Source organism: Polynucleobacter sp. AP-Latsch-80-C2, from assembly GCF_018882185.1.
In the GTDB taxonomy this organism is placed as follows: Bacteria; Pseudomonadota; Gammaproteobacteria; order Burkholderiales; family Burkholderiaceae; genus Polynucleobacter.
Window position 1 is genome coordinate 1 of the sequence record NZ_JACVOY010000011.1, and the last position, 57,671, is coordinate 57,671.

Genomic DNA, 57,671 nt, shown 5'->3' on the forward strand with positions numbered 1-57,671 from the left:
AGATTTAAGGCAGACATTTATTCTCACAGTGATCCAATCTTCTTGTGAGGCCTTATCCTAATGAACAAAATTCTATTCGTCATCGCCCTCTTAGTTTCTTCATTTAATGCTTTTGCCTATGAGCCCAGTGAATGTGATGGTATCTCAAAATGGGAACGGGGTTCTCAAAATTCCGCAGACGTATTGACGCGCTCATGCAATATTTTTGGCATGAACTTCATTGAAATCAAAAGCAAGCTCAATGAAAATCGCTGCATTGTTGTTATGAATTCCAAGACTGGTGACCAATGGAAGCATTTTTATCTTCGTAAACAATCGATTAAAGCCCTAGGAAACGCCTATTTTGATCCAACAGTCTTAGTCATTACCTCTAAGAATGCAGAAAATAATCGCTGTTTTTCGTAAGGAATGTAAATACACAATCTAGTGTGTACTGCCAACTTAAGCCCATTTAACAAGCTTCAGATCAGGACTTAACCTTTGAGTGATTGAATTAAGGGGGTTGCCTTAAAACCCAAACGCTTTTCTGCTCTCATTGAGCATGAATAATGCAACTAGAAAAAGAGTGCATCCAAAAATACGCTTTAATCTGGGTGCCTCTAGCTTACTAACCACTCTCGCCCCTAGCGGTGCTGCAAGAATACTCGTAATAACAATGCACAATAAAGCGGGTAAATATATATAGCCAAGCGAGTACTCGGGCAAGGAAGCATTACCCCAGCCTCCATAGATATATCCCAATGTAGAGGATGCAGCAATTGGAAAACCTAAACCAGAGGAATTTGCCATTGCATTATGGGGCTTGATATTGCACCAAATCATAAATGGGACTGTAATAAAAGCACCGCCCGCACCTAATAGACTTGCGATCACACCAGTTAAGACACCAAAAGCAAAGAGTCCAAAGGCTCCTGGCAAACTTCTTGCTGCATGAGGAGACTTATTCAGAATCATTTGGGTAGATGAGTAAATCATAAAAATGGAAAATCCTAGCGATAGCCAAGCTCCATTAATGACATCAAAAAATTTACCACCCCCAACAACAGCCCCCAATACAAGGCCGGGGGATAAAGCAACAACCAGTTTCCAATTGATATTCCCACGTTTCTGATGGGTTATCACAGCAGAAGAGGTGGTAAATAACACGCTAGCCATGCCTGTAGCAATAGCCATATGCATCAAAACATTTTCACTAAAGCCTAAACGACCAAATATCAGAATCATTAGTGGAACTAAAATCACCCCACCCCCAATTCCTAGCAGGCCTGCTAAAAAGCCAGATAGGCTTCCACCTAGCATCAACCAAGCTATATCGCTAATTGACATACCTCACCCTAACAAGCGTAAGTAGAACTTCAAAGGATGGGACATGTAGAGATTATTTTGCTAGAGCGGACTCTGAAAATTTAGCTACGCTGAGTAATTTAGCATCACCTCTATAGCTCCCAATGAGCTGAATGCCGAGTGGCAAACCATTCTTTGATTTACCTGCAGGAATCGCAATGGAAGGAGTTCCCAAAAAGCTCCAGAGAGCGCAGAAAACGGGATCGCCAGTAGAAACCAAGCTCTTCGGAGCTTCTCCACTTGCAGGAGCCATTAAGAATGCATCAAATTCATCAAAATACGAAGCAATTGAAGCGCGCAGCTTTTTTTGTAAGAATTTTGCAGCAATATACGCAGGAGCACTATGCTTTAAACCTCTAGCAACCAACTCCTGGATATGGGTGCTTAGTAAATCATTCGCATGTTCTGAGTGATGCGCATGTATTTCAGCGGCCTCTGACTCCAAAATAAGATTCATCGCCTGAATCCCATCCCAATACTCTTGAGGCAACGATAGCTTCTGAACGATAGCGCCCGACTCCTCAAGCTTTTTGGCTGCAGCACTCAAAACCTGCTTCTGCTCATCTGACATCATATGGTCCAGCGGCGTCTCCAGTAAAGCAATCTTAGGTCTATCGAGCATAGGCAACTCTCGCTTTACGCTAAATACCAAATCTGGAATAACAATTAACTCCGGGTCTGACGAATCGCTATTTTTTAAATTGTTGAAAGCAAACGCCATATCATCAACCGAGCGCGTGAAAAACCCAATATGGTCAAGAGAATAGGATAAGGCGTGAGCGCCAAGCTTAGAAACTGCACCATAGCTAGCCTTGTAACCCACTACACCACAATATGCTGCCGGCCTAATAATCGATCCTTGTGTTTGTGATCCCAGCGCTAATGGCACCACCCCTGCTCCAACGGATGCTGCCGATCCACTGGAGGATCCACCAGGAGTATGTTCAGGATTTACAGGGTTTGTGGTTGGCCCTGGATTACGCCAGGCAAATTCAGTTGTCACTGTTTTGCCAAATATTACGCCCCCCAGACTGTGAATTTTTTTAATAATCGCAGCGTCTTCAGCAGGTGTCTTATCCTTGTAAATAGGTGACCCGTTAGTTGTTGGGAGATCGACTGTATTAATAATATCTTTAGCAGCAATCGGAATTCCTGAGAGTGGACCTGGCTGGATTTGCTCTACCATTGAATCCAATGAGGCTCTTGAAACAAAAGCCCTAAGCGTAGGCTCTACTTCATTTGCCTTATTAAAGCTGGCTTGCAATAAATCTACCGGCTTTAATTGATCGGCAGCGATTAAGTTACAAGCCTCAGTCAGTCCCATTATATTTTTCATATTTTTAATTTATTTAAAGAAATGGGGCGCAAATATACGCCCCAAGTAGATCAATAGAAAAGATTACTTTAGTTTCAAAGCGTTTTGAATATAGGTTTCGTTAATAAAGTTTTCATATACAGGTTGCTCTTTAAGGTTACCCAAAGCAATTTGCGTATCCATTGCAATCTTGAGTGCTGCCGGAGTAATTTGAACACTCTTTGGAAATACATTCTCATTCATCATGCGAGTTACTGCATTTTCAACGACTTGTGGATCGAGTGTTGGAAATTGCTTCTTAGCAACCTCGATAGTACCCTTAGGATCCTTAGCCATATAACGAAGTGCAACCTCCATACCATTGACCATCTTCTGAGCCGATACTGGGTCAACTGTCTTCATTGCAGTAATAGAGGAGAAAGCGTAAGCGCCATATGTTTTTGGAAAGCCCAACACAACTTTCATCCCTTTAATCGCCACTTGATCTAGGCCTGGCTCATATAGCACAGCAACTTTCGCTTGACCACCCAGCAAAGCTGCAGGCTCAGTGCCGAGGGGAACTTGAATCATGTCGATATCGGTCTTATCACTCATACCATTCTCTTTAAGCAACTTCAAGAATAAGGAAGTACTTGTTGTAGGCATTAATCCAGTCACTACTTTTTGACCTTTGATGTCTTTGATGTTGGTAAATTTCACATCAGGAGCTGTTGCAATCCACACCGCCGCGCCATTCACTGCATTGCTAATAATGCCGACATTGGCGCCTTTTGAAGCAGCAATAGCAGTCCATTCAGGACCATGGATTGAAAATTGCGAACTACCAGAAAGTACCGAAGATAAAGCTGCAGTAGGAGAACCAGCAGTTTCTTTAATAACACTTAAGCCTTGATCTTTAAAGAAACCTTTATCTATTGCGACGTAGAGGGGTAAGTACAACATTGACTGAAATGCCTGGGATATAGTCACTGCTTTTACTTCAGCGGCGGCATTAAACGACATGCCAGCGATGACTAATGCAGTAAATGTTATTTGCAGCCTGCTATAAATCGATTTCATGAAAAAACCTCCGTGAGATTATTAAAAAATTACATCCGAATTTGAGTGCGCCCTGTATCAATGCGCCACGGGAATAAAAAGCGCTCCAAGGCATCAATACCGTGATACAGAAAGAATCCAACAATCATCAACATAAAGAGGCCAACCCAAACTGAATTAAGCTCATATAAACTTGATGCGTTGTAAATCATGTGCCCCAAACCAGCCTTCGATGAAATAAACTCACCGACAACTGCGCCAACCAATCCAAAACCAACATTGATCCTAAAATTGGAAACAATTGCCGGCATTGATGAGGGAACAACTACCTGACGAAATATTTGCTTATGGTCGGCACCCATTGAGTAGAGTAAGGATTGCAAATCCTTATCAGCTTCTTTGGTTGCCTGATGGGCGGCTATGAGAGCGATGATTGCTGTCATTGAAACTACTAATACAACCTTAGCGCCTAGGCCCGTTCCAAACCAAAGCAAAATAATGGGAGCCAATGCAATTTTGGGAACACTATTAATTGCAACAATAAAAGGCTCCACAATCTGGGAAACCCATTTTGAGTACCACAGGAGCAAGCCAATGCTTGTCCCGATAACAGTACCAATAACAAAGCCCAATAAGGCTTCCCAGAGCGTATAGCCCGTATCAATAAAGAGGGAGTAATCTTTCACGCTCGCTATGAATCTTTTCCAAATCCCAAACGGGGTGCCAACTAAAAACTCGGAGATAACTCCAAATTCAGCCAGGATTTGCCAAATAGCAAAAAAAATCACGACCGATAAAATCTGGATTAGGGACTTTCCAAAACTTGTGTCGAGCATTTGGCTGATGGATTTCTTTTCTTGCTTCATACCATTTCATCCTTTCTGGTTTGAATATCTAATTCAGAGCAAAGTAGATGAAAATACTCTCCAAAATTTTTATGTGATCTAGCCTCAATAGGGGAAGAGCGCTCAATATCAATCTGATGCACATTTTTAACTACAGTAGGTCTACCACTTAGCGCAACCACGCGTTTAGATAAGGCTACAGCCTCATCAATATCGTGCGTAACTAAGATGACTGTCTTTTTAAACTTTGCCACAGCATCTAATAGAACACTCTCAAGGTAGAGCCTAGTTTGATAATCCAGCGCCGAAAATGGCTCATCTAGTAACAGTATGTCGGGATCCATCAAAAGGGTGCGAATCAGCGCAACGCGTTGTCGCATACCGCCTGAAAGGGTCTGAGGGTACGCTTTCTCAAAGCCGGACAGCCCGAAGGTATTGAGATAGTCTCTTGCCTTTTCAACTCCGTTTGCATCATCCTCACCCCGAACCCGCAAACCAAGCATGACGTTCTCCAGAACCGTACGCCATGGAAAAAGCAGGTCTTTTTGCATCATGTAACCGACCTTGCCTCTGAGGCTTTGAATTTTGCTGCCTCGATAGATCATGCTGCCGTTGTCAGCCTCTAGGAGACCAGCGATGATATTAAATATGGTCGATTTTCCACACCCACTGGGTCCGATGATGCTCAGAAAATCTTGCTCCATCACGTCAAACGTGAGTCCATTTAGAACCGGCACTGGGCCAGTCTTGCTACCAAATGATTTATGTATTGAATCCAATGAAAGTTGAACTACAGGAACAGTCACTATCGATCTCCATTAAATATTTTTATTAGGGTTGATACTTACATGTCACCACCACATCAGCTTGTGCTGTTGCATTTATTTAGTGCGTCATTCATCAATAAAAGTGCAGTATTCATCAATGTGGTGCGCGCGATATCAATTCACTGGTTAATACAAATAACAAAGCCACCCTTAGGTGGCTTTGTTATTTGTATAGCGAAAACTTAAATCAAGCGCCTACCTAAGGACTTGAATATTTCTCCATCACTATTAATGAGATCGTCTAGTACTGTGTAGTGATTTCTTTCGGGTAGATTCTTAAAAATACCTTCTGCATTGGTGGAATTTCGATAGCTCGAAAAATCATGCGACTGCCTTTGCATCTCAGGTAATTCAGCCCCTCCTACAAAGATATCCAGAGGCTTAGATGCCTTCTGTGGAAGCAGAATTGGGGAATTTTTTAATGAAGCACCCTCATCCAACTGCAGTTTTACATTGATATAGCAGTGCCTCATAGGCTCTAAATCGTAGATCCCACTAATGGCGGTCCCACCAAGGACGCACTCTTCATCATGAACCATAGAAATGAGATGGGCGCCTGCAGACCAACCCAAAAGCCATATCTTTTGAGAGGCAATATTCTTTTCTTTCATATGAGCTCTAATAGCCTTAAGCCCATCCCTGACATCCTGAACAATTTCATCCATATTGGCATGGGGTGCTAATCGATAGCCAAGCATGGCAACACTAAAACCTGCCTTAACCAATGGCGGAGCAATAAAAGTAAAGTCATCCTTAGAGCGCATTTGCCAAAATCCGCCATGCAGAAATACGATCACGGGAGCATTTTCCCCTGCGGGAAAAAAATCAAAGGATTGAAATTTCGTATCACCATAAGAAATATCACGGTCACCATGGAGTCTTGCCTTAGCTGAGATGCTAGATTGAACCCATGACTGGACAATCTCTGAGCTATTAGCAACTGCTAAAGAATTGTTGTAAGCCTTATCTAACTCTTCTTTGGAAAAATTTTTCCACATGCCCTACACTCCTAAGATAAATTCAATTACTCACTTATTGGTCCATTATGCCCACAATTTTTGAACGCGATATAGCTAGAGCCTTTTGCACAGAAGCTCCGATAGAAATACTTTCGAAGAAATCAGGCCCGCTAAAAGATTTAACCTTTGGCATAAAAGATATCTTTGACATCGCCAATGTTCCCACTGGATTTGGGAGTCCTGCATGGCTAAACTCACATCCGATCCCTACAAAGACCGCCGACTTTATCTTCAATCTTGTAGATGCTGGCGCATCTTTGCTTGGTAAGACCCATACCGATGAACTAACCTATAGCATTCTAGGCATGAATGCGCATTACGGCACACCCTTAAATACCGCAGCCCCCAACAGAGTTCCCGGTGGATCTTCTAGTGGATCAGCGGCGGCGGTTGCGGCCAATCTCGTTGACTTTACTATTGGCTCTGATACCGGTGGTTCTGTTAGAGCCCCTGCTAGCTTTTGCGGTATATATGGCTTCCGCCCTACCCATGGACGCATCAGCCTTAAGAATGCTCGCCCCTTAGCAAAAAGTTTTGATACCTTAGGTTGGTTTGCACGAGATCCAGAAATCCTCCAGAAGGTTGGCGAAGTGCTTCTGAATGAAACTCGCTCCACAAAGGCTAACGCATCCTTCTTTTTCTTAAAAGAGGCCTTTGATTTATTACCAGAGAGCATTGCTCAACAAGCAAAAGATGCCATTTCATACAAGCTAGGAAAAAATCAAATACCCACAGTCGAGATTGGTAACTGTGAGCTTAAAGATTGGGCGGAGATATTTAGAATTATTCAAGCTGGAGAAGTCTGGGAAGAGCATGGTGCTTGGGCCTCAGACCATCTCGGTGAAATGGGGCCTGGAGTCAAAGAACGTTTTGAGGCTGCGCGCTCCATTACTGAAGAACAAAAAATGAAAGCCCTTTCCGAGCGTGAAAAAGTAATCGCTAGGATGAGTCAATTACTCACAGAAAATACCTACTTAATACTTCCCACAGTCGTTGATGTAGCACCACTCTTGGACTCAAGCCCCAAAGAGCTCGATGACTTTAGAAAAAATAGCTTTCAACTACTCTGCATTGCTGGCCTTTGCGGACTCCCTCAAGTAACTCTACCCTTGCTCACCATTCAAGATGCACCATTTGGGGTATCCATCCTGGCCAAGCAAAATATGGATATGCCCCTTTTAAGTGAAATCAATGCACCAAAGTGAAGAATACTAATCGTTAATACCTACAAGATAGCCTTAGGATGCATACATTACTTAAAGGAATGGATGCATGAACTCAAAAAAATTCTCTAGACGTGACGCACTGGCCCTCGGCCTCAAATCTAGTCTTGCTTTGGCCATGGGATCTATGGGCCTTAGCGCAAAAGCAGAAGAAAAGAAATTATTAATTGGGTATTGGCCCATTGCAGCCGGCCTACCTTTTTATGCAGCTGTTGAGCGTGGCCTCTTCAAACAAGCAGGCGTCAATGTTGAGGCCGTGAAGTTTGCCAGCCCAAACCAGGTAGTAGAAGCCATGATTGCCGGCAGGATTGATGGTTGCGCAAACGGGGTAGCCATTACAGCGCTTGCCTTAGCTGATGCACAGTCACCTGGCTCAATCAAATTCACCTGCATGAATTATGCAAACGAAAAATATATCTTGGACCAAGTGATTGTTCCAATCAATTCCAGCATTAAAGGAATTTCTGAACTTGCTGGTAAAAAAGTGGCTTGTGGCCCTGGAATTAATAACGTTACCCTCGCTAAAGCTGTACTCGCAGGGGCAGGAGCAACCAACGCGCAAGTCATTGAATTACCGATTGCTCAAATTCTTCCAGCTTTAGTAGCCGGTCAAATTGATGGCGCCTATGTACTTGAGCCAACTGCCGTTATTGGAAAACAACAAAAAATCTCTCGCTCAATTGGCGCAGGCGTTGTATCAAAATATGTTTTAGGCGACAACCTTCCATGGATAGGTGGTGCTGCTGCCCTAAACACAAAGACACTCAAAGAAAAAGCTGACTTGGTTAATGGATTCCTCAAGGGATATGCGGGGGGTGTTGATTATGTGCGCAAAGAAGGTATCGCTGCAAATCAATATCTCAAGGGCTATACAGCGATTGATGGTGATCTAGCTAAAGAAGTACCAATTAGTGGATACATTCAATATAACGAAGTGAAAGCTGCTGATGTAAAGGCATTACAAAGATTATTTGATGTATTTACCGAGCGTAAGGTATTTGAAAAACCGATATCGGCACTAACACTTATCTACAAGCAGTCCTAATAATGAATTTGAAACATCGTAAGCACCTATTTATGGTGCTTCCCTTCATTGGGCCGGTCCTGCTTTATCTACTTTGGTCACTAACACTATCGGCCAAGTGGGTATCACCAACCTTGCTACCTGCTCCGGATGCAACCTTTGAGTACATGGGCCATCTGTTTGTTACGGGTGCTATTTTCAAGGACCTTTGGGCTACTGTACTTCGCACCTTTTATGCATTTCTCATTGCATGCGTAATCGGAGTTCCTCTTGGCGTCATTTTGGGTAGTTCAGTTCCAGCTTATAGAAGCGTTGAATTTTTAATTGATTTTTTCAGATCAACACCCTCTTCGGCACTGATTCCATTGTTCATGCTGATCTTTGGTATTACTGATATTAATAAAATTGCGATCGCCGCCTTTGCAGCCGTGCTTGTCATTCTCTTTAATAGCGCCTATGGCGTAATGAATGCCAAGAAAACTCGGGTCATGGCAGCCAAGACTATGGGTATTAGTAACTTCCATATTTTTAAAGATGTCCTCCTCATGGAAAGCCTGCCTCAAACCTTTGTAGGACTTAGGACTGGTGTCTCCCTAGCGCTAGTTATTGTGATTGTCGCGGAGATGTTCATTGGGTCCGAAGCTGGTCTTGGGCACCGAATTATCGATGCCCAGCAAGTCTTTAATATCAAAGATATGTATAGCTCAATTCTCATTACCGGCGCACTGGGTTACGCACTGAATTTAATCTTTATGGCAACTGAATCGAAGTTAGTTCACTGGAGCGGAAAAGCATGAGCCAAAATCCGCCACGCACCCACGTCACTATTCGGAACTTATGCAAAGAGTTTGGTGGCGCGACTCTTTATAAAGACTTTAATTTTGAAATTCCGTATGGAAAGATTGTTTCTATATTTGGGCCAAACGGCTGCGGAAAATCTACACTCATCAATATGATTGCAGGGCTAATACCCTATGACTCTGGTCAGGTCTTGTTTGATGGAAAAGATTTAAAAGATACCAAGATCGGCTATGTCTTTCAAAACTATAGAGATGCCCTCTTTCCGTGGATGAGTTCCCGTGACAACATCGCCTATCCACTAAGGCGCACCGGAATGAGTGAGGCCAAGGTAGCCGCTCGCGTTGAAGAATTGGTTCAGCTATTTGAAATACGATTCAATCTGAATCTATACCCTTATGAGCTGTCTGGGGGTCAACAGCAAACCATATCAATCATGAGAGCCTTAGCCCCCAAGCCAGAGATACTCTTCTTAGATGAGCCATTCTCAGCCTTAGACTTTGAAATGACACTCTTCATCAGAGAAAAGCTGCAAGAAGCCAATATTGCGACCGGAACAACCATGATGATTGTCTCCCATGATCTTGAGGATGCGGTCTTTCTAGCCGATGAGATTCTCCTTCTTACCAGAAGGCCAACGGCGATTGCCTCCCTTTTGTATTTTGATATGCCAAAACCACGCTTACCTGAAGCAATAAGTCATCCCGACTTCATTCAGATCAAATCAAAAGCACTTGAAATATTTCAGGCAGAGATGCGAAAATAAGGCTTATGGAAATCAAAAAGTCGCTTGTAGGAATATGGAAATTATTTTCCTATGAGGTGGAAGTTCAAGCAACAGGTGAGTTTTTTTATCCTCTCGGAGAGAATCCGACTGGATTCATCTGCATCACTGAAAATAACCATGTCATGGTCACGCTAACTGGTGAAGGTCGAAAGCCAGCCTCAAGTAGCGAGGATAGCGTTGAGCTATTAAACAGCTTGGTGTCCTATGCGGGAACCTATCGCATTGAGGGCAATGAGTGGATTACGAGCGTTCAAGTTGCCTGGAAGCCTGATTGGGTTAATACCGAGCAAAGGCGTCAATTTGAAATCAAAGATAACCGTCTGCGCGTTTTGACTACTTGGCGCGTTATGCCTAATTGGGCAGATAAAGGTCTACAGCGTAGTATTTTGACCTTTGTTAAAACAGATTAACCCTCTCCTAAATACTCGCTAATCATTTCCTCTGATTGCAGTAGATCGGCTGCATTACCTTCTAAGGTAATTTTTCCAGAAGAAAATACGTATCCACGATCAGCAATCTGCAATACGGTTTTAGCGAATTGATCCACCACAATTAGCCCTGTACCCTCACCTGCAATCTTTTGGATTGCCTGATAAACCTCAGCCACTAACTTCGGAGCAAGGCCTAAAGAGGGCTCATCCAATAGCAGTAGATCTGGCGCTGACATCATTGCCCGTCCAAACGCCAGCATTTGCTGCTCACCTCCCGAAAGAGTTCCAGCCGGCTGATTAAAGCGTTCTCGAAGACGAGGAAAAAGTGTAAGCATCTCTTCAATTCTTTGCTTTCGCATAGAGGCCGATTTTATATAGCCCCCCAGTAATAAATTTTCTCCAACGGTTAGCTCCGGGAATACCTGCCTACCCTCTGGCACAAGTGCCAATCCAAGGGATACCCGTTGATGTCCAGGAACACCAGAAATATCCTTACCCTTAAAGCGAATGACTCCTTTACTAGGTATCAATCCCGACAGCGCCTTCATTAAGGTGGACTTACCCGCGCCATTTGCACCGAGCAAGGCTAAGGTCTCATGATTTTTTGCAATGAGGTCAATATCTTTTAAGACCGACAAATTGCCATAGCCAGCTGATAGATTACTAATCTCTAAAACTGTTTTTGGATCTAGATTTTCTGCTTTGGCAACAACGTGAAGCTTTGCAACCCCCAGATAGGCTTCAATGACTTGAGGCATCTCGCGCACCTGCTCAGGCGCACCCTGGGCAATTACATGGCCACCATCTAGCACGACGATTTCATCGCAAGTGCCCATGACCAGCCTGACATCATGCTCAACTAGCAATACTCGAATACCAAGACCAGCAAGATAAGCAAGCAATTGGCTCAAGTCGTCTTTTTCTTTTGCAGATAAACCAGCAGCGGGCTCGTCTAACAAGATGAGGTCTGGGTTACAAGCTAGCGCCCGAGCAATCTCCACTAATCGGCGATCGACAAATGCCAACTCACTGGCATAGCAGTCCAACCCTTGCTTATATCCAACTAAATTGAGCAATTCAAAAATGATGAAGTCATGATCAACCCCTTTTGGCAAAGCTATGTATAAATTTTCATAGACTGTAAGCGAGCCAAATAATTGGGTAGCCTGAAATGTTCTAGCAATGCCAAGGCCAGACTGTTGATAAGTTGGATGTGATGATAAATTTTCATCCGAGCGACTCACATGACCACTTCCGGCTTGATAAAAACCGCTAATTAAATTCAGTAGCGTGGTCTTACCGGCACCATTTGGACCAATTAGGCCTACGATCTTTCCGGGCTCGATTGAAAAACGCACATTACTAACGGCTTTCACTCCGCCAAAACGAATAGTAAGATCTTCTATCTTTAACAAACCTTTTCGGAGTCCCGCTTTAAGCCATTGATCGATATTGCCATTTCCAATTCGTTTTTTCGGGTTTTTAGAGCTCGCTTTGGCTTCGTATAGAGAGGCAATTCCATTTGGGCGAATCCAAAGAATTAACACTAACAATATTCCGAAGACGAGGATTCGATACTCCGCCAATCCCGATAAGACCTCCGGTAGGCCAGCAATAATAATGGCACCAATAACTGGTCCGGTTAGGGTTCCCACTCCACCTAAGATGGTGAGCAAAAGAAATAAGATAGATTGGAATAAATTGAAATTTTCAGGGCTAATAAACCCTACCATTGGAGCAAAAAGGGCTCCAGCCAATCCAGTGATTCCAGCAGAAATTGCAAAAGCGAAACTCCGAATTTGAACTGGATTTATCCCAATAGCGATCGCAGCTGCTTCGGCATCACTAGAAGCTTTAAGTGATTTACTAAAGCGTGATTTAGTAAGGAATGAATAAGCAAAACCAGTTAATACTGCACTTAAGACAATTAACCCAACATGCCAACGGATATCAAATACAAGTCCGAATAGACTAGGCTTATCGATATCAGAAATGCCATTAAAACCTCCGGTAATTGGCTCCGCTTCAATAATGATGTTTTCTAATATCAGACCAAATGCAATAGTCACCATTGCCAGATAAGGACCCTTGACTCGTAATGCAGGCGCAGCCAAAATTAAACCTAAGGCAAATGCTAACAATATGCCTATAGGCAAAGTCTGCCAAAAACTAAAGCCGTATTTAGTAGTGAGGATGGCTTCGGTATACGCACCAATCGCAAAAAAGGCAGCATGCCCTATCGATATCTGCCCAGCAATACCAATCAACAAGGCTAAGCCATAACCAACCATTGAAAAGATACCAGCCATGCCCAATATGTAGAGCCAATAGGTATTTGGAGAAAAAATAACTCCCAATATGCCCAATAAAATGAGGAGGGTAGCCACTACTGCTGTTGAATTGATCCTCATACCTTATAAACCCCTTTTTTTCCAAAGAGACCATTGGGTTTGAATATCAGAATAACGATAAGCAGGCCAAAACCTAGAATTTCCCTAAATGCAGAAGGCAATTGGGCGGCAACAATGGATTCAAAGACGCCATAGCCAATTCCAGCTACGAGACAACCTGGAGCACTCAATATCCCACCAATAATTGCAGCAGCGAATGCCTTTAAACCAATCAGAGTGCCCATACCGGCAGAGACATTTAATTTTGGCGCAATTAACATTCCTGCTAAACCGGCTAGAGCTGTTGATACTACATACGCCAAAATGATTAATTTTTTAACATTAATGCCCTGAAGGATTGCGGCATCTCGATTTTGAGCTGCCGCCAATAATGCTCTGCCAACAATGGTTTTTTTAGATAAGAGCCATAGCATTAGCGCGACACTTATCCCTACTGCAGGAATAATAAATTCAATCGGATAAATTCCGGCATTGAATAAACGAATAGGCTCAGAAATAGACCGCATAGGAATACTTCTAGGTTCCTGGCCAAATGTGAATCGAACGATATTTTCTAAAATAATCCCAAAGGCAATCGTAGATAGTAGCCAGGAAACAGAATTATTTTGACAAAAAGGCCGAACGAAGAAACGCTCAACAACCATCCCAAGCAACCCAGATATCAATAAGACCAATGGAACGGCAAGGAAAATATCAAGGCCTAGGCGTGTATGCAGCTCATAAAACATCACTGCACCAAACATAAGTGTGGCGCCAAGAGAAAAATTAACCGTATTTGAAACTACAAAGGTGATGTGGTACCCCAGCGCCAGTAACCCGTAAATACTCCCCGTTGCTAAGCCTGCAATTAATACATCTAAAGAAATCATAATTTAAGGATAGTAACGGGGATGATTGAATTAATTTACAGGTACGGCAGCATTACCAACAAAGTGAACCCAAATGTAGTCACGATCTGTGAGTGCATCTTGGCTTTCAGCTGAGAATGGTTTCTTGTAAGTCTTGATTAAGCCCTTATATTCAGGGAGCTCGTAATATGCTTCGCGAATCTTTTCACCGTTGGTTGAACCAGCTTTATTAATAGCTAGCGCTGTCAGCATAGTTGCATCATATGCATTAGCTGTGCCTACAGGAGCTACGATGTCGTTAACGCCCTTAATCTCTGGATAGCGTTTTTTCAGTTCTGCAATTACCTTATCGCCAACTGGACTTTGCTTGCCAAAGAAACTATAAGTCTGAACGAAAACAACATCCTTATAGCGAGGACCTGCTAATTCATCAAAGCGGCCACCTGAAATACCCCAATGTGAAACTACTGGAACATTCCAATTCATGCGCTCCATAGATTTCATTACTTGTGCTGCAACTCCAGTATTGCCAACTAAAATAATGGAGTCAGCACCAGCATTTTTAAGGCGTGTTAACTGAGCTGTAGTGTCAATATCGTTGACATTGTATTTTTCTTGGCCTGCTAGCGTGATATTGAGGGCGGCGGCTGCTTTTTCTAAACCCTTCATATTTGAATCACCCCATGGGTTATTAACCAACATAGATCCAGGGCGCTTTGACTTAAATTTATCTTGCGCATACTTGAGCATTCCAGCATCTACACGCTCATCAACAGCTGAGACCCTAAACATATAGTTAGGATTTTTATTATTGTTAGTAATGCCTGTACCGGCTGCCCAAACACCCATATAAGGTGTCTTTAATTCTGACATCACGTTAATTAAGGACATTGATACTGGCGTATCGATTCCACCAAACACCACTGCAACCTTTTCCTTCTCAATTAACTCTCTTGCAGCTAACTGACCTTTAGCTGGATTAGATTCGTCATCACGTCTTACTAAAACCAATTTCTTACCACCAAGTACCCCACCTTTTGCATTAATTTCATCAATTGCAACAGTCATTCCACGGGCAATGGATTCCCCAGAGAGCGCTGAGTCTCCAGACAACGCTGCTACAAGACCAATCTTGACTTGCTCTTGTGCGCTAGCGGGGGTTGATAGAAACATCAAAGGAAGGAGCAAAGATCCCAAATATTGAGTTGGAGTAAGTTTCATGTATTTACCTTTTAAGCAAAAGTGAAGTTAAGTTAAATGTGATGTGGATGATGAATTTCTACTGCATTTCTTGTAAAACTGCGGCGACCATTCTTGAGCCCGAATAAAGGGATGGCTAGCTCGGCAATAGCCTGCGAAGAAGACGTGCAATCAAGCACAACTAAATTTGCTGGATGGTTTACTTCAATACCATAGTTAGATAAGCGCATTAATTGGGCAGATCTAGTAGTCACCATATCCAGGCAGTCGTGAAAATTGGGCTCGCTGACATGAGCAATATTTGCATACAGGTTTGCCATACGAATTAATGAGCAATCGCCAAAAGGAGTGAAGGGATTCAATACATTATTTGTAGATAGACTGCAATTGACTCCGTGCTCTAGCATTTCATGGACACGCACAACGCCACGGTTATGGTTACAAGTATGGTCTCGCCCCATCAAATAAAGATCAGTTGATGGCAATACGGTGACTGCTACACCAGAATCAGAAAGCTTTCGAGTGACATCGCCTAAGTGTTCCGTTGGAAGGTAAGTCAGCTTAGTTACATGGCCAATAGCTACGCGTCCGCCATAGTGAAATTCTTTAGTTTTTTGGCATACGTATTCAACATCTAAATAGTCAGCGTTATTTCCAAAATCTAAATGCATATCGATATCTGCATCAAAATCTTTGGCTATACGAAATAGCCTATCTATTTGTTCTCTCGAATCTGCGTCTGTATAGGGCGCTGCACCCACTACCCTAGCACCCATTTTCATTGACTCAATCATCAACTCTTCGGTACCAGGATTATTAGTTAATCCCTCTTGTGGGAAAACGCATACCTCTACATCAATAGCCCACTTATATTGATCGATTGCAGCAAAAACGCCTTCAAGCCCTCGAAGGCTAATGACAGGATCAACCTCGACATGAGTCCGCATATGCATCGTGCCATGGGATATTGATTTTTCTAGAGTCTTGCAAGCGCGCTCGTACACATCCTCTTGGGTAAACGATTTCTTCTGAAGTGCAACTTGGCTTATAGCCTCTTCAATTGTTCCTGTAGTGCTGTGGCAGCGAGACAAGATACATGACTTATCAAGATGAATATGAGTTTCACAAAAAGGTGGAACGACCAGGCGCCCGCCTAGATCGAGGATTTCATGAGCCTCAGAAAGGCTCTTCCCAATAGCAACAATCATTCCCTGATTGATGCCAATATCTACTGTCTCTGTACGTCCGTTAATTCGGGCGTTTTTTAATATTAAATCCATGATATTCACTAAGTTGAGACCAAAAAATTGAAAGCGCACTACAAGCAATTGAGCTATGAAGTTGCGATGTTTACATGCCTCTGAATTTAGATGTGCCTTAGGGGTCTCACCCTAGTCCCTGCACCGAACTAGTGCACATATATAACTTAGCCTTTAAATAGTGCACTTTCGTCACTAAATTGGTCAGAATGAAGCAACTTGATTAAAGAAAAAATACTACAGAAAAGTTATGCAGTTCTTTTCGAAAGATATAGCTAAATTTCCGTGAAATTCAGCGTTACTCTGAGTCCGTCAGGGCCTAACTACTTGTTGGAATCCCTTAGTCGCGAGTTTGAATCTCGCCCGACCCACAAAAATAAAGCCCCTGAATGCATATTCAGGGGCTTTTTCAATACAGAAACAGGCAAATTTAGAGCAATGGTTTATTTAGCTATTGAAAAACTACTGCTGCTCAATTTTTGCGTCACGAATCATTTGACCCCAGCGCTTAATTTCAGATCCTACATAGCGCTCATACTCGGGTTGAGACAATTTAGCAGGCTCTAATCCATATTGCTTTAGACGCGCAACAAAACCAGGATCCTTTAAAGCTTCAATCATCCATCCATCTAATTTCTTAACTACATCAGGGGGAGTGCCTGCAGGCGCGGCGAGTCCCGCCCAAAAAGATAACTCATAACCAGGATAAGTTTGCGCAACCGTAGGAACTTGGGGCCATGCACTATATCTTGATGTTCCCGTAACCCCCAATGCTACGACTTTTCCACCATCAATTTGTGCCGTTGCAGGCAGATACTCCATGAACATGACTTGAATTTGCTTTCCATATAAATCTTGTTCCGCATTACCAATGGTTTTGTATGGGATCCCATTTAAAGGCGCTCCTGTTTTTGTGCGAAATAGCTCCGCTGCCATTTGTGATGCAGAGTTGTAATACCCATAAAAAACTTTACCTGGATTGGCTTTGGCATAAACAACCAAATCATTAATTGAATTTAATCCGGAGTCTTTTAAGACCAATACGGCCAAAGGGGCAGATCCGAACATTCCAATATGCTGAAAATCCTTCATTGGATCATATGGAACCTTCTTAAATAAGCCCATATTGGCAGCAAGAGTTGTATTAGTTGAAAGCAGCAAGGTATACCCGTCTGGCGCCGCATTTTTCACATACTCAGTACCAATCATTCCGCTTGCGCCAGGTTTGTTTTCCACTATAACCGGCTGATTTGTTTTCCCCTCCAAATATTGCCCAAACATTCGAGCAATAATATCCGCTGAACCACCGGGCCCAAAAGGAACAATAATTTTAATTGACTGACCTTGAGCGGGATATGGACGCCCCTGAGCCATTGCAAGATTAGTTGCTGCAACAAGAATTGAAAGTAAACCAACCATCAAATACCGACATGCACTCATTTTCACTCCACTAATTAAATATATCTTTTATGATTTCATTATGCCCTGAGGCAATTACCATCAAAATAATCTTGCACCGCATCGAAGCATCAAAAAAGCTCCGGTAAACTGGGATTATGATTCAGTTTCAAGAATAAAAATAACCACCCTCTTTAATTCAATTTCTGCTTTTGACAACAAAGATTACCACCATGACAAATCCATCCATTAATAGTCCAAGTTCAGCTGAAGATGTGGCTATGCGCCCAAACGAACGCCTAGCCTTTTCGGCGATTGTTGATCGTAAGCCATTAGCTCTGCCAAATGGCGCCAAGCTTATCGTATGGCCTGTTGTCAATATCGAGGAATGGGATATTTCTAGACCGATGCCTAGGACGGTATCACCTCCTCCAGGTGGAGTAGCGCAAGTTCCCGACCTACCAAACTGGACTTGGCATGAATACGGTATGCGCGTTGGATTTTGGCGAATATTAAAGGCGTTTGAGGATCTTGGCATCAAACCGACTATGTCAATCAACGCCAAAGTTTGCGAGACACGCCCTAGGGTTGCGCAAGCAGCTCTTGATGCTGGCTGGGAATTTATGGCTCATTGCTATGAACAAATGGCCATTCAAAAAGTGCCTGATCAAAAAGCAATGATTGAGCAGTCAATTGAGGTTTTAACTCGCTTCACAGGCAAAAAACCTGAAGGCTGGCTCGGGCCTGGCCGCGGACAAACATTTATCACCTTAGATCTCATTAAAGAGGCTGGCTTTAAATGGTTTGGCGACTGGGTGCTAGATGAGGTTCCTCAATATGTGAAGACCGATCATGGCACATTAGTTTCAATTCCCTACTCCATCGAGCTAAATGATATTGGCATCATGCTATCTGCCAACCAACCATCCGATGCAATGCTAAAGCGCACCAAAGACTCTTTTGATTGTCTTTATGAAGAAGCTCAAGAGCAAGGGGCTCGTATTTTAACCTTTGGTATTCATCCATATATTTCGGGTGTGCCACACAGGATTAAATACTTACGAGAGATGCTTCAATATCTATCTAGCCATGAAGGTGTTGTTTTTTGGAATGGGTCTCAAATATATGACTGGTTTGAAAGTCTTAAAGTAAAAAATTAAACCAAATGGGAATCAAATACTCCTCCCCCGCCTCACTGTCTATTCTTGAGGCAAGTGAGCTCATTCGCAATCGAGAATTAACCCCAAGCGAACTGGTAGAGGCTTGTTTAGAGCGTATTAACCAAACTGAAAATAGCATTCATAGCTTCGTTACCATTACCCCTGACCAAGCGTTAGAAGCGGCAAAGATTGCGACTAAAGAAATTGCTAAAAATGGAGTGAGATCTGCGCTTCATGGAATCCCAGTTGCCCATAAAGATGTTTTTATGACAAAAGGAGTGTCGACAACAGCCCACTCTAAGTCCCTTAAAGACTGGATCCCAAATAAAAATGCAGTTGCAGTAGAGCTCCTTGACTTGCAAGGCGCCATCACCATTGGCAAGAGCGCATGCCATGAGTTCGCATTTGGCTCACCAGAAGCTAATGATTATTTTCCTCCAGCCTTAAATCCCTGGAATACCTTACATATGCCCGGTAGCTCAAGCAGTGGTTCCGCTGCTGCAGTTGTAGCTGGATTTGTCTTGGGTTCAACCGGTACAGATACAGGTGGATCGATCCGGCATCCGGCAGCAGCGTGTGGATTAGTCGGCCTTAAGCCAACTCGCGCGTTGATTTCGCTTGATGGCGTGATTGCCCTTGCACCTTCACTAGATCATGCTGGGCCCATTACCAGAACAGTTCGGGACAACTTCCTCCTATTGCAGGGAATGTTGGGAAATCGAAGCGATGCAGCTGAATTAAAAGAAATTATTTGCCCAATTAAAGATCTCCGTCTTGGAGTAGCTTATAAAAATATTGCAGAACAAAATATTAGCCCCGAGGTTCAAGCGGCATTTACTCAAGCAATTGAGGTTTTCAGAAAATTAGGCGCGAAAATCATTGAGATAGATCCAGCCAATCTTTCGCAAGCACCGATTATTGCTAACAAAATCATTAACTACGAAGCCTATTTACAACTTCAAAAGACCTACCGAGAGCAACCTGAAAACTTGGGCGGAGGCCTTCTTAAAAAGCTAGCTCAGGCCAGAGAGATAGATTATGCGTCATATCAAGAGGCTCTAATTAGCAGATGGCATTTAGAGGCTGAATATTCCAAGCTATTCGATCAGCATATGGATGGCATTCTTTCGATTGGGCGTGAATTCCCGCCTGAAACGATGGATGAGTTGATGAACAATGCCACCGGGCCACGCAGCTCATGCAATCGAATCTATAGCCTAACGGGGAATCCAGCCTTAACTATGCCCATGGGTTTTAGCTCAAAAAAATTGCCGCTTGCAATCCAAATTGCCACAAATCATCATAATGAAAACCTGCTATACCAAATAGCATGCGCGTACGAAGACGCTACGAAATGGGTCAGCGAAAATGATGATGCGCCATGGAATTCATAATCTTAAATAGAATAAAAATCATGATCATTTCCGCATGAACTTGAGCTCGTCAGCATCTAAATATTTCTCTTAATCTGTTGGTCGCAGTTCAAAAACGAAGTCTTGGCGAAGCTAATCTCGCCCAAGCTATTAAATAGGTTCTATATGGGTCATGACATTTAGAACTGGTAATTCTTTCTTGATTTGATTTACAGCCCTCAGGGCAATATCGTGCCCAATCTGAACGGATGCATCGGCATCCACATCAATATGGACATCTACCAAGATCATATCTCCCATCTTACGGGTTCTAAGATCATGAAAGCCTTTCACCCCATCGGTAGATTGAATAATCTGCTCAATCTGTCGATGCTCTTCCTCTGAAACGGCTCTATCCATCAAGTCATGCAGGGCATCCCAGCCAAACTTCCAACCCATCTTTGCCACCATTAGACCAACCACTAAAGCACCAATAGCATCAAAGATTGGGTGCCCCAATAAAGCGCCAACAATACCTATGGATACCACCAATGAAGAAGCTGCATCAGATCTAGCATGCCAAGCATTGGCTACCAACATAGAGGAGCGAACTCGCTTAGCTACCATCAACATGTATCTAAAAAGTAATTCTTTAGCAATTAAGGAGGCTAAAGCCACATACAAAGCAAGAATTTGAATTTGTCCAGCCGGCATTGGATTAATAATCTTTTCTCCAGCTTTGAAAAGCATGCCAGCACCAACGACCAATAATGAAATTCCTAAAAAGAGAGAGGCAGCCGTTTCATATCGTTGGTGGCCATAGCGATGATCTTCATCTGCATCCTTAGCGCTGTGATGGTTGGCAAGGAGTACGACAAAATCTGCCACAAGATCTGTCGCAGAATGAATACCGTCAGCAATCAAGCCTTGAGAGCCAGAAACAATACCCGCAAACACCTGAGAAACAGTTAAGCCGATATTAACAACAACACTTACTAAAGTGCTCTTCTTTGCAGCCTGTTGCTTTTCGAGTGTTTCAGATTCGTGGTCTTCTAATTGATTATCCATATACCCGCTCTATTTTGATGCCTGCTAATACCATTCATAGGTACGCCATCGCACATACAGTGTAATTGAGGAAGACTACAGTAGAAATCGTATATTAAAGGAACTATATGATTCAAGCTATTGCAGTAATACTTCTCATTCTTTGGCTGGCTGGAATAATCACATCCTATACATTAGGTGGATTTATTCATATCCTTTTAGTCATTGCAATTGTGATGTTCTTAGTAAGAATCATTCAGGGTCGAAGCCTCTAGTTGTAGCAGTGAGTTTATGCAATGTAAAACTGCCCTAAGGCAGCTTTACATTTAAGAGATTTGCCTCCTAGCTTCCTAGACAGCCATTTGCTAAAGGCTTTCCAGCAATACGATCTTTCACCCATTCCAAATAAAATGGCTTAGAAGATCCAGGGGTTGTAAAGTGCGATTGCTCGCCTGGTAACTGCATTCTTCCAACATTGCCACCCAATTTGCAGGCTTGCTCTTGATAGAGCTTATGCATCATTGGCGGAACGGCCGTATCCTTTGAGCCAAAGTAAATTTGTATCGGAGCAAGCGGTTTTACGACTGGGACGCCGCCCTTTAACATTGCCTGAGCCCATGCAATAGTATTGCTTGGCTTCTGTTTCAATAAACTTGCGTAGCTTGAACCGTAATTAAAGTTAAAGGTGTCACTAGCCGTATGCATACATTTATTGCTATAAATTGCATTGGCAACTTTTACACCTTCATCGGTAAAAATATCAGAAAGCTTGAGATTGGGAAAGGCGGCTTGAGTTCCCCAGTAATACATCGTTGCGTGAGTGAAATTAAAGACGTTATCCAAAAACATCTTTTGTGAGTCTTGAAAATATTTGTCAGCAGAAGCTTGATCAAGCTTGCCGGACGGAGCGAGTATGGAAATATCCTGCGGTGCCAAGGCCACAAAACCAACAATATCCAGATTATCAGACACCGTGCCAGTTTGCTGGATGTAATCCGGCATTCCGGCCAGTGCAATGACAGCACCACCACCCTGGGACCATCCGTAAACCAGGGTCTTTTTATTGGCACCAGTCTCCTTCATTGACACTGCAGCACGTGCAGCATTGATGGTATCCATGCCATTAGTGGCTGCAACACTATATTGATGCTTACCGCCACTACCTAAACCTTGGTAATCGGTCGCCACAAGAACATAACCTTCTTTGAGAAACTCTTCTATCGCAGGAATTCCGTAATCAGTCCAAGAATTTCCACCGATCAAAAAATACTCATTCAAAGGAACCGCTGGATCAATTACTTGTGAAGGGCCGCAGTTTTGTGCAGAGCCTGTTGTGCCATGCGCCCAAGTCATTACGGGGCGTCCACCAACTGGAGCTGGGCCTATAGGCGCAACTACCAAACCTGTTGAGATTGTTTTGCGCCCTGCAATATCAGATGAGATGTAAGCAATTTTCCAAGCTTGCGCCCCCTTAATGGTAGTAGCAATCTTTTCCTGCTGAATGACTTTTCCTAATTTTCCCTCAGGAGACATTTTCATCACAGATGCGTAGAAAGACTGCATCGGCGGGTCGGCAAAAACCGTGACTGAAAATAGAGCGATACCACCTATCAATAGGTAACGGAATAATCCCCTCATAAAAATCCTCTTTGCAAAATTAAAGCTATTAATCATCATTAAAAATTGAAAGACACTTTACCGTAGGCCGTCCAGTTATATTGAGGGTATGTCTGTAGAAGCTGCTTACTGGCCCCAAGTGCCACAACCAGATTATTCGTTAAGCGGTGAGTCACCATCGCATCCAGCGGCACAAACCAGCCCCCTCCTGCAGCGTTATATGCCATTCCATTTTCATCCCAAAAACGCAGCATAGTCTTTGGTGTTAGCTCAAATCCGACCGTTGGAAAGATTTGCAGATAACGCGAAAGAGGTGGCTGGCCGGGATTGACAGTAAAGCTATTATTTTTGCTATCAAAGCTATACATGTAACGCAGCAATGGGGAAAAATCGGTGACATGTAAGAGGCTATCCACCTGCGGGGTAAAGGTCCAGCTTAACTGGGGTCCTACCGACCACTGTCCATTATTGCCGAACGGAAAGATCACCCGAGCACCAACTAGCGCTCCCAAAGGATTTAAAAAATCCTTATCTTGACCCCATACAGTCACCATAGTATTTCCACTACTATATTGCTGCGAATTGCTTCGGGAGGTATCTAGGTTGTAGGAAGACACGACAGAAGTATCTAAACGAATTCTCCCCCTCCAATCACCGGCCTCTAGAGGGTTGTAATAGCGTAAGGTGAACGCATTTTGAAAATTATTGCCCCCATCCGAGGTGTTATAGCCCCAAAACTCTAATACACGATCATTTGATAACTTCTGAGAATCATTATCAAACTTTGAAAGAGGCACTAATAAATCTTCCGCCGAACAAATAGTTGAAAGAAAGCAAATTAGTAGGGAAATGAAAAGTTTCATCAAGGGTTAGCGATATTTCTTAAGAAAATAGCCTACATATTAATAGCCAATTATGCCGAGGAGCTCAGAATACAAGCAACAAACCACCCGAAGGTGGTTGTGTAGCATGGTATGAGCCAAGAGCTCATGAGAATTCGCAGGTTTTGTTACGCCGATCCAAAGGCAAAAGCCTCTGTAGGTACAAACTGGCTAGCCGTGTTACCAGAATAATACTTGCCTCCGGCGACTGCCAACTTTTTGACTGGCGCTCCTTTTGAAAAATCCATATCCTTCAAATCAACCCAGAAGGTATTTGGCGTTGTTGCTGAATCAAAGTAATAAATCATATTCTGATGATCGGTTACTGTGCGCCAAATAGTAGATGAAATATTTGGTTTGTCTGGGGTGGTAATGCCCAGTGGAACGCCAATACTTCTCATGATTCCCATGACAGAGGCAACAGCTTGATATTGCATTTTTTGCTCCGGGACAGCAGAAATATAATTCTTATCAATGGATGTTGGAACAATGCCAACGAAAAAGGAAGCACGAGCAAAGCGATCTGCTGCACTAATAGTTCCAGGCAAGAACGCATTGCCACCAATGCTCTTCCAATACGCATTTAGAGCTAACTGCTGATCAAAGATTGGAGAATTTGTCATCACTTGATACTCTTTACCATGATGAATAGTTAATTTTCCTTCAACATATTCGAAGATAGCAGAGTCGCCAGTTGGATCTGACAGCGATAGATGCAAACTAGCTGCACGACCATTAGGCAAGATAGGTGATTTAATTCTAAATGGTTCTGCTTGCAGACCTGCAACAGCTTCAGCAACGGATGCAAAGTTATCCAATGCATATTGAGCCCATAGCGTAATCGACATTGGCGCTTTGCCATTTAGGGTGCCGTAATCAGATTCTGCAAGGTAAAGTAGATTGCCTACTAAGCCTTTTTCATTAACCCCATCAGCAGCACCAATGTTGTAACCAGCGGTAATAACGCTGCCATATTTTGAAGTCCACTCTAGAGACCCAGCACCACAGGAGCCATTGCGAGCCATTCCAGCTGGAAATGTCCAAATATCACTGTGCATGTCCTCACCCCAATCCATTGAGCGACCAGTGACAACTAAATTATTTTCACCAAGGTAAGTAACTCTAGTACACATAAATTCTCCTATATTGATTCAATTAAAATAGCATTAGAACAACGTGTTAATGAGCAGGAATCAGTTTGGAGAGCTCTAAAGCAAATCCGTTAATACCACCCAGGAATATTTGCACTCCAATTGCCAATAAAATAAAGGCGAAAAGGCGCATTAATGCATTGGTACCTGCAGGACCTAGCAATTTTTGGATACCAGAAGATTCACGGTAAACCACATAGATCACTACAGAAAGTGTTAATAATGCAGCTATAGTGCCCATGACTGCAGGCAGCTCATGTAATAGATTCAGGGGTTTCCCGTCTTGATAAGCAGCCACTAATGCAATCGCTGTAGCAATTGAACCAGGACCAGTTGTTAAAGGCATAGTTAGCGGGAAAAATACAGCATTATTTGCATTTGCATCTGTAATGCCTGCTGAGTCACCAGAATCTTTGCTTGATGAAGTTTTTTGATTTAATAAACTCCAGCCCATCCCAATAACAACAGCTCCACCCGCAAGCTTAAGAGCTGGTAAGGATATGCCAAAGAAAAGTAGTATTTGCGGCCCAATCAACATGGACACAAATAGCAAAAAGAAGGCATTGATACTCACACTTCTTGCGAGCTTGTTTCTAACCTCCAGGGAGCAACCCTGCACCATATTTAGAAAAATAGGCCCATCCCCTAGTGGATTAATAACTGGAAATAAAGCGGCAAAGACTGCGACAAAACTAGCAAAGGCGGTGGCAAACATAAAAATCCTTAGAGGCGACTCGTTTTAGAAGGCTCTGGTTTAGCTATAGAACTGGTTCAGCTCAACAGCGCCAGTTTGACTCGCAGTTGTAATCGGAATTGATTTGATCTGCTTACTATTTGCCAATTTAGACATATCGATCATTGTCCAATTAAGAGCATCAATTGTTCTGAAATAAATAAGATTACGGGATAAATCAGCCATTAGCGTCCAAGTTGTTACTTCACTTGATGATGAATTTCCACGAGGACCATCACCCATTCCACCAGGAGGATCAATCGTTAGGTCATAGGGTCGATCGAAGTTATTGATGATGTGACTTAGCGTCTGAATTGCTTCGTCAGGTGTTTTAGCTTTGCGTACATAGTTTGTATAGAAAGCAGCTTTTACAAAGCGGCCTGCAGAAGTTTGCGATGAAGGAAGTCCCGATAGAGCAATACCTGAATCAACTGTTGAAACTGGCAATTTGCCATACTGCGCGTTATTAATATCTACATTAGTTTGGGTGTAGTTATTTAGATTAAGTAAATGCCAAGGAAACTCTGGCGCATTAGTTAGCACATTCACTGGATTGTCGTAAATATTAGTTTTATTGTTCTGGAACTGAATAACAAGTCCGTTACCCGCTTTATCAAAGATGGCATAGTGAAGGGGAACGAGTGCATTACCCATAATAGGAACTGGAGGCAACCAGAATTCAGTATTTCCACTGGTAACCGCTGCTTTAACTTCTGCAACTGTTGAAAAATTTCCCAGTATCCAGGTTCCAAAATCTGCGACAGATAAAATCTTGCTAGAGTCATTTCCAACTGGCGGCGCAGTAGAGAAATTCAGTTGATTGGCTGAAAAAGAAAGTCCTTGATCGTTTGCACCCTCTACAAGAGCCTCTTGCTTTGAGCCAGCGATTGCTGGAAATGTCATTCCAGTAATTGCATATTTGCTATTAAAAGTAACGCCTTGTTTCCCATCTGGAGTAACTGATTCAATCTTGGAGCCCTTGGGGATATAACTTACGTTCACGGGAACAAAAACACTAAACTCCAATGTTCTGCCATGATAAGCATTACCGTTCACATCGCTGATGATTAATGAAGTACACATAATATTTTCTAATTAATATTTTGAATTAAAAGTTAAATGTTGCTGATAATTGTGGACCCTGGAAGGTCGTCTTCTGAAGTAGGCCTTGGCCATTGGTCTTTGAGCTACTCATGTCGTAGTACAAACCACGATAAATTAATGAAACATCAATTCCTTTATCAATCGCCTTGCCTATACCCAGCATTGCCTGCCAAGTCACATTAGTGGTTCCCCCGCCGCCGCCAATGTCAGCATAAAAAGGGATATACCAAGTCGAATTGGCTATTCGATAGCGCCCTTTAAAACCCACAATAGGATCAGCCGTACTCATCGTCTTAGAGTCGCCGTTGATGGCAGCAGAAACACCATTGACAGCAAGGTTCAGCGTTGCTGTCGCCCCGATCCACCGAACCCCCAATAAACCATCCATGGTGGCATCTTGATTGTTGATCAAGTTGTAGGTAGCAGCACCCGTGAGGATGGTTTGCTGCAATGTTGCTTTAGTGGCAATCTGATAGGTATACGGAGCTTGCGGGGTAACTGATGAATTACTAGTCTTTTGCAAAGTAGCAGACACCACATCGGCCATTACCCCCCAATTACCGTAATGCATCTCACCTGCAAGCATTGCACCAGTCTTGAGATTGCTAATAATATTATTCGCGCTCAAATCTGCCGTTTGAACGTACTGTCCTTTGTAGTTCAGTGTGGAGCCAATACTTGGCGCCCAAAGGTAGGGAGTAAGCTCAAACCGCCATTGATCAGAAATCTTTGGAATGGGAGAATTATCCGATTGCGCATGGGCCGTTGAAATGAGAAGTGCAATACCTGCAACAATAAATACCTTCAAACCTTTATAAATCATTTCATTTTTCTCTATTCAAATTTTGTAAGTAGCAACCCAGTCTGTGCAAAACCCGCCGAAGCGGGTTTCTTTAATAGCTATAACTCTAAATTACAAAGTGTTTTTATAAATCTTGCCATCTTTCATAATGACACGGAAGTTTTTTGCAGGATCCGCAACAATATCCAAGTTTTTCGTTGGATCACCATCAACCAGTAGTAAATCGGCATAGGCGCCCTCTTGCACAACACCTAATTTACCGGGGTAAGGGTTACGTGGCCCAGACATCGCAAATAGCTGCGCATTGTCATGAGTCACCATTTTGAGTGCTCTAGCAGGAGACATCCATTGGGTTAATTTGGATAACTGGATATTCTGCACAACACCATCAGGCTGGAAAAAGAAGTCTGTACCCCATGCCAACTTCACATTGTTTTGCAATGCCCACTTGAAAACATTGTTCTGACCCGTTACAACTTGATGTTCTTTTTCAATCTGAAATGGGGTGTACGGTGGGTGAAATTCTTCAAAATTTTGAGTACTTAACCAAACATCCTTATTTTTCAAGTACTTCACTGTAGCTTCATCGAGTAATTGACCGTGTTCAATTGACTTCACACCAGCATCAACCGAACGACGCACTGAAACTGGGTTGTAGGCGTGAACGGCCACATAGGTACCAAAGTCAGATGCCGCTTCTACCGCTGCTTTAATTTCATCAAAAGTAAATTCATGTACTGTTGGAGTATCGTCAGCCGATGAAACGCCACCACTAGTAGCTAACTTAATTTGCGACGATCCGTTGCGTAAATTAAAACGGGTAGCGGCTAAGACTTCGGGGCGACCATTGACAACGGAAGTAATGCGAAATTTTTCTCCGAGAGATAATTCGCCGCCTAAGCTCCGTGGGAGCGCATCAGGTGGATTAAAGTCACCATGTCCTGAGGTTTGAGAAATCATAGTACCGCTTGGATAGATACGTGGGCCAATCGCCCTTCCAGCATCAATCTCATTTTTCATGGCAACTGTAGGTCCAGCCATATCACGCACAGTTGTCCAACCATTTAACAACATCTCTTTTGCAGTTTTATAGGCGATGTCATTTAATTGTTTAGCATCTCCTTGCATCAACACATCTAATGTTGGAGTCAACCAAATATGTGTATGCGCATCACTAAGACCTGGCATCAATGTACGGCCACCGCCAGCAATCACAGTTACTGTTGAGCCAGCAGGTATTTGAATCGGCTTACTAGAGATTGTTTTGATGAGATTGTTTACAACCAAAACATTGGTTGGGGCTGTTAGCTTTTCAGCGGTGCCGTCAAACACACGTACATTCTCATACAAAGTTGCCGACGTTTGCGATGCAGTTTGTGCAAACGCAGTAATGGCACTGATAAGTGCGCCTGAAGCCACTAAACATTTAATAAATATTGTCATTATTTTCAAGGGATGAATTGTTGAATTATTTGATAATTACAGCATGAAATACCGTATTTATCTACTAAAAGCAGAACTAATATACATTGTTACTATGGTATTTAAAAGCGAATAATGGCCATCAGCATGCGGTGATAAGATGGAATCAAGTTCTTGAATCACAGCACCTCATTGAAAGGTCAACGTATATGAATAGACGATTGTTTGGACTTGGGATGGGGGCGGGATTATTTGACCTCTATTTTTCGACTGAATCTGTGGCTGCAAATTGGCCCACTAGACCCATTCGCTGGATTGTGCCCTACGCCCCCGGCGGGTTAAGCGATACCTCTACACGTATTGTTGTCCAGAAAATGATTGAGCTTACTGGCTGGACGATCGTGATTGAAAATAAACCCGGCGCCAATGGATTAATCGGCTCGGAGTATGTCGCACGAGCAGCGCCAGATGGGTATACCTTTTTAAATGTATTAGCTGCGCATGCAGTCAACCCTACACTCTATGCTGGCACTCTGAATTTTGACCCCCTCAAAAGCTTGGCACCAGTCTCCCTGGTTGGTGTCACACCCCTGATTCTTTCCATTAGCAAGGGGCTACCCGTCAAAGATCTTAAAGAATTTATTGCTTATGCAAAAGCGAATCCCGGAAAGCTGTCTTTTGGGTCCTCTGGCATTGGTGCTGCTGCACATATGGCAACCGAACAATTCAAAATAGCGACTGGGATTGATATGGTTCATGTGCCCTATAAAGGTTCTGGGCCCGCACTACAGGATTTAATGAGCAACAATATTCAAGTATTAATTGATACTCCGCCAACGCTTTTGCCTCAAGTGCGCAGCAATAACATCAAAGCCCTCGCGCTAATGTCCCCTCGCCGCCTTGCGAGCGCTCCCGATCTTCCCACCCTTGCAGAGGCCGGCGGCCCTGATTTAGATTGTGCCACTTGGTCTATGTTCTTAACCACTACTGGCGTCCCTAAAGAGATCATGAATAGAGTAGCCTATGAAACAAAACGCGCAGTGAGCTCACCAGATATCCAAGCCCGCTTTGAACAACTAGGTCTTGAACCTATAGGCAGCACGCCTGAGGAAGCAAGCAAATTCTTAAAAGCTGAAGTCGCCAAAATGGCCGTCATTATTCAGTCAAAAAATATTAAACCTGAATAACTGTTGTAAAAAAGCCCCTAATTGCATCCTTAGGGGCTCAGTACATTGGGTGACTTTTTCTTATCCAGCTAAACCGGCAAGCCCTATGGAGCAACCCATTGCTTTTTTAGTACCCGTCTCACCATTGGATCAAAGGTTGAAAGTGGTTCACTTTTGTAATTAGGATCAAAAGAGATCTCGTCATACTTGGCGCAGAACTCTACTGTTTGATCATATGCGGGATCAGATTTGTACTGATCACGTGCATTAGGATCCACCCCAATTTTATCGCCATAGAAATAGGTCTGAAATAAACCGTGCTGAACCAGCATCCAATAATTATTTCTGGATATAAAGGGATGCAAGATCGATGCGATCACTTCTCCATGATTGAAAGGCCCCAAGGGTTCAGCAATATCATGAAACAAAGTAACCACAATATATTCTTCATCCTTACCGTCACGGAGAGCTCTCGTGGCAGCCTGTAAACAATGCTCTTTTCGAGTAATGTTGTAGGCCGTATCTTTAGCGAGATTCTCCAGAAGCCCGTAGAGCTGATCCGGCAAAACTGCCAATGTGTGCTCATGCACTTTTTTCATTACCTCAAAATCAGCTACCGTTCCTTGGTCCATGCTGATGAAATGCATCTTTTCCATGAGAAGCCTTTGAAATTAAATGGGATAGATTTTTAAATTATCTTGCAGGAAGAATATACCAACCAGGATTGAAAATCCCTTACAACATCACTCTTCAAACTGGGAATGCCCTATTTCGACTTATTCCTCCCAGGGAAATCGCTCGCGAGATAAGGCTTCCATCATTTCCCGCTTACTCTGCGTGGCCTTTCTGGAACTATTGCTACCGTACTTAGCCCTGCGCTCACTATCCGAAAGAATCTCCGATTGCACGCTTCCTTCGCCCTCTTTCAAAGAGCTTGGATCTTCAGGTTTGAGCTCAGTGTTATCAGTCATAAGGTAGTCCATCCCTTACTTCAAATTGACATTCTTCTGCACTTTGAAAAAGGCTAGGCAGGTGACAAAAAACATTGTTACAAGGGATACGAGCCCCAAAGATTGAAAAAGCGCCCTTAGTTGCCAAACCTGAGAGCTGGCATCGGTAATAGTGCAATCAGTTACAAAAGCAGCAGCCATAATTGGCTGAATAAAAATAGATCCGTAAAGGAAGATGGGAAAGTACCAACTCGACTTATAGTCATCCAAGGAACAATACTCTAACTGTTTTGTGCGGATTAAATAAATAGCCCAAAGTTGGAAGAGGGTATAAACACAAAGGAACCATCCAAGGAAGTTAGAAAAGGGAACTCCAAAGTAGCCACCCCCATCTCGCCATATCCACTCATGCTTAACTGTCGATGATGCTGGATCAATACTCATATCCCACATCACCATAATAAAAGCCGCAATCACAGGAATCGCAAACAGCGAACGAGAATCTATTTGTCGATCAAACTTATCTAACAGCACATGCGCTATAACCCAAGCCAGATAACACACACCAAAATAGTCAGGCATGATCATCAAGGGGACAGCGCCCAATTTTGGCCCTAATTCTGCCGAATATACATAATGTCCAAAAGGGAAGCCTGTTGCGATACTGAGTGATTCGTAGCCCCAACTCACAATACAGGTGATGGCAAAGATCATGCCAAACTTACGCCAACCCAAGCGCTGAGTGCCATGAATACAGGCAAATAGCAGTCGAGCAACCATACCAATAAAGCTCAAGCTTCCAGCAAAACCCACTGCGAACGGCGTTGCACCAAAGATTGATAGCACTATAGAAAGCGCCACTAGGAACCAAAGTGCTAATTCACTATTTTTATTAAACATCATGATTCCACAGAGAAATATTCATCAGCAAAGGATGGATGTAACTGGCAGCAATACCTCAAGACAATGGCAGAATTCTCTCACAATAAATATCTATTAATAGCTTGTAATACTTAAATGAGTTCAGATATTTCAATGAGGTTCTGATCCGGATCTCGGACATACACTGAGTTCATTTTTTGCGTTGCACCAGTACGAATGACTGGACCCTCAATAATGGGCCAAGCTTCAGCTGCAAGCTGCTCAATAGCCTTTGCCAGCGGGCGATCAGCTATAAAACAAAGATCAAACGATCCTGGAGTCGGAATATCAGCTTTTGGCTCAAACTCCTTACCCTTAATGTGCAAGTTGATTTTCTGATTACCAAACTTAAAGGCCTTGCGCTCGACTGGTGGGGTGCCCCCAATAAAAGATTCCAGCTTCATTCCCAGAACGCAGGTATAAAAATCCACGCACTCTACTTCCTTTGCGGTTGTCAGCACCAAGTGATCTAAATGATCAATCATGTAGCGTCCTTTTTAAATTATTGAGCGCGTCGGAGTTCATCAACGTAGCTAGGCTCAGGATGCAAGGTGTATGTGCTCCCAGCTTTTGCTACTTGACCAGGAACTTCATGTCCCACAATCTGTGGTAACTCTTTAGCAAGTTGCAATAACTTAGGGATATTCATACCAGTGTCATAGCCCATCGCATCGAGCATATGAATCGCATCTTCACTTGAAACATTCCCACTCGCTCCGGGTGCATACGGGCATCCACCCAAACCACCTAATGAACCATCAAAGCGTGTAATGCCAGATTGAACTGCGGCTAGGATATTCGCTAAACCCATCCCTCTGGTGTTGTGGAAGTGCAAAGTCAGTTGCAAGTTAGGAAAACGCCTCTGCATTGCATCGCACATCTTTTTCACTTGATCTGGATTAGCCATCCCAGTCGTATCGCAAATCGTCAGGCCTCTAACACCAAGATCAGCAAAGCGCAGAGCAAATGCTTCAACAACAGATTGAGGCACATCTCCCTCCATGGGGCATCCAAAAGCGGTAGATAAGGAAACATTGATTGGAGCTCTGCCATCAACAAACGTAATAACCTCAGCCAAGCCTGCAAAACTTTTTTCTCGACCCATCCTGAGGTTAGCCAAGTTATGCGTCTCTGACGTGGACATGACGAGGTTAAATTCGTCGGCCCGTGCTTCTAAGGCACGTTCAGCACCTCGCAGATTGGGCACTAATACGGTGTACTCAACGCTTGGCAGCCGTTTAATGCGGCCCATTACCTCCTCAGCATCCCGCAGCATTGGAATAGCCTTAGGCGAGGTAAAGGAAGTTACTTCAATTTTTGCAAAACCGCATTCACTGAGCTCATCGATCAATTTCACTTTATCGTCAGTTGGAATGAAGTTTGGCTCAATCTGAAAACCATCTCTGGTCACAACATCATTGAAATAAATTCTGCTCATGGTCTACGCTATATCTTCTCTATATATGGTTATATCTATCGTTATTTTGTAAATGCTATACCGCGCTCTTTGAGAGAGGCGACCTGAGTATCGCTCAGGCCAATTCCCTTTAATATCTCGTCTGTGTTCGCGCCGATATCCGGGGCAAGACTTCTAATAGATCCCGGTGTACGAGATAACTTCGGAATAATGCCAGGCACATCTACCTTAGAGCCATCCTGCATCTGAATCATCTGAATGTTCTCGCGAGCCTTATAGTGCGGATCGGTAGCAATATCAGCAACGGTATAAATGCGACCTGCTGGTACCGCTACAGAATCTAATAATTCCAGGGCCTTGTCGGTAGTGACTGTTCTCGCCCATGCACCAATAGCTTGATCTAATTCGGTGACACGCTGAACGCGACCCTCATTATTTTCTAACTGAGGATCATTACCCAAATCATCGCGCCCAATCATTGTCATCAAGCGTTTAAAAATACTGTCGCCATTACCGGCGACCAAAACATAGCCGCCATCAGAACAAAGGTAAGCATTCGTTGGAGCTATACCAGGCAAGGCACTTCCTGCAGCTTGTCGCACTTCACCAAATGCACTGTATTCCGGCAACAAACTTTCCATGCAGTTAAACACCGCTTCATACAGTGCAATATCAATGACTTGTCCTTTGCCGCTACTATGGCGCTCCTGCAATGCCAGCAAAATACCAATCACGCCATGTAAAGACGCCAAGGTATCGCCAATGCTAATACCCACACGTACCGGTACTCTTCCTGGCTCTGCCGTTAAATGACGCAAGCCACCCATCGCCTCAGCAACAACACCAAATCCTGGTTTATCACGGTATGGCCCTGTTTGCCCATAACCACTAATACGCAACACAATTAACTTTGGATTAAGCTCCAATAATTTTTCTGGATCAAGACCCCAACCCTCTAAAGTTCCAGGACGAAAGTTCTCAATCAAGATATCCGCTTCACAAATTAAGGTTCGCACAATATCTTGTGCTTCAGCTTGCCTTAGATCCAAAGAAAGGGAACGCTTATTGCGTGATTGCACTTGCCACCAGATAGAGGTCCCATCTTTTAGTAAACGCCATTTGCGCAATGCATCCCCGACTTTAGGCGGCTCGATCTTAATCACATCCGCTCCAAAATCAGCCAATGTTTTAGCTGCGAATGGTCCAGCAATTAACTGCCCCATTTCGATCACTTTTAAGTTTGCTAATGGCTCCATGGATTCCCTTGAAATATCCTTTTGCGCAATTTACCTCGCTTAATCCTCCATAAAATGGCGACTTGAAGAGGTACTTCACTCATTTCGGGTATTTTAATCTGTTAGCAACAGGACTTAAGCTGCCTCCATCAATCCCTCCAAGAAGGATATTTCTGCATTACTAAATGAAATAGCCCTGACTCCAGAAATCGACTTAACCATTGCTTTACGTTTATATAGGGCAACTGCTCAAACCTTTGTGAATCAACCATGGAGAACTGCCTGATAAATGGAAAGATAGCAACGTCTACCCAAGTCATTTGATTGCCCAATAAATACTGGCTTGCTTGTAGCGCCTCCTCCATGGGTTTGAGCATCAACGCTTCTGCAGCACTCAATGTCACTTCTGGATTTAACTCGGGATAACGATTGGGATATTTATATTGATCTAGTAGCTTTTTAAACGGTCCATCATTTGCATCTACCCATGACTGAGCAATATTCTTATCGACATCGCTCCACTTGTCCGGATCAGATTTTCCTAAAGCCCAGCGCATGATATCCAGACTTTGATCAATCACTTGCCCCTCGACAAATAAGACTGGAACGGTTCCCTTAGGCGAAGCTAGTAACATCGATTGAGGCTTATTTCTAAGTTCAATCTCTCGGTGCTCCACTTGAATACCGGCATATTGCAACGCCATACGCGCCCGCATAGCATATGGACATCTTCGATAGGAATACAAAATTGGCAACATGATTTTGCTATTAGATCATCACTATTGGGGTATACCCAAATTCAGTCAAAATCGTGTAATTTATTGTTTCAAGCCTTTCTTTGGAGTTGTATATGAACCACCGTAGATCATTCCTCAAAACATCTGGCAAAGCACTTGGTGGATTATTTTTTTGCGGATGTGGCCTAGCCCATTCTGCAGACCTCAAGGATGGCAAACCCAAGCGCATGACTCCAATCTTTATCAATGGTAAGCGCATTAAAACCATTGATGTGCATGCTCACTGTATGTTTCAGGATGCGATTGACTTAATGGGGGACGAAGCTAAATCCGTCCCTCCTCCCACTAAAGGAATACCTGAGCACTTTATTAAAATTGATGAACGTATTAAGGCCATGGAAGCCCAAGGCATTGATATGCAAGTACTGAGTGTTAATCCCTACTGGTATCGCAAGGATAAAGATACTGCCGCAGAAATCTGCCGCCTCAATAACCTGCATCTGGCTGAGCTCTGCGCAATGCGGCCTGATAAGTTTGCGGCATTTGCCTCTCTCACTATGCAATATCCAGAATTGGCAGTAGAACAACTTGAAAATGCGATCAAGAACCAAGGCTTATGTGGTGCCGCGATTGGTGGCAGCGTTTTAGGCCAAGATTTTTCAGACCCCAAATACCATCCAGTGCTTGCTAAAGCCCAAGAGCTGAATGTCACCCTTTTTATTCACCCACAAAGCACCCCACAACTAGCACAGCGCTTTAAAGGAAACGGCTGGATGTCTAATGTCATTGGCAATCCACTAGACACCACTATCGCATTACAACACCTCATCTACGAAGGTGTACTCGATAAGTATCCTAAGTTGAAAATATTGGCAGCCCATGGCGGCGGGTTCTTAGGCTCTTATGCGCCACGCATGGACCATAGTTGTTTTGTATCTCCGCAAAACTGCGACCCCAATATTGTGCTCAAGAAAAAGCCGACTGAATATCTCAATCAACTCTACTTTGATTCATTGGTATTTACGCCAGAAGCGCTGCGTCATCTTGTAGCTCAGGTAGGCGCTAGTCAAATTGTGATTGGAACCGATCACCCTATTCCATGGGAAGAATACCCAGTTGAGCATGTCATGGCTACACCGGGATTAAGCAATGCTGACCGCGTTGCCATACTTGGTGGCAACGCTGCCAAATTATTAAACCTCAAGACTTAATTGATCACTACTAGAGTAAGCAGCACTTACTCTAGTTGAATATTGTTGTCCTTGATGACTTTGGCCCACTTAGCAGATTCTTGATTTAGAAACACACCAAACTGAGCCGGTGAGCTCGCGACTACCTCATTGCCCTGCTCAGCCATACGCGCCTGAACCGCAGGATTTTTTAGGGCCTGTGCAAATGCATTATTGATCTTGTCAATAATCGGTGCTGGTGTACCCGCTGGTACTAATACACCCACCCAAGAACTCACATCAAAATTAGTCAGCCCTTGTTCGTTTGCTGTGGGTACTTGTGGCAAAGCAGGAGTACGCTTTTTACCCAGCACTGCCAAGGCCTTTAAGTTACCACCCTTAATTTGTGGGACTGTAATCACCGCACCCAAAATCGTAATATCGGTCTCGCCACCAATCGTTGCGGTGAGCGCTGGACCACCCCCCTTGTAAGGGACGTGCGTCATACCAATACCAAGATTTGCTTTAAGTAACTCCGCAGCCAGTTGCCCTGAACTACCAGCGCCTCCGCTAGAAAAATTGATGCCGTTTGGTCTTGTTTTAGATAACTCAGTCAACTCACGTAAATTATTGGCAGGCAACTTATTACCCGCAACAACTACCAAAGGAATCTTGACGAGTTCTGTGACGGGCGCAAGATCCTTAAAGGAATCGAAAGGTAAGTTTTTATAGACGTGCGGGTTTACTGCAAAGGTGTCATACACCATCAAGATGGTGTAACCATCGGGCGCAGACTTAGCAACAAAGTTTGCCCCAATCGTACCGCCAGCACCTGGCTTACTTTCAATCACAATGGTTTGTCCCAAAATTTCTTGGAGGGTGGGTGCCAACATACGAGCCATAGTATCCACAGCACCACCCACAGCCAAAGGATTAATAATCCGAATGGGTTTATTGGGGTATGAACTTACTTCCTTATTTTGCGCATTTGCTAAACCGATTGCACAAATAAGAATGAGCGGAACACCAATTACTTTTTTAAATATCGGATTCATATTAGTCTGCCTTTATATTGCCGTCTTTGACGATCTTGCTTAAGCGTTGCATTTCTTTTTGAAAGTAGATATTGCTTTCTGCTGGAGTTGCTATGGTCATCACTTCACCGCCATCACTTGCAACTTTTTCTTTAAAAGCACTCGATGCCACCACTTGCTCCAGTGCCTTACCCAACTTATTGAGAATAGGTGCGGGTACACCTGTTGGCGCCCATACTGCATAGACAATCGACATCTCATAGCCCTTTAGATTACCTGCCTCTTCAATTGTCGGAACGTCTGGTAGGAGTTTGGCGCGGGCTGGGCCTGTAGTACCCAGAGCAATGAGCTTGCCGGATTTAACATGAGGTAAGGCAAGGCCAAACGCAGAAAAGCTCATTGGGACTTGACCTCCCAAAGTATCCGTGATTGCTGGACCTCCTCCCTTATAGGGAATGTGCATTATTTTGATGCCGGCTTGACTAGTAAAGAGTGCGCCCGCTAAATGACTAGCGCTGCCATTGCCAAAGGTTGCATAAGAAAGCGCATCCGGCTCTTTCTTAGCTAAAGCTATCAACTCTGCAATATTTTTGGCTGGCAAATTGGGATTGGCTACTAATAACATTGGGACCGATGCCACAACTGCCAAAGGCATGATGTCCTTTTCTGTGGAATAAGGAGTTTTGCCATACATGGTTGGATTAATCGCATGCGATGTCACCGACTGGAACATCAAGGTGTAACCATCGGGCGCTGCCTTGGCTACCGCGTCAGCGCCGATCATGCCATTTGCGCCGCCACGATTTTCTACTACCACTTGCTGCCCCAGAATTGCGCCGAGTTGATTGGCCACTGTACGTCCTAGCGTATCGGCAAAGCCGCCAACTGGCCAAGTAATAATGAGCTTGATGGGTTTATTAGGATAAGTATCTGCTTGAGCCCATGCCTTTGCTTGGAATACTCCAAGCAAAGCAAGAACCAGCAGCAAGGACTTACCTCTTTTGCTTAAGGCTAACTGCATTTTGACTCCTCCATCCCTTTAATATGGGATTTATTGAATTACTTTTTTATTTTTTAAATTACTTAATTCGCTATCACTTAAACCTAGGAACTGCCTCAAGATTAAATCGGTATGCTCGCCCAACATCGGGGGGGCTTGTTTCTTGCTATTAGTCGAACCATGCATCTTCAAAGGAGATGCTAAAGACTTGAACTTACCTGCTTTACCATGCTCAATCTCAAGAACCATTTCTTTTGCGGCCGTTTGTTCTGAAGCGAGAGCCTGACTTACCGTATTGACTCTTCCAATCGGAATGCCATTGGATCTACATAAATCAATGAGCTCATCACTCAAAAAGGTCTTGAGTTTTTCAGCTAGCAAGTCATCAATCAGATCGCGATTTTGTACCCGCGCCGAATTGGTCTTGAATCGAACGTCTTCCACCCACTCAAGCTGACCTAAGAGCTTAGACAGTTGAGCAAATTGCTTATCGTTACCTACTGCCAGCGCAACCATGCCATCTAAGCAATGGTAAGTTGTATAGGGAACAATCGTAGGATGTCCATTGCCATAGCGCCCAGATTCTTTTCCAGTAGCAAGATGACTATTGCCAACGTTGGCCAATAAAGCGATTGAGGTATCAAACAAAGAGACCTCAACTGCCTGTCCTTTGCCCGTTCTATAGCGCGCTAGCAATGCTGCTTGAATTGCATTGGCTGCCATCATGCCAGTAGCCAAATCGACGATTGCAACGCCATACTTAGTCGGGTCACCATCGACTGTTCCAGCAATACTCATTAATCCAGATTCAGCTTGCAAGATAAAGTCATAGCCAGGTAATCCCGATTGAGATCCAGCACTGCCATAACCGGTGATTGAGCAACGCACTAAAGTGGAAGCATTCTTCTCAAACCAAGCAGAGTCAAACCCCCACTTATCGAGCGTGCCACTTTTAAAGTTCTCTATCAGCACATCAAACTGGGGTATGAGCTGAGCAAGCAATTGCTTCCCATCAGCGCTAGAGAAGTCAATGGCAATGCCCTGCTTATTACGATTGCAACCTAAGAAATATGCTGACTCGCCTTCCAAGAATGGAGGACCCCAGGCGCGGGTGTCATCACCACCTCCTGGTGACTCCACTTTGACAACCTCCGCCCCAAGATCACCCAAAAGCTGTCCGCACCATGGGCCCGCTAAAACGCGACTGAGATCCAGTACTTTTAGTCCCGCTAGCGCGCCTTCGTTCTGAGTTGAAGAATCAGACTGAACACTGTGGTTCATGACGCTGACCTCTAGTCCCGCATATCAGGAGGCGCGTTCAAATTCTTTCTAAATCCATCCATGTAATCTTCGAGCGCAGCCTTATTCTTCAATCTAAATTGCTGGAAGTCTGGTTTACGTCCTTCGAGGAAGGCATTCATACCCTCGAGACTTTCTTCTGAACCCCATACATAAGCAAGCAATTCCATACCATGCTGCCAAGAAGCATACAGTTGGTCAGATTCAAAGTTCAAGCTCTTCTTCGTCATGCGAATGGTTTGCGAACTATTGCTCTTAATGTTTTCACACCAAGCCAATGTTTCAGTTAACAGGTCTGCCTCAGGTACACACTTATTAATCAGGCCAATGCTTTCGGCATCTTTTGCATTGAAGCGCTTGGCCAAGAAAATCATTTCGCGAGCAATGCGCTCACCTACAATGCGCGGCAAGTATTGTGTTGCGCCCACTGTTGGGCATGCCCCAACCTTGGCGCCCGTTTGTCCAAAGACTGATTTTTCGGAGCCAATGACCAAGTCGCACCAGAGTGCCAACTCATGTCCACCACCAACGCACCAGCCATTGACCATGGCGATTACCGGAATTGGAATACCGCGAATAGCCATTGCCAAACCTAACATCCGATCATTCCACATCGATCCGTTAGTAAAGGTAAGGCGTTTCATTGCATAGAAGTCACCACCAGCTGAAAAGGCCTTATCGCCGGCTCCGGTAAAAACGATACAAGCGATGGAAGGATCTTCTCTGGTCAACTTAACCGCATCAATCATCTCATCCAAAGTCTGCTCTCTAAAAGCATTTAACACTCTTGGGCGATTGATGGTGATCCATGCCACCTGGTCTTTTACTTCAAAGAGAATATCCTTGTAAGGCTTTTCTGGCTTGATGCTCATCATGTCTCCGTTGTATTTTTTAATAATTATTTACAAATAAATATAAAGAAATTTATTCCTCTACGTAAATAATACCCAAAAAAAATTGGGTTTGGTTTTATTTAAATGTACGGATAAGTTTGGACCAGAAATATCTCAGATTGACTTAACTCGCGTTACTCAAACCTACCGTCATACCACCGCATACGTAGAGTGTTTGGCCAGTCACAAAGCTAGCGCGATCATCCATCAAATACGCTGCTGCATGCGCAATATCTTCCGGCTGGCCCATTCTTTTGACGGGAATACTCTCAATAATCTTGATTGTTTTTGGTGCGCCGGGCGGATTGCCTGAGGTAAATAATTCTGTTGCAATGGGGCCAGGTCCGATAGCGTTTACCGTAATACCGAATTGCGCTAATTCCAAAGCCCAGGTTCTAGTCATGCCCAACACACCTGCTTTGGTTGCAGCGTACGCTGTTCGCTCTTCTTTGCCCAGTGCTGCACGGCTAGCAATGCTCACAATTCTTCCGAAATTGGCTTTGCGCATATAGGGCAACAAAGACTGAGCCAATACCATTGGCGCCTTAAGATTGAGGGCATAGACTGCATCAAAGTCTGCCTCAGTCACATCCTCCAGTGCACCCGGCTTAATCATGCCGGCGTTATTCACCAGTCGAAGCACTTTGGTGCGCCCAGCAATCTCTTGAACCAACTGAGTAACAGCTTTGCTATCCGTCACATCAATACAATGAAACTCTTCATCTTCCAATAGGGCGGCTGGCGCCGCCTTATCAAAGTTAATGACGCGATAGCCGTCTTGGGTCAATCGAGTTGCAATCGCTCTGCCGATGCCACGACTAGCACCTGTAATGAGTACGTTCTTCTTATTCACGGAAACTTTACTTTCAAGAATTGTTTAAATGAAATGGTCAGCCTTAATCAACTGTAGCGCCTGAGGTTTTTACAACCCTCTCCCACTTCTGGGTATCGCTTGAAATCAATTTTCCAAAATCTTCAGGAGTACCGGGGATTGGGGTTCCGCCCAGCTCAGATAAACGCTTCTGAATTTTAGGATCTGCGAGTAATTGATTCACCGCCACATTCAGTTTTTCCACAATTTCGCGTGGTGTGCCTTTAGGAGCACTCACTCCAAACCAAGCGCTAGCCTCATACCCTGGAACAGTCTCAGCAACCGTTGGGACGTTTGGTAGAGATGTTTCACGCATGGATGTAGTGACCGCCAAGGCACGTATACGGCCATCCTTAATAAAGCCAGATGAAGATGGCAAGTTATCGAACATGACTTGTACTTGTCCTGCAATCAAATCATTCAATGCTGGGCCCGCTCCCTTGTAAGGAATGTGAGCCATCTTGCATCCTGTCATGATCTTAAATAACTCACCGGATAAATGAATCGAAGATCCGCTACCCGAGGAAGCCATATTGACTTTAGTTGGATTAGCTTTGCAGTAGGCAATAAATTCTTCTACGTTCTTCACTGGCAAAGCAGCCGTGACCACCATCACATTAGGGGTGCGCACTACACCCGCAACTGGAACAGTATCGTTAATGAAATTAAATGATAGTGTTTTATATAAAGAAGCATTAATGGCATTTGCTGGATTGGTCATATTGAGCGTGTAGCCATCAGGTGCTGAGCGAACCACGTATTCAGTACCAATGTTATTTCCGCCGCCTGGCTTATTTTCAACAAGCACGGTTTGCCCAAGCTTTTCAGATAAGCCTTGCGCAATAATGCGCGCCAAAATATCAGTAGTGCCACCGGGAGACCAAGCCACAATCAATTTAATCGGCTTTTCAGGATAAGGAGCTGCGATAGCAACGCCTGAAATTACCACCAAACTACTCAACAACACCAACCAGAAACGGGAGAATTTCAGCATTTTTTAATACTCCTTTTATTCACAATGTGTTTGATGCATTTAGTGCTTATTTCTAAATCCCTGAACTACTGACTACATATTGGAGGCCGTCTTTGAGCAAACTGGGTTTTTTGCTCAAAAGCATAAGCAAGTTGCAAAATTCCAAAGTCATCTCGATGGCGTCCCACTATCTGAATGCCTACCGGCAAGTGATCACTAGTAAAACCTGCGGGGACAGAGATCGCTGGATTGCCCAATGCGCTGATGTGATAAGCCGACTTTTGCCAATCAATATAAGTATTCATTTTTACCCCGTTAATTTCGGCGGGATATTCCTGATCAATGGAGAATGGCGCAACTTGGGAAACGGGAAGCACTAGAAAATCATATTTCTTGAAAAACTCACGCATGCGGTGATATAGCTCGGTACGCTTCGCTTCAGCGCGAACTAGTTGCGGGCCAGTAATGGGCAAGCCTTGTTCTGCATTCCAAATCACCGTATCCTTAATTTGTGCACGATGCTCTTTTAATAATGGCGTAATGCGTAACTCAGTTCTCCAGGCACGCCAAAGCATGAAGATTTCATCTGCCTCAGAAATATTAGGCTCGTCATTGATGACCTCACAACCCAGGTCCTGAAACACCGCCCTAGTAGATTCAATTACCTTGGCTACTTCTGGTTCAACAGGTAATCCCCCTAAGTTGGCACTAAAGGCAATCTTGCAGCCTTTAAATGATCGTGCCAAAGGATTTAAGAACATCTCACCAGGCGCCTCTAGAGAAATTGGAGAGCGATCATCGGGACCTGACATTGCCGCCATTGCCAAAGCAACATCTTGAACAGTACGCGCCATGGGACCAGGCACACTCATGGTGTACCAACCTAAGGATTCAGGCCATGATGGCACTCTGCCAACCGAAGGACGAATTCCAACGAGATTACAAAAGCTTGCTGGGTTGCGTAAAGAGCCGCCCAGATCTGTACCATCGGCAATAGAGATCATGCCGCTTGCTAATGCAACCGCACCACCTCCCGAGGAGCCCCCGCAAGTCTTCGTCAAGTCATATGGATTGGGGGTTGAGCCAAAGATAGCATTAAATGTTTGGCTACCAGCGCCAAACTCTGGAGTATTGGTCTTACCTAAACTAATTCCACCAGCTTTTTTAAGACGCTCGACAGGCAAAGAGTCAACATCTGGAACGAAGTCTTTAAAAGCCAAAGATCCAAATGTCGTTCGAACGCCCTTCGTCAAAAATAAATCTTTGTGTGCAACAGGTAATCCATGCAAAACACCTACCACTTCGTTGGCAGCCATTTTTTTGTCCGCGCTAGCAGCTTCTGCCATTGCAGATTCTGCAGTTAAGGTAACAATTGCATTTAAGGTTGGATTAAGGCGCTCGATCTGATCGAGGTGTGCTTGAATCAGCTGTGTAGCAGAAATCTTCTTTGAACGAATTAATTCAGATTGTTCGGTCGCTGATAAAAAGCATAAATCATCGTTTTGCATTTTTACTCTGTCTCAATTTTTATTATTTTTACTACTTATTTTTTATAGTATAGGTGAGACTTTTTAAGCAATGAAAACAAATTTGCTGTGTTGCACCATATTCCTTATACAGCTCCATAGAAATTAATTTGAGCGTCTATTTCTTATCATCTAGGGTCAATCCCAATCCCCGAATGACCTTACCCCAGCGATCAGATTCAGATTTGAGGAAGCTTGCATACTCTTGTTCGCTCGAGCCGCGAACCTCAGCGCTTGTGCTAATAATCTTGTCTCTGAGTTCAGGATCTTGTAATGCTTTATTTAGAGCGGTGTTCATCTTGCTGACTATTGGTTTTGGCGTTCCCGCTGGCGCCATCACGCCAGACCAGGCACCATATTCCACCCCTGGAAGAATGGTCTCCGACAAAGTCGGAAGCTCTGGTAAGGCAGCCATTCTTTTTAAACTTGCACTTGCAATACCCTTGAGATTCTTCTGCTTAATTTGAGGGATTAGCGAATTTGAGTTACCCAACATAAATTGCACTTGCCCACCTAGCAAATCTGCCAAGCCCGGTGCTTCGCCTTTGTATGGGATATGGCTCGCTTGTGCTCCGATACTCTGCAGGAACAATACTGTGGCTAGATGCGTAACGTTACCCTCACCTGCTGTAGCGTAATTCACCTTGTTCGGATTTGCCTTTAAATACGCTACAAACTCTTTTATATTGTTTGGCGGAAATGAAGGTGTCACTGCCAATACAAAAGGAATATTGGCAGTCAGAGCAACCGGAACCAATTCACGTGTGTAATCGTAGTTAAGCTTTGGGTATAGATAAGGACTTAACACCATTGATGAGGTGTTATATAAAAAGGTATATCCATCGGGCGCTGCTTTTGAGACCATTTCACCAGCAATATTGCCATTCGCCCCTGGCTTGTTCTCAACCACTACAGAAACACCCAAATTTTCAGTGAGCTTCGCAGCAATTGCTCTTAATACTGCATCAGTCCCACCGCCCGCTGGAAAGCCCACGATAAATTTGATTGGCCTTGATGGATAAGCATCCTGAGCAAAAATGGCTTGTGAAAATCCTACTGCAAATAATGCAACGATACCTAGAAGACTAATACCAGCCTTGCGTAGAAGGCGTTGCATATCTAAGTTCACTAACAACCCTTTGCCTTAAGAACAGCATCAATCCATGAATCGTTATACGTACCGTCTTTAATGGACTTTAATGTAGCTACTTCTTGTGCAACTTTTTCCTTACCAAGCTGAGCAACTTCTAATGCTACTTTTGGAGAAAAGGCGACGACACCATCGGAGTCACCGAGAACAATGTCACCTGGATTAATAATGAGACCCCCAATAGACACCGGAACATTGACAGCACCCGGACCATCTTTATAAGGCCCTCTTAAGTTAACCCCTCTTGCCCAGCATGGGAATTGCGCTTTCTCAAAAGCATTGACATCACGAATTGCGCCATCAATCACCGCAGCAACTGCACCTTTAGCTTTAGCAACGCTCATCATGATTTCGCCAAAGAGGGCTCGTGTAATATCGCCTTCGCCATCCACCACTAAAACATCACCCGGCTGCAACATTCTGAGCGCAAGATGAATCATCAGATTATCTCCGGAGCGGACCTTCACAGTCACCGCATTCCCACAGGCGGTTACGGCAGATTTATTCACTGGATAAAGTCCGCTAGTGCCAATTAGACGACCGGTAACGTCACCCACAATTGAAGTAGGAAACTGGGCTAAGGCTTTGATTCCCTCAACTGAAGGTGTCACACGGTCCTTAATTTCTATTCCATTCCACATAATGATTCCTTAAGTATTAAATTCCATCGATTGGGGTAAGCAGTTGTTTGCCTGCAAAGTGTAAATTGACATTATCTATAAAGCGCTGCACAGAAGCATGTATTGCCTCCGGGGAGATTCCGGCAACGTGCGGAGTTAAGACTGCATTTTCAAATTCAAGAAGTGCTTGAGGCGGTTTGGGCTCACTCTCGTATACGTCTAGCGCAGCAGCTGCAATCATATTACCAGCCAATGCTCTAGCTAATGCTTGGGTATCAACCAAACTTCCGCGGGCAATATTAACGACCACCCCATTAGGGCCAAGCGCTGCGAGCACTTCATCATTAATCATGTGAAAAGTTTCTTTTCCACCAGGTGCTGCAACCACTAAAAAGTCACACCACTTCGCCAAGCTGATCACACTATCGAAATATTGATATCCCGTTTCATCACGACGTGTACGACTGAAATAACCAATGTCCATCTCAAATGCTTTAGCACGCTTAGCTATTTTTTTAGCAATCGCACCCATGCCCACTAAGCCTAGCTTTTTATAGGAGACATGAGGCGGCCTTGGAATATCGTCCCGCCACATACCATGACGCACGCCAGCATTCATAATGGGAATTTTCCGAATAGCAGCCAACAAAATACCCATTGCATGATCTGCAACGCAATCGTCATTGGTTCCGGCGGCATTAGCTACCCGAATTCCTTTGGATTTTGCATAATCCAAAGGAACATTTTCATAGCCAACACCCAGTGTGCAAATAATCTCTAGATTTGGCATGGCATCGATTTCACCCTCAAGCAAACCATTCGTGCCATTAGTTAAAACAACCCGTATATCTTTGCCTCTAGATACAATCTGAGCCGCTCCATTGCTACGATCCTTGCCCAAATCTTCATTGGGGGCATAGATCATGTCAAAGTGCTGAGATACCAGCTCACGATGCTCTTCTGTGATGTACACCAATACCAATGCCAGGGGCTTCATTGCTTCTCCGTTAATTCCAATACCTGATTGCAGCTGGAGCTGCCTTCATCTTCAGTCTTTCACCAGTATCGCTAACTTTTTTTCCATCAATCTTATAAAGACGAATCTCTTGGTTATAAGCATCTTGCACCAAGACATGTCGATCGTCAGGAGTAAAAGCTTGACCCTGAAGCCAGTGACCACCTTTTACCTCCGATAGATACTCTAATTTGCCATCTTGTATTCCAAACAACTTATAACTTGCTTCTGCATAAAACGGTGATGTCTTAGGTTTATTACTGCCGTTGATGACGGTGACGCCAATGAGTTTGCCATTTGGCGAGAAAGAAACTCCCTCGGGAGTTTGCCCAACGGTTAACGTATCAACCACCCTTGGTGGTTCTTCACTCATATTAATCAAGCTAATCGTGTCAGCATCTCCTTGACCGCCCCCTAGATTACCCACTACCGCATACTTCCCACTCGCATCAATATCAATGCTATAGGGCTTAAGTCCTGCATAAATTGTTTTTTTATTCAAAGTGATGTTGCTGCCATTGATGTCTAGGATGGAAATTTGATTGTCGCCATCACGAGTCAGCAAAGCACGGCGACCATCGGGAGTAATCACAACTTGACTAGGTCCAGATTTATCTCCGATAGTAATTTTTTGCTTCTCAGTCAGCTTCTGACCTTTGATTTCTACAACAGATACTGTGCCGCCTGCGCGATTAGGGACTAAAGCAAGATCACCGGCTCGGTTGACAGCAAGCCCTGATGGGCCAGCGCCTAATGAAATAGTATCAACTACTTTCAAAGACTCTTTGCCGTTACCTAAGGCCACTAATGAAATTAGATCGGATGAGATCACCTTATTTGAGTCGCTTGGATCTAATTTTGTAGCAGCCGTTACTAGAGCATATTTTTTATCCGGTAAAACTGCGATCGAAGCAGGAGGGCCCACTAGTGAAGTTGGCATAACCAACTCCGAATGCAATCGTAATTTGTCATCCTTTAGCTCCACCAAGGCCAGGGTATCTTGCGCTTTTCCAACCTTACCCACCCCATCCACTAATGCTGCCCTGCCATCTTGAATCGACAGAAATTTTGATGTATCAGAACCACCTATTCCAGCACAAGCTGAGAGTGCTAGTGCTGAAACTAATGATATTGGCGCTATGGCATATTTAATTTTCATCATCACTCAACCTTTGCACCAGAAATTTGCACTATGCGAGCCCACTTTGGAACCTCTATAGCAATGAGCTCTTTAAATTCTGCTGGGCTACTGCCAATGGCTTTGGATCCGTGATCTGCCAGCGTCTTTTGTACCTCAGGATCCATCATGACTTTCTTAATGGCTGCACCTAATTTATTCACGATAGGGGCTGGAGTCTTTGCTGGCGCCAAAATGCCATTCCAAAGAGCTACTTCATACCCAGGCAATACCTCATCAATTGCTGGCACGTTTGGCAGTCGCGGTGTACGAGTTTTAGTAGTAACCCCCAACGGCTTTAACTTACCGCTATCAATATAGGGCAGTACTTCAACTAAAGGTGAAACAACCAACTGAATTTGGCCAGCGAGCAGATCAACGTTTGCAGGCGCACCACCCTTATATGGAACGTGTGTCATTTTTCCATTAATCATGCTATTGAGAAGCGCACCAGATAAGTGTTGTGATGAACCATTTCCAGCTGACCCATAAAATAATTCTTTTTGCTTGGCCAGAGCAATAAATTCAGTCATATTGTTAGCGGGTACATCGTTATTCACCATTAATACATTTGGAATTAATGCCACTTGGGAGATGGGCACCAAATCTTTTTGCAGGTCAAATGTTAAGTTTTTAAACAAGGACATGTTAGTAGCCAAAGTACTCGTGGCCATCAGTAAGGTATAGCCATCCGATGGTGCATTGACTACATATTGAGCGCCAGTATTACCTCCAGCGCCTGGTTTGTTATCAACCACGACGTTTTGACCTAATTGCGCCTTTAATTTTTGAGCTACCAGACGAGCAGTAATATCAGTACTGCCTCCAGGAGCAAAGGGAACAATCAAAGAGATGGGTTTTTGTGGCCAATCACTTTGCGCAGATGCAGCGCAAACCCAAAAGCTGGAAACTAGAATCGCGATCAATCTATTCATGAAATGACTCCTTATTTGCTGATAAGCGCTAAATTAGCGCTGACCATCACCAACAGAAATTTGCTCTACACGCAGCCCGCCTAAACGTTCGTGTACACGAGCACCAGTCGACATTGCCAAGGCGTAGACCAATTCATCGGCACGTGGTGAGTCCACCATGCCAACATCAATCGTATTAAAGTGGCTACGGATATAACATGCCTCAATATGGTGAAGCGGGATTTGCAAACGATAGCCTGCACCTGCAACTACTTTTGCAGCAGGAACAATAGATTTCGCATTCGTTAATACGGCTCGCATAGCCCAACCACCGGCTTCATGCCAAATAGCGCCATGCTCTAACTCGCCATCCAGGCCAACGATTGCGCCTTTTCCGTAAGTCTCAATCTTGTCCTTACCACCTAAGGCATCAATTAGCTCCACAACCATCTCATTAGCCATTTCACGAGCATCCTTCACTAAGCCAGAGAGATCCTCTACATAGCGGCCTGCATACGGATTCTTAATTACGCAAGCAATTACGCCAATTTTTAAAGGCACCTTAGATGCTGGACCACGCTCGTGGTACACCGTCTCTACTGTGAGTAATTTTTTTCTAATATTAATTAATGACATCTTTATCTCCTCCAAATAAATTTTGATAGATTACTGTTGCTCTAAACCACTTGCCTGAAATATTTTTCCCCACTTAGTGATATCAGATTCGATTGTCTTGCCAAATTCTTGTGGAGTTGATGCAGAAGTTACTAACCCTGAAGTTACAAAACGCTTCTTTAGGTTTGGGTTTGCAAGCGCATCATTTAAGCTCTTAGATAGCTTAGACACTACCTCTGGCGGTAATTTCGCTGGACCTGCAAGACCAAACCAAACCGTCAGGTCATATCCCGGCAAACCTGACTCTGCTAGTGTTGGAATTTCGGGAGCTAGTGGCGATCTCGTCTTTGTAGTAACACCCAACGCATTTACCTGCCCAGCTTTGTATGCAGTTAATCCATTTACGAAATCTGCAATCGTAAATTGAATACTGCCCCCTATTAAATCTGTCATCGCCTGTGGAACACCGCGATAAGAAACGCCAGTGGCCTGGAAATTACCCATAGTGAGAAGTTGAACGGTACACATCTGTGCACTTCCAGAGCCATAGCCATAAGATAAGGCATCTGGATTCTTCTTGCCATATTCAATCAGTTGCTTGGTAGTCTTAACGGGAAGGCTGGTAGAAGAAACCAATAAAAATGGCCCCTCTGCAATCAATCCAATGGGTGTGAAATCTGTTCTCGGATCGTATTTGAGATTCTTAAATACACTGACGTTACTTGCGCCAGTAGTAACGCCCACCATCAATAATGTATAGCCATCAGGAGATGCATTCACTGCAGCGCTAGTACCGATGATTCCACTAGCTCCACCCATGTTATCCACTACGATTGCCTGCCCAAGATTGCTACCCATACTCTCCGCCAATGTCCGAGCGACTACATCAGTGATGCTGCCAACTGGAAAAGGAACAATTAAGCGAATGGGTCTATCTGGATAAGCAGCATGTGCCCCCAGAGATAAACATAAAAGGGTAATGGCAATGATTTTTTTCATAGGCGTCTCAGTATTCAAAAGTTAATTTGACTTACTGCCAAGCTCCACTCCAGCCCATTCTTCAATATGATGTATTGGAAACACATTGTCTTTATCCCCATCGCCCTGTGACATAGCAAACGCCAAGAACTGACGGGCTGCAGGATTAACCTGCATCGGAACCCCTAGCTTCTCTGCCTCATCAATACACATCTTCACATCTTTATGTAAGAGTTCGGTCGTAAAGCGAACTGGAAAGCTGCGATCTAAGACACACTGCGGAATCCGTTCGAGAGTTGCAAAGGATCGGCCGCTAGAGACATTAATGACATCCAGCATTGTCTTGGAATCTAAGCCAGCCTTAACGCCATAGACCAAAGCTTCGCAGCTTGCAATCATGCTTGTAGCATATAAGGTGTTATTGATAATTTTCACTGTCTGACCAAGAGTCGGATCAGCGCCAAGATAAAAAATATTTTTTCCCAAGGCAGACAGTATTGGTTTGATACTTTCAAAAATATCTTGGGGGCCGGAAGCCATGACCGCTAGTGTCCCCTTCTCTGCGGCAACAATGCCGCCACTCACTGGAGAACCAATTAGTGGAATATGATTCTTTTCCAGAACAGCTGCCACTTGTTTTGTAACAGAGGGGCCAGTAGTAGATAAATCTACAACGACTTTCACCTTACTACCTTGTGCAACTTCTGATGCGACATCGGCAACGATTTGAGGCATCGGCAAACAGAGCAATACAGTCTCTACTTCGGAAGCCAAATCTTTAGTAGATGCACAGATCTTTGCCCCCGAACTAGAGAGTCGATCTAGCGCCTTCTGACTTTTGTCATAGATGCATAGTTCATATCCTGCTGCAATCAGGCGGTTAGCAAAATGAAATCCTATATTGCCAACTCCAATGAGTCCAATCTTCATGTCTCCTCCAGCCATTCTTATATTTCAGAAAACAATACTTGAAGCAGAGGTGGAAAGCTAACCCGTATATACCATTAGTGTTAATGGATTAAGGTCAAACTAGGGATTAGCCATGCCTTTTATTGCATTACCCATAACATCAAGTTATGGGTAACCAGAAAGTAGGATATCAATGAACTTTTCAGCATGAGTGCCTTGGCGATCAAAAACTGAGCGGGCAATAGATGGCTTGAGCAAGATGTCCTGCTCCAAGGGACGCACCTGCAAGCCAACCCAAGCTCCGTTAGCAACCGTAAATTCATCAACGATTGCCACGCCCATACCCGCACGCACTAAGGAACAGGCAACCTCAGTTTGATGGATATGAATCCGTGAATTAAAGTCCAAGCCTGCAGTCTCAAAAGCAGTGCGCACTAATTTTCCAAACTGAATGGACGGGTGATGGGAAATTAACTCATACTGAGCTAAATCCCCTAAGGAAATCTTTTGCTTTGGTGCAAGTGGATGCAAGTCCGGAATAACGCAAACCATCCTGCCACTTCGAAATGGCTGTACCTCTAAATTGATATGCTCTAGTGGAAGTACCGAAACCGCTAGATCAACTTTATTACTTAAAATTTCTTGAGCCATGCTGTTGAGCATTGTGGTGTGGTAATTCACCTGAATACCAGGATAGCGTCTAGTAAAACGGGTAATGGCCTCAGGCATTACCGAATAACTCAAGCATGGACTAGAGGAGATATTTAAAACGCCCGCGGGGCCATGCAAAAGATCTGAAGCAAAATCATCAACGCGCTGGGCATGCTGATAGAAACCTTCTACTTCAGCATATAAGGCCTCGCCCTCTGGGGTTGGAACTAACTTTCCCTTTACGCGACTAAATAACTTATAGCCTAGTGATTCTTCTGTTTGAGAAATCAAGCGGCTTACTGCAGGCTGAGAAATAAAGAGCATTTTCGCAGCGCCACTAATTGTTCCGGTCAACATTACTGACCGGAACACCTCCATTTGGCGCAAACGAAACTTCATAGCAAGTCTTAAAAACGCTAGCTAATTAAGGGATATATTTGGTGTAAAGCACTTGGGTTCCATTGCGACCGCAACCCTTTGCAACCAAAGCATCGTAGAGCTGCTTAGCCAAAGAGAGTGCTGGCATGTCTAACTTATTCTTGCCTGCCTCATCGAGTGCAATACCTAAGTCTTTCAAGAAATGCTCAACATAAAATCCTGGAGCAAAATCGCCATCGATCATCTTAGTTCCTAAATTAAGCAACTGGAAGCCAGATGCAGCGCCACCACCAATAGACTCCATTACTTTGCTGGCATCTAAGCCTGCTTTCTTGGCATAGGCTAGACCTTCACTGACACCCATAATGGTTCCAGCAATCACAATCTGATTACACATTTTAGTATGCTGACCTGCGCCTGGGCCACCTTGTAAAACGATGTTTGAACCCATCACTTTCAAAATCGGTAGGACTACATCAAAGTCAGACTGAGTGCCGCCAACCATAATTGATAGCTTGGCATTACGAGCCCCAATATCGCCACCAGAAACAGGTGCATCTAGAGAATGGCAGCCTTTCTTCTCAGCTTCTTGCGCAATACGAATCGCCAATGAAGGGCTTGAGGTTGTCATATCAATTAAATAGGCATTCTTTGCTCTATCCAAGATCTTGCCTGCACCCAGATAAATGTCCTCAACATCTGATGGGTAACCGACCATGGTAATAATCACATTAGAGTCTGCGGCTAAATCACCAACCGTGTCATACCACTTCGCACCCTTTTCAACCAAGGCGGTGGTCTTGTCTTTAGAGCGGTTGTATACATTCACAGAATAACCAGCTGCGAGTAAATGCCCAGCCATGCTGGATCCCATAATCCCGAGGCCGATAAATCCAATGGTTGGTTTTTTGTTTGAGTCCAAGCTAATCTCCTATAGGTATGTAATGACGACCGTCAATAGTAATGGTAATTAGACATGGATACTTTAGAGACTTAAATCAAGGCTTGAATTAAACCAATATTCTTAAATATTGAAGGGGAGGCTTAGGACTAACCAATATTTGACAACTTATTCAGCGGTTATCTTGGCCGCCTTAACAACTTTTCCCCATTTGGCTATTTCAGACTTTAAAAATCGATCGGCTTCTTCTGGGGAATTTGCAATGACTTCGGAGCCGCCGTCCGTTAAACGCTGACGAAGTTCGGGAGTGTTAAGTGCCTTCACTATTTCAGTATTCAATTTATAAACAATGTCTTTTGGAGTTCCTGGAGGCGCAACCATGCCGAACCAAGCCACTGCCTCAAAACCTTTCACCCCGGACTCAGATAATGTTGGGACATCTGGTAACTGAGGATTCCGTTTTAATGTACTGACCGCTAAAGGTCGCAACTTGCCACTTTTAAAGTGCGGCATCAAAGCGACTAAGTTATCAAACATCACCTGAATTTGACCTCCCATCAAATCTAGATGCGCTGGTCCTGAGCCCTTATAAGGCACATGAACCATGCTAATGGCAGCGTCTAATTTTAATTTCTCAGCCGTAACGTGATGAGATGTCCCAATACCTAGGGATCCAAAGTTAACCTTATCGGGATTCATCTTTGCATATTCAATAAATTCGCTAACATTTTTTGCAGGAAAGTTCGGATTCACTGCAAGCGCTAGAGGTGAATGCGTAAATACTGTTACCGATGTAAACGCACTGGTATCGTAACGAAGATTGGTATAGGCCGTTGCCCCAACAGGCAATGCAGCGGTTGATATCAATAAGGTATAGCCATCAGGGGGAGATTTGGCCACATAGTCATTAGCAATAGTACTTCCGGCACCCGCTCTATTTTCAACAATAAATGGCTGCCCCATCGAAATAGTCAGCTTATCAGCGACCGACCGAGTAATGGTATCTGAAGCAGAACCTGCCGCAAAAGGAACAATTACCTTTACCGGTCTTGATGGATAGGTCTGGGCCATTGATACACCAGCATTTACTAATGCAATGCCGATTAATAATCTGCAAAATAGCTTACCCATCTTATTTGCCTTTGATGTTTAATAAAGCGTTAGGCTGCAATTTCGGCTGGCACGTAATCTCGCTCTAATGTAGTAGTTCTCCGCAAATCTCTTCTGATAGAAAGATCGTAACGAGTTCCACGATGCAATGTCGAGCGGTTATCCCACATCACATAATCTCCAGGACGCCAACTATGAGAGTAAACAAACTGCGCTTGGGTTGCATGCTCCAACAGCTCCGCAACAAGCAGTCTGCCCTCAGGCACCGCTAAATCACTCACATGAGTGATATGAACACTTGGGAATAAGACTTTTTTTCCTGAGCCTGGATGGGTATGAACCAATGGGCGCTCAACTGGAGGAAATTTATCAAGCTGCTCCTGAGAGTAATCACTATCACCGAGCATGATCCTTGAGTGAAATGCAGAATGCCAGCCCGTCTTTCCCTCTACATACTTCTTTGTTGACTCTGGAAGCGCATCCCACGCAGCTCTCAAATCAGCCCACTGGGTTTGCCCACCCTCCTCGGGAACCACAACCGCAGACAGCATGGAGTATTTCACTGGCAAATTCTGAAAAGTACTATCGCTATGCCATAACTGATTGGCTAAAACTCCTATGAGCTTTTTATTATCCTTATTTGCAATAGATCCATCTAAGGCAACATTACCGATATCAATAAGCTGATCGTACTTAAATCGCGTTGCGGCCCCAGTTGCTTTTCGCAATCCAGAATCTAGTGGCCCAAACTGAACTGAAAGATCAATTTGCTCATCTTGACTTAAGGGCTGATCCCTAAAAACTAAAACACCATAATGATCCATACCGCGATCTATCGCCTCAATCGACTGCTGATCCAAGGGCTTACTTAAATTAACCCCTGTCACAACACCAACAAATGATGGCCTCAAAGGATTTTCGGGTGTAATTACCAAACTCATATTTGTCTCCTGCTCGCTAATCTAGGCATACGTCAGCATAACTATTTTTAGCACCTGCCATATAAGTAATAACCCTTGGAGTCCAAGTCGAGAATTTTCTTTGGCATCCATCAAAATCATCCTCAACAAAAAGCGTATTATTTTTCAAAACCAATCTACCCAAGACTCGGTTAATAAAAAAATAATCCTGATTAGAGACAACATGTCAAATTTACAAAATACGCCCACCCATATAGCCAGCCATGGAACCGATGTTAATGAGAGCTTTCGCGGTGGACCGAGATCCTTAGGTTTCTTGAGTGACATCAATGAAGCATCTATTGTGATGCTGGCAAAAGTAGGGATTTTTAATCCATCAGCCACTTCACGTATTGCAGATGGCGTTTTACAACTTGCGCAGGCAATAGATCCTGTTGATCCATCGGGTACAGGCAATTATCTGGATTATGAAAAACGCCTTGAAAAATTAATTGGAGAGGATGCCTCGCTAGTTCATGCCGGACGTAGCCGCCAAGATATCGCCTCCACTTTATCGCGTATGAACTTACGCGATGATCTTCTGAATGCCCATCTCGCTCTCGCACAAGCTAGGCTTGATATTGTGCGCTTAGCGGCATCACATCAAGAAACTATTATTCCCGCCTATACGCATGGAGTACAGGCGCAACCAACTACTTTTGCACATTATCTGTTGGCTCAATCAAGCGCATTAGGCCGTCTTTTAGACCGCCTGACCCAAGCATATGCAAGATTAAATCAATGCCCTCTAGGCGTAGCAGCACTGAGCACTTCAAGCTTTCCAATTGATCGCATCATGCTTGCAAAATTATTGGGCTTTGATAGCGCAGTCGAAAATGCTTACGATGCAAACCATCTTGCTCCTGTTGATAGCTGCCTTGAATTTGCAGCGATCTTAAGTATGGGTGCAGTACAGATTAGCCAATTCGCCCAAGATTTACATGCGCAATATGCCGCACCTATTCCATGGTTAACACTAGCCCCTGGCGAACTCATGGGTGTGAGCAGTCTGATGCCACAGAAACGAAATCCAGCTGCACTTGAACAACTAAGGGCGCAAAGTAGCTTGCTCTTAAGTGAAATGCAAGGGCCATTCATGTTAGCCCATAACGTCCGTACAGGAATGTTTGATTACAGAGCCTATGATCCGCTACCAACAACCAGACCCGTTAGGTTATTTACCTTATTTAACAAAGTAATCAATAGCATCGTGGTTGATCAGGAGCAGGCTCGTGCAGAAGTAGATGCTGACTACTCTACTATTACCGAAGTAGCTGATATGTTGCTGCAAAAAGCCAATATTCCTTTTAGAGTTGGCCATCATTTTGCTTCTGCAATAGTTGACTTTGGTCGCTCTAGAAAAATACGCTTGCAAGAAATTCGTTATGAAGAAGCCGCTCAGCTATACAAAGAAAATCATCAAAGCACCTTCCCATTAAGCGAGGAGGATTGGAAAAAGTGTGCGGATCCTGTCCAAATGATCTTCAATCGTAAGGGATATGGTGGCCCCCAATTATCGGAGATTAAACGCATGCAGACTGAGGAGAGTGACAGCGCAGATAAAGCATTGGCATGGAATCAGGAATGCAGAGCTCATCTGGCCAAAGCAACAGCAGAACGCGTTTCAGCTACTAAAGCACTAATCAAAAAATAAATAAAGAGACCTCAATGAAATATTTAGCTTGCTTAGCTTTTCTCATTGCCCCCTTGCTGGCAAACGCACAGTACCCTGAAAAGCCTATCCACATGATTCTGCCTTACTCTTCGGGTGGTGGTGCCGATGTTATTGGCCGGCCCTTGGCTAATGAATTAACGAAGATATTAGGAAAAACTGTTTTTGCAGAAAATCGTGGTGGAGCAAGTGGCAATATCGCTATGGAGTATGTTGCTAATTCGCCTCCGGATGGATACACCATCATTTTGATGCTCACTGCACAAGCAGCGGTTAACAACACTCTATTTAAAGACTCAAAAGTAGATGCTATTAAAGATTTTGAACCCATCTCTTTAATCGCCAAGGCGCCCTACTTCCTTGCGGTAAATCCTTCCGTACCCGCAAAAAATGTT

58 protein-coding genes (1 of these 58 running past the window's edge) are annotated in these 57,671 nt (G+C 43.9%); 13 read left to right on the forward strand and 45 right to left on the reverse strand.

Annotated elements, in window-relative coordinates:
* The first annotated feature begins 60 nt into the window (after positions 1 to 60).
* Positions 61 to 405 carry a hypothetical protein gene (locus ICN47_RS11075; protein WP_216219996.1) on the forward strand — a complete coding sequence of 115 codons (345 nt, stop codon included), beginning with the start codon at positions 61 to 63 and terminating at the stop codon, positions 403 to 405.
* 102 nt (positions 406 to 507) lie between these two features.
* On the opposite strand, the gene ICN47_RS11080 is transcribed toward ICN47_RS11075, so the two are convergent.
* The 6 genes from ICN47_RS11080 to ICN47_RS11105 form a co-directional block, all read right to left on the reverse strand.
* The gene (locus tag ICN47_RS11080) at positions 508 to 1,326 is read right to left on the reverse strand and encodes a sulfite exporter TauE/SafE family protein (protein WP_216219997.1); all 819 of its coding nucleotides are present in this window, start codon (positions 1,324 to 1,326) and stop codon (positions 508 to 510) included.
* A gap of 52 nt (positions 1,327 to 1,378) precedes the next feature.
* Positions 1,379 to 2,680 carry an amidase gene (locus ICN47_RS11085; protein ID WP_216219998.1) on the reverse strand — a complete coding sequence of 434 codons (1,302 nt, stop codon included), beginning with the start codon at positions 2,678 to 2,680 and terminating at the stop codon, positions 1,379 to 1,381.
* Positions 2,681 to 2,743: 63 nt separating this feature from the next.
* Positions 2,744 to 3,718, reverse strand: coding sequence for an ABC transporter substrate-binding protein (locus ICN47_RS11090; protein WP_216219999.1), 975 nt, complete (start codon positions 3,716 to 3,718; stop codon positions 2,744 to 2,746).
* A gap of 29 nt (positions 3,719 to 3,747) precedes the next feature.
* Positions 3,748 to 4,563, reverse strand: a complete 816-nt coding sequence (locus tag ICN47_RS11095; RefSeq protein WP_216220000.1) for an ABC transporter permease — start codon at positions 4,561 to 4,563, stop codon at positions 3,748 to 3,750.
* Positions 4,560 to 5,348 carry an ATP-binding cassette domain-containing protein gene (locus ICN47_RS11100; RefSeq protein WP_216220001.1) on the reverse strand — a complete coding sequence of 263 codons (789 nt, stop codon included), beginning with the start codon at positions 5,346 to 5,348 and terminating at the stop codon, positions 4,560 to 4,562. Before ICN47_RS11100 ends, ICN47_RS11095 begins: the two co-directional genes overlap by 4 nt.
* A gap of 203 nt (positions 5,349 to 5,551) precedes the next feature.
* The gene (locus tag ICN47_RS11105; RefSeq protein ID WP_216220002.1) at positions 5,552 to 6,367 is read right to left on the reverse strand and encodes an alpha/beta hydrolase; all 816 of its coding nucleotides are present in this window, start codon (positions 6,365 to 6,367) and stop codon (positions 5,552 to 5,554) included.
* A 47-nt stretch (positions 6,368 to 6,414) separates the two neighbouring features.
* Between ICN47_RS11105 and ICN47_RS11110 the strand changes: the two genes are divergently transcribed.
* From ICN47_RS11110 to ICN47_RS11130, 5 genes are all read left to right on the forward strand, one after another.
* Positions 6,415 to 7,593 (forward strand): amidase, encoded by a 1,179-nt coding sequence (locus tag ICN47_RS11110; protein ID WP_216220003.1) that lies wholly within the window; start codon positions 6,415 to 6,417, stop codon positions 7,591 to 7,593.
* Positions 7,594 to 7,660: 67 nt separating this feature from the next.
* Complete coding sequence (locus tag ICN47_RS11115; protein WP_216220004.1) at positions 7,661 to 8,656, forward strand: ABC transporter substrate-binding protein; 996 nt, start codon at positions 7,661 to 7,663, stop codon at positions 8,654 to 8,656.
* A gap of 2 nt (positions 8,657 to 8,658) precedes the next feature.
* Positions 8,659 to 9,432: an ABC transporter permease gene (locus ICN47_RS11120; protein ID WP_216220005.1), complete on the forward strand. Its 774-nt coding sequence runs from the start codon at positions 8,659 to 8,661 to the stop codon at positions 9,430 to 9,432.
* On the forward strand, positions 9,429 to 10,199 hold the full coding sequence (locus tag ICN47_RS11125; protein ID WP_216220006.1) for an ABC transporter ATP-binding protein: 771 nt from the start codon (positions 9,429 to 9,431) through the stop codon (positions 10,197 to 10,199). Before ICN47_RS11120 ends, ICN47_RS11125 begins: the two co-directional genes overlap by 4 nt.
* Before the next feature lie 5 nt (positions 10,200 to 10,204).
* Positions 10,205 to 10,630 carry a lipocalin-like domain-containing protein gene (locus tag ICN47_RS11130; RefSeq protein ID WP_216220007.1) on the forward strand — a complete coding sequence of 142 codons (426 nt, stop codon included), beginning with the start codon at positions 10,205 to 10,207 and terminating at the stop codon, positions 10,628 to 10,630.
* Here the strand turns inward: ICN47_RS11130 and ICN47_RS11135 are convergent.
* The 5 genes from ICN47_RS11135 to ICN47_RS11155 form a co-directional block, all read right to left on the reverse strand.
* Positions 10,627 to 13,062, reverse strand: a complete 2,436-nt coding sequence (locus ICN47_RS11135) for an ATP-binding cassette domain-containing protein (protein WP_216220008.1) — start codon at positions 13,060 to 13,062, stop codon at positions 10,627 to 10,629. The genes ICN47_RS11130 and ICN47_RS11135 overlap by 4 nt on opposite strands.
* Positions 13,059 to 13,931 carry a branched-chain amino acid ABC transporter permease gene (locus ICN47_RS11140; RefSeq protein ID WP_216220009.1) on the reverse strand — a complete coding sequence of 291 codons (873 nt, stop codon included), beginning with the start codon at positions 13,929 to 13,931 and terminating at the stop codon, positions 13,059 to 13,061. Before ICN47_RS11140 ends, ICN47_RS11135 begins: the two co-directional genes overlap by 4 nt.
* Positions 13,932 to 13,961: 30 nt before the next feature.
* Entirely contained in the window at positions 13,962 to 15,131 is a 1,170-nt protein-coding gene (locus ICN47_RS11145; protein ID WP_216220010.1) for an ABC transporter substrate-binding protein, read from the reverse strand.
* Between the two features lie 32 nt (positions 15,132 to 15,163).
* A complete protein-coding gene (locus ICN47_RS11150; RefSeq protein ID WP_216220011.1) occupies positions 15,164 to 16,390 on the reverse strand; it encodes an amidohydrolase family protein in 1,227 nt (408 codons plus the stop codon).
* A gap of 441 nt (positions 16,391 to 16,831) precedes the next feature.
* A complete protein-coding gene (locus ICN47_RS11155; protein WP_216220012.1) occupies positions 16,832 to 17,809 on the reverse strand; it encodes a tripartite tricarboxylate transporter substrate binding protein in 978 nt (325 codons plus the stop codon).
* A 191-nt stretch (positions 17,810 to 18,000) separates the two neighbouring features.
* On the opposite strand from ICN47_RS11155, the gene ICN47_RS11160 reads away from it, so the two are divergent.
* Positions 18,001 to 18,927, forward strand: a complete 927-nt coding sequence (locus ICN47_RS11160; protein WP_216220013.1) for a polysaccharide deacetylase family protein — start codon at positions 18,001 to 18,003, stop codon at positions 18,925 to 18,927.
* 5 nt (positions 18,928 to 18,932) lie between these two features.
* Positions 18,933 to 20,321 carry an amidase gene (locus tag ICN47_RS11165; protein WP_216220014.1) on the forward strand — a complete coding sequence of 463 codons (1,389 nt, stop codon included), beginning with the start codon at positions 18,933 to 18,935 and terminating at the stop codon, positions 20,319 to 20,321.
* 129 nt (positions 20,322 to 20,450) lie between these two features.
* Here ICN47_RS11165 and ICN47_RS11170 read toward each other — a convergent pair whose 3' ends face one another.
* A complete protein-coding gene (locus tag ICN47_RS11170) occupies positions 20,451 to 21,347 on the reverse strand; it encodes a cation diffusion facilitator family transporter (protein ID WP_216220015.1) in 897 nt (298 codons plus the stop codon).
* A 107-nt stretch (positions 21,348 to 21,454) separates the two neighbouring features.
* Here ICN47_RS11170 and ICN47_RS11175 point away from each other — a divergent pair, with 107 nt between their 5' ends.
* Complete coding sequence (locus ICN47_RS11175) at positions 21,455 to 21,601, forward strand: lmo0937 family membrane protein (RefSeq protein WP_216220016.1); 147 nt, start codon at positions 21,455 to 21,457, stop codon at positions 21,599 to 21,601.
* A 67-nt stretch (positions 21,602 to 21,668) separates the two neighbouring features.
* Here ICN47_RS11175 and ICN47_RS11180 read toward each other — a convergent pair whose 3' ends face one another.
* The 7 genes from ICN47_RS11180 to ICN47_RS11210 all read right to left on the reverse strand — a co-directional run bounded on the left by ICN47_RS11180 (position 21,669) and on the right by ICN47_RS11210 (position 29,057).
* Positions 21,669 to 22,964 (reverse strand): lipase family protein, encoded by a 1,296-nt coding sequence (locus ICN47_RS11180; RefSeq protein ID WP_216220017.1) that lies wholly within the window; start codon positions 22,962 to 22,964, stop codon positions 21,669 to 21,671.
* A gap of 38 nt (positions 22,965 to 23,002) precedes the next feature.
* A complete protein-coding gene (locus ICN47_RS11185; RefSeq protein ID WP_216220018.1) occupies positions 23,003 to 23,806 on the reverse strand; it encodes a hypothetical protein in 804 nt (267 codons plus the stop codon).
* Between the two features lie 146 nt (positions 23,807 to 23,952).
* Positions 23,953 to 24,957 (reverse strand): linear amide C-N hydrolase, encoded by a 1,005-nt coding sequence (locus ICN47_RS11190; protein WP_216220019.1) that lies wholly within the window; start codon positions 24,955 to 24,957, stop codon positions 23,953 to 23,955.
* 46 nt (positions 24,958 to 25,003) lie between these two features.
* Positions 25,004 to 25,690, reverse strand: coding sequence for a MarC family protein (locus ICN47_RS11195; RefSeq protein ID WP_216220020.1), 687 nt, complete (start codon positions 25,688 to 25,690; stop codon positions 25,004 to 25,006).
* A 39-nt stretch (positions 25,691 to 25,729) separates the two neighbouring features.
* Complete coding sequence (locus ICN47_RS11200; protein ID WP_216220021.1) at positions 25,730 to 26,791, reverse strand: linear amide C-N hydrolase; 1,062 nt, start codon at positions 26,789 to 26,791, stop codon at positions 25,730 to 25,732.
* 25 nt (positions 26,792 to 26,816) lie between these two features.
* Positions 26,817 to 27,635, reverse strand: a complete 819-nt coding sequence (locus tag ICN47_RS11205) for a hypothetical protein (RefSeq protein ID WP_216220022.1) — start codon at positions 27,633 to 27,635, stop codon at positions 26,817 to 26,819.
* A 90-nt stretch (positions 27,636 to 27,725) separates the two neighbouring features.
* The gene (locus tag ICN47_RS11210) at positions 27,726 to 29,057 is read right to left on the reverse strand and encodes an amidohydrolase family protein (RefSeq protein ID WP_216220023.1); all 1,332 of its coding nucleotides are present in this window, start codon (positions 29,055 to 29,057) and stop codon (positions 27,726 to 27,728) included.
* 188 nt (positions 29,058 to 29,245) lie between these two features.
* Here ICN47_RS11210 and ICN47_RS11215 point away from each other — a divergent pair, with 188 nt between their 5' ends.
* Entirely contained in the window at positions 29,246 to 30,223 is a 978-nt protein-coding gene (locus ICN47_RS11215) for a tripartite tricarboxylate transporter substrate binding protein (protein ID WP_216220024.1), read from the forward strand.
* 83 nt (positions 30,224 to 30,306) lie between these two features.
* On the opposite strand, the gene ICN47_RS11220 is transcribed toward ICN47_RS11215, so the two are convergent.
* The 7 genes from ICN47_RS11220 to ICN47_RS11250 form a co-directional block, all read right to left on the reverse strand.
* Entirely contained in the window at positions 30,307 to 30,858 is a 552-nt protein-coding gene (locus tag ICN47_RS11220; RefSeq protein ID WP_216220025.1) for a hypothetical protein, read from the reverse strand.
* A 120-nt stretch (positions 30,859 to 30,978) separates the two neighbouring features.
* On the reverse strand, positions 30,979 to 31,173 hold the full coding sequence (locus tag ICN47_RS11225) for a hypothetical protein (protein ID WP_216220026.1): 195 nt from the start codon (positions 31,171 to 31,173) through the stop codon (positions 30,979 to 30,981).
* A 15-nt stretch (positions 31,174 to 31,188) separates the two neighbouring features.
* A complete protein-coding gene (locus ICN47_RS11230) occupies positions 31,189 to 32,055 on the reverse strand; it encodes a carotenoid biosynthesis protein (protein ID WP_216220027.1) in 867 nt (288 codons plus the stop codon).
* 110 nt (positions 32,056 to 32,165) lie between these two features.
* On the reverse strand, positions 32,166 to 32,558 hold the full coding sequence (locus ICN47_RS11235) for a VOC family protein (protein WP_216220028.1): 393 nt from the start codon (positions 32,556 to 32,558) through the stop codon (positions 32,166 to 32,168).
* A 17-nt stretch (positions 32,559 to 32,575) separates the two neighbouring features.
* Positions 32,576 to 33,511: a hydroxymethylglutaryl-CoA lyase gene (locus ICN47_RS11240; protein ID WP_216220029.1), complete on the reverse strand. Its 936-nt coding sequence runs from the start codon at positions 33,509 to 33,511 to the stop codon at positions 32,576 to 32,578.
* Between the two features lie 41 nt (positions 33,512 to 33,552).
* Positions 33,553 to 34,746 (reverse strand): CaiB/BaiF CoA-transferase family protein, encoded by a 1,194-nt coding sequence (locus tag ICN47_RS11245; RefSeq protein WP_216220030.1) that lies wholly within the window; start codon positions 34,744 to 34,746, stop codon positions 33,553 to 33,555.
* Positions 34,747 to 34,874: 128 nt separating this feature from the next.
* The gene (locus ICN47_RS11250) at positions 34,875 to 35,483 is read right to left on the reverse strand and encodes a glutathione S-transferase (protein ID WP_216220031.1); all 609 of its coding nucleotides are present in this window, start codon (positions 35,481 to 35,483) and stop codon (positions 34,875 to 34,877) included.
* A gap of 92 nt (positions 35,484 to 35,575) precedes the next feature.
* Between ICN47_RS11250 and ICN47_RS11255 the strand changes: the two genes are divergently transcribed.
* Positions 35,576 to 36,673 (forward strand): amidohydrolase family protein, encoded by a 1,098-nt coding sequence (locus tag ICN47_RS11255; RefSeq protein ID WP_216220032.1) that lies wholly within the window; start codon positions 35,576 to 35,578, stop codon positions 36,671 to 36,673.
* A gap of 26 nt (positions 36,674 to 36,699) precedes the next feature.
* On the opposite strand, the gene ICN47_RS11260 is transcribed toward ICN47_RS11255, so the two are convergent.
* From ICN47_RS11260 to ICN47_RS11350, 19 genes are all read right to left on the reverse strand, one after another.
* Positions 36,700 to 37,686, reverse strand: coding sequence for a tripartite tricarboxylate transporter substrate binding protein (locus ICN47_RS11260; protein ID WP_216220033.1), 987 nt, complete (start codon positions 37,684 to 37,686; stop codon positions 36,700 to 36,702).
* A gap of 1 nt (position 37,687) precedes the next feature.
* Positions 37,688 to 38,686 carry a tripartite tricarboxylate transporter substrate binding protein gene (locus tag ICN47_RS11265; protein ID WP_216220034.1) on the reverse strand — a complete coding sequence of 333 codons (999 nt, stop codon included), beginning with the start codon at positions 38,684 to 38,686 and terminating at the stop codon, positions 37,688 to 37,690.
* Between the two features lie 30 nt (positions 38,687 to 38,716).
* The gene (locus ICN47_RS11270; RefSeq protein WP_216220035.1) at positions 38,717 to 39,946 is read right to left on the reverse strand and encodes a CaiB/BaiF CoA-transferase family protein; all 1,230 of its coding nucleotides are present in this window, start codon (positions 39,944 to 39,946) and stop codon (positions 38,717 to 38,719) included.
* Between the two features lie 11 nt (positions 39,947 to 39,957).
* Positions 39,958 to 40,839 (reverse strand): enoyl-CoA hydratase-related protein, encoded by an 882-nt coding sequence (locus ICN47_RS11275; RefSeq protein WP_216220036.1) that lies wholly within the window; start codon positions 40,837 to 40,839, stop codon positions 39,958 to 39,960.
* Between the two features lie 142 nt (positions 40,840 to 40,981).
* The gene (locus ICN47_RS11280) at positions 40,982 to 41,710 is read right to left on the reverse strand and encodes an SDR family oxidoreductase (protein WP_216220037.1); all 729 of its coding nucleotides are present in this window, start codon (positions 41,708 to 41,710) and stop codon (positions 40,982 to 40,984) included.
* 43 nt (positions 41,711 to 41,753) lie between these two features.
* Complete coding sequence (locus ICN47_RS11285; protein WP_216220038.1) at positions 41,754 to 42,722, reverse strand: tripartite tricarboxylate transporter substrate binding protein; 969 nt, start codon at positions 42,720 to 42,722, stop codon at positions 41,754 to 41,756.
* A 65-nt stretch (positions 42,723 to 42,787) separates the two neighbouring features.
* On the reverse strand, positions 42,788 to 44,209 hold the full coding sequence (locus ICN47_RS11290) for an amidase (RefSeq protein WP_216220039.1): 1,422 nt from the start codon (positions 44,207 to 44,209) through the stop codon (positions 42,788 to 42,790).
* 136 nt (positions 44,210 to 44,345) lie between these two features.
* Positions 44,346 to 45,356: a Bug family tripartite tricarboxylate transporter substrate binding protein gene (locus ICN47_RS11295; RefSeq protein WP_370626324.1), complete on the reverse strand. Its 1,011-nt coding sequence runs from the start codon at positions 45,354 to 45,356 to the stop codon at positions 44,346 to 44,348.
* Positions 45,356 to 46,018: an RraA family protein gene (locus ICN47_RS11300; protein WP_216220040.1), complete on the reverse strand. Its 663-nt coding sequence runs from the start codon at positions 46,016 to 46,018 to the stop codon at positions 45,356 to 45,358. The genes ICN47_RS11295 and ICN47_RS11300 overlap by 1 nt, the downstream gene beginning before the upstream one ends.
* Positions 46,019 to 46,034: 16 nt before the next feature.
* On the reverse strand, positions 46,035 to 46,994 hold the full coding sequence (locus tag ICN47_RS11305) for a 2-hydroxyacid dehydrogenase (RefSeq protein ID WP_216220041.1): 960 nt from the start codon (positions 46,992 to 46,994) through the stop codon (positions 46,035 to 46,037).
* Positions 46,995 to 47,004: 10 nt separating this feature from the next.
* Positions 47,005 to 48,174: a YncE family protein gene (locus ICN47_RS11310; protein ID WP_216220042.1), complete on the reverse strand. Its 1,170-nt coding sequence runs from the start codon at positions 48,172 to 48,174 to the stop codon at positions 47,005 to 47,007.
* Entirely contained in the window at positions 48,174 to 49,124 is a 951-nt protein-coding gene (locus ICN47_RS11315; RefSeq protein ID WP_216220043.1) for a tripartite tricarboxylate transporter substrate binding protein, read from the reverse strand. Before ICN47_RS11315 ends, ICN47_RS11310 begins: the two co-directional genes overlap by 1 nt.
* A 33-nt stretch (positions 49,125 to 49,157) precedes the next feature.
* On the reverse strand, positions 49,158 to 49,739 hold the full coding sequence (locus ICN47_RS11320; RefSeq protein WP_216220044.1) for an amino acid synthesis family protein: 582 nt from the start codon (positions 49,737 to 49,739) through the stop codon (positions 49,158 to 49,160).
* A gap of 30 nt (positions 49,740 to 49,769) precedes the next feature.
* A complete protein-coding gene (locus tag ICN47_RS11325) occupies positions 49,770 to 50,717 on the reverse strand; it encodes a tripartite tricarboxylate transporter substrate binding protein (RefSeq protein WP_216220045.1) in 948 nt (315 codons plus the stop codon).
* Between the two features lie 21 nt (positions 50,718 to 50,738).
* Positions 50,739 to 51,626, reverse strand: coding sequence for an NAD(P)-dependent oxidoreductase (locus ICN47_RS11330; protein WP_216220046.1), 888 nt, complete (start codon positions 51,624 to 51,626; stop codon positions 50,739 to 50,741).
* 144 nt (positions 51,627 to 51,770) lie between these two features.
* Positions 51,771 to 52,655 carry a LysR family transcriptional regulator gene (locus tag ICN47_RS11335; RefSeq protein ID WP_216220047.1) on the reverse strand — a complete coding sequence of 295 codons (885 nt, stop codon included), beginning with the start codon at positions 52,653 to 52,655 and terminating at the stop codon, positions 51,771 to 51,773.
* A 25-nt stretch (positions 52,656 to 52,680) separates the two neighbouring features.
* Positions 52,681 to 53,556: an NAD(P)-dependent oxidoreductase gene (locus ICN47_RS11340; RefSeq protein ID WP_216220048.1), complete on the reverse strand. Its 876-nt coding sequence runs from the start codon at positions 53,554 to 53,556 to the stop codon at positions 52,681 to 52,683.
* Between the two features lie 147 nt (positions 53,557 to 53,703).
* The gene (locus tag ICN47_RS11345; protein ID WP_216220049.1) at positions 53,704 to 54,666 is read right to left on the reverse strand and encodes a tripartite tricarboxylate transporter substrate binding protein; all 963 of its coding nucleotides are present in this window, start codon (positions 54,664 to 54,666) and stop codon (positions 53,704 to 53,706) included.
* 29 nt (positions 54,667 to 54,695) lie between these two features.
* Positions 54,696 to 55,586, reverse strand: a complete 891-nt coding sequence (locus ICN47_RS11350; protein WP_216220050.1) for a TauD/TfdA family dioxygenase — start codon at positions 55,584 to 55,586, stop codon at positions 54,696 to 54,698.
* 202 nt (positions 55,587 to 55,788) lie between these two features.
* Here ICN47_RS11350 and ICN47_RS11355 point away from each other — a divergent pair, with 202 nt between their 5' ends.
* On the forward strand, positions 55,789 to 57,258 hold the full coding sequence (locus ICN47_RS11355; RefSeq protein WP_216220051.1) for an argininosuccinate lyase: 1,470 nt from the start codon (positions 55,789 to 55,791) through the stop codon (positions 57,256 to 57,258).
* A 14-nt stretch (positions 57,259 to 57,272) separates the two neighbouring features.
* A protein-coding gene (locus tag ICN47_RS11360) for a tripartite tricarboxylate transporter substrate binding protein (RefSeq protein ID WP_216220052.1) crosses the window boundary here: on the forward strand, positions 57,273 to 57,671 show its 5' end (the start). 555 nt of this gene lie beyond the right edge of the window; only the first 399 of its 954 coding nucleotides appear in the window; it begins with the start codon at positions 57,273 to 57,275; its stop codon lies beyond the right edge, outside the window.

Coding starts and splice junctions, on each gene's coding strand:
- ICN47_RS11080 (WP_216219997.1), bottom strand. CDS start 1,326: ATGTCAATTAGCGATATAGCTTGGTTGATGCTAGGTGGAAGCCTATCT.
- ICN47_RS11265 (WP_216220034.1), bottom strand. CDS start 38,686: ATGCAGTTAGCCTTAAGCAAAAGAGGTAAGTCCTTGCTGCTGGTTCTT.
- ICN47_RS11125 (WP_216220006.1), top strand. CDS start 9,429: ATGAGCCAAAATCCGCCACGCACCCACGTCACTATTCGGAACTTATGC.
- ICN47_RS11170 (WP_216220015.1), bottom strand. CDS start 21,347: ATGGATAATCAATTAGAAGACCACGAATCTGAAACACTCGAAAAGCAA.
- ICN47_RS11095 (WP_216220000.1), bottom strand. CDS start 4,563: ATGAAGCAAGAAAAGAAATCCATCAGCCAAATGCTCGACACAAGTTTT.
- ICN47_RS11205 (WP_216220022.1), bottom strand. CDS start 27,635: ATGATTTATAAAGGTTTGAAGGTATTTATTGTTGCAGGTATTGCACTT.
- ICN47_RS11130 (WP_216220007.1), top strand. CDS start 10,205: ATGGAAATCAAAAAGTCGCTTGTAGGAATATGGAAATTATTTTCCTAT.
- ICN47_RS11240 (WP_216220029.1), bottom strand. CDS start 33,511: ATGAGCAGAATTTATTTCAATGATGTTGTGACCAGAGATGGTTTTCAG.
- ICN47_RS11150 (WP_216220011.1), bottom strand. CDS start 16,390: ATGGATTTAATATTAAAAAACGCCCGAATTAACGGACGTACAGAGACA.
- ICN47_RS11300 (WP_216220040.1), bottom strand. CDS start 46,018: ATGTGGAATGGAATAGAAATTAAGGACCGTGTGACACCTTCAGTTGAG.
- ICN47_RS11335 (WP_216220047.1), bottom strand. CDS start 52,655: ATGAAGTTTCGTTTGCGCCAAATGGAGGTGTTCCGGTCAGTAATGTTG.
- ICN47_RS11105 (WP_216220002.1), bottom strand. CDS start 6,367: ATGTGGAAAAATTTTTCCAAAGAAGAGTTAGATAAGGCTTACAACAAT.
- ICN47_RS11255 (WP_216220032.1), top strand. CDS start 35,576: ATGAACCACCGTAGATCATTCCTCAAAACATCTGGCAAAGCACTTGGT.
- ICN47_RS11235 (WP_216220028.1), bottom strand. CDS start 32,558: ATGATTGATCATTTAGATCACTTGGTGCTGACAACCGCAAAGGAAGTA.
- ICN47_RS11160 (WP_216220013.1), top strand. CDS start 18,001: ATGACAAATCCATCCATTAATAGTCCAAGTTCAGCTGAAGATGTGGCT.
- ICN47_RS11090 (WP_216219999.1), bottom strand. CDS start 3,718: ATGAAATCGATTTATAGCAGGCTGCAAATAACATTTACTGCATTAGTC.
- ICN47_RS11310 (WP_216220042.1), bottom strand. CDS start 48,174: ATGATGAAAATTAAATATGCCATAGCGCCAATATCATTAGTTTCAGCA.
- ICN47_RS11195 (WP_216220020.1), bottom strand. CDS start 25,690: ATGTTTGCCACCGCCTTTGCTAGTTTTGTCGCAGTCTTTGCCGCTTTA.
- ICN47_RS11135 (WP_216220008.1), bottom strand. CDS start 13,062: ATGAGGATCAATTCAACAGCAGTAGTGGCTACCCTCCTCATTTTATTG.
- ICN47_RS11155 (WP_216220012.1), bottom strand. CDS start 17,809: ATGAGTGCATGTCGGTATTTGATGGTTGGTTTACTTTCAATTCTTGTT.
- ICN47_RS11075 (WP_216219996.1), top strand. CDS start 61: ATGAACAAAATTCTATTCGTCATCGCCCTCTTAGTTTCTTCATTTAAT.
- ICN47_RS11200 (WP_216220021.1), bottom strand. CDS start 26,791: ATGTGTACTTCATTAATCATCAGCGATGTGAACGGTAATGCTTATCAT.
- ICN47_RS11270 (WP_216220035.1), bottom strand. CDS start 39,946: ATGAACCACAGTGTTCAGTCTGATTCTTCAACTCAGAACGAAGGCGCG.
- ICN47_RS11320 (WP_216220044.1), bottom strand. CDS start 49,739: ATGTCATTAATTAATATTAGAAAAAAATTACTCACAGTAGAGACGGTG.
- ICN47_RS11225 (WP_216220026.1), bottom strand. CDS start 31,173: ATGACTGATAACACTGAGCTCAAACCTGAAGATCCAAGCTCTTTGAAA.
- ICN47_RS11165 (WP_216220014.1), top strand. CDS start 18,933: ATGGGAATCAAATACTCCTCCCCCGCCTCACTGTCTATTCTTGAGGCA.
- ICN47_RS11315 (WP_216220043.1), bottom strand. CDS start 49,124: ATGAATAGATTGATCGCGATTCTAGTTTCCAGCTTTTGGGTTTGCGCT.
- ICN47_RS11260 (WP_216220033.1), bottom strand. CDS start 37,686: ATGAATCCGATATTTAAAAAAGTAATTGGTGTTCCGCTCATTCTTATT.
- ICN47_RS11290 (WP_216220039.1), bottom strand. CDS start 44,209: ATGCAAAACGATGATTTATGCTTTTTATCAGCGACCGAACAATCTGAA.
- ICN47_RS11220 (WP_216220025.1), bottom strand. CDS start 30,858: ATGGAAAAGATGCATTTCATCAGCATGGACCAAGGAACGGTAGCTGAT.
- ICN47_RS11190 (WP_216220019.1), bottom strand. CDS start 24,957: ATGTGTACTAGAGTTACTTACCTTGGTGAAAATAATTTAGTTGTCACT.
- ICN47_RS11175 (WP_216220016.1), top strand. CDS start 21,455: ATGATTCAAGCTATTGCAGTAATACTTCTCATTCTTTGGCTGGCTGGA.
- ICN47_RS11355 (WP_216220051.1), top strand. CDS start 55,789: ATGTCAAATTTACAAAATACGCCCACCCATATAGCCAGCCATGGAACC.
- ICN47_RS11250 (WP_216220031.1), bottom strand. CDS start 35,483: ATGTTGCCAATTTTGTATTCCTATCGAAGATGTCCATATGCTATGCGG.
- ICN47_RS11330 (WP_216220046.1), bottom strand. CDS start 51,626: ATGAAGATTGGACTCATTGGAGTTGGCAATATAGGATTTCATTTTGCT.
- ICN47_RS11305 (WP_216220041.1), bottom strand. CDS start 46,994: ATGAAGCCCCTGGCATTGGTATTGGTGTACATCACAGAAGAGCATCGT.
- ICN47_RS11185 (WP_216220018.1), bottom strand. CDS start 23,806: ATGAAACTTTTCATTTCCCTACTAATTTGCTTTCTTTCAACTATTTGT.
- ICN47_RS11180 (WP_216220017.1), bottom strand. CDS start 22,964: ATGAGGGGATTATTCCGTTACCTATTGATAGGTGGTATCGCTCTATTT.
- ICN47_RS11145 (WP_216220010.1), bottom strand. CDS start 15,131: ATGAAACTTACTCCAACTCAATATTTGGGATCTTTGCTCCTTCCTTTG.
- ICN47_RS11230 (WP_216220027.1), bottom strand. CDS start 32,055: ATGATGTTTAATAAAAATAGTGAATTAGCACTTTGGTTCCTAGTGGCG.
- ICN47_RS11325 (WP_216220045.1), bottom strand. CDS start 50,717: ATGAAAAAAATCATTGCCATTACCCTTTTATGTTTATCTCTGGGGGCA.
- ICN47_RS11110 (WP_216220003.1), top strand. CDS start 6,415: ATGCCCACAATTTTTGAACGCGATATAGCTAGAGCCTTTTGCACAGAA.
- ICN47_RS11140 (WP_216220009.1), bottom strand. CDS start 13,931: ATGATTTCTTTAGATGTATTAATTGCAGGCTTAGCAACGGGGAGTATT.
- ICN47_RS11115 (WP_216220004.1), top strand. CDS start 7,661: ATGAACTCAAAAAAATTCTCTAGACGTGACGCACTGGCCCTCGGCCTC.
- ICN47_RS11350 (WP_216220050.1), bottom strand. CDS start 55,586: ATGAGTTTGGTAATTACACCCGAAAATCCTTTGAGGCCATCATTTGTT.
- ICN47_RS11345 (WP_216220049.1), bottom strand. CDS start 54,666: ATGGGTAAGCTATTTTGCAGATTATTAATCGGCATTGCATTAGTAAAT.
- ICN47_RS11085 (WP_216219998.1), bottom strand. CDS start 2,680: ATGAAAAATATAATGGGACTGACTGAGGCTTGTAACTTAATCGCTGCC.
- ICN47_RS11210 (WP_216220023.1), bottom strand. CDS start 29,057: ATGACAATATTTATTAAATGTTTAGTGGCTTCAGGCGCACTTATCAGT.
- ICN47_RS11285 (WP_216220038.1), bottom strand. CDS start 42,722: ATGCTGAAATTCTCCCGTTTCTGGTTGGTGTTGTTGAGTAGTTTGGTG.
- ICN47_RS11215 (WP_216220024.1), top strand. CDS start 29,246: ATGAATAGACGATTGTTTGGACTTGGGATGGGGGCGGGATTATTTGAC.
- ICN47_RS11275 (WP_216220036.1), bottom strand. CDS start 40,839: ATGATGAGCATCAAGCCAGAAAAGCCTTACAAGGATATTCTCTTTGAA.
- ICN47_RS11120 (WP_216220005.1), top strand. CDS start 8,659: ATGAATTTGAAACATCGTAAGCACCTATTTATGGTGCTTCCCTTCATT.
- ICN47_RS11245 (WP_216220030.1), bottom strand. CDS start 34,746: ATGGAGCCATTAGCAAACTTAAAAGTGATCGAAATGGGGCAGTTAATT.